This is a genomic window from Streptococcus sp. SP1 (genome assembly GCF_030440005.1).
GTDB classification, from domain to species: Bacteria; Bacillota; Bacilli; order Lactobacillales; family Streptococcaceae; genus Streptococcus; species Streptococcus parasanguinis.
The window spans coordinates 57,672-115,342 of the sequence record NZ_JAQFJJ010000003.1; the positions used below are offsets into that span (position 1 = coordinate 57,672).

General features: G+C 44.2%; 50 protein-coding genes and 1 pseudogene (1 of these 51 only partly in view). 8 read left to right on the top strand and 43 right to left on the bottom strand.

The window, feature by feature from the left end; all coding sequences use genetic code 11:
• Window positions 1–248 precede the first annotated feature (248 nt).
• From PCY07_RS02420 to PCY07_RS02450, 7 genes are all read right to left on the bottom strand, one after another.
• Window positions 249–2,660, bottom strand: coding sequence for a glycoside hydrolase family 3 N-terminal domain-containing protein (locus tag PCY07_RS02420; protein WP_301356003.1), 2,412 nt, complete (start codon window positions 2,658–2,660; stop codon window positions 249–251).
• A 158-nt stretch (window positions 2,661–2,818) separates the two neighbouring features.
• Window positions 2,819–5,041, bottom strand: a complete 2,223-nt coding sequence (locus PCY07_RS02425) for an alpha-galactosidase (RefSeq protein WP_301356005.1) — start codon at window positions 5,039–5,041, stop codon at window positions 2,819–2,821.
• A 225-nt stretch (window positions 5,042–5,266) separates the two neighbouring features.
• Window positions 5,267–6,709 carry a sucrose phosphorylase gene (gene gtfA, locus PCY07_RS02430; protein WP_301356007.1) on the bottom strand — a complete coding sequence of 481 codons (1,443 nt, stop codon included), beginning with the start codon at window positions 6,707–6,709 and terminating at the stop codon, window positions 5,267–5,269.
• A 255-nt stretch (window positions 6,710–6,964) separates the two neighbouring features.
• Window positions 6,965–7,798: a carbohydrate ABC transporter permease gene (locus PCY07_RS02435; RefSeq protein ID WP_195915616.1), complete on the bottom strand. Its 834-nt coding sequence runs from the start codon at window positions 7,796–7,798 to the stop codon at window positions 6,965–6,967.
• A gap of 13 nt (window positions 7,799–7,811) precedes the next feature.
• Window positions 7,812–8,678 (bottom strand): carbohydrate ABC transporter permease, encoded by an 867-nt coding sequence (locus PCY07_RS02440; RefSeq protein WP_301356009.1) that lies wholly within the window; start codon window positions 8,676–8,678, stop codon window positions 7,812–7,814.
• 13 nt (window positions 8,679–8,691) lie between these two features.
• Window positions 8,692–9,951, bottom strand: a complete 1,260-nt coding sequence (locus PCY07_RS02445; RefSeq protein WP_301356010.1) for an extracellular solute-binding protein — start codon at window positions 9,949–9,951, stop codon at window positions 8,692–8,694.
• A 14-nt stretch (window positions 9,952–9,965) separates the two neighbouring features.
• Entirely contained in the window at window positions 9,966–12,128 is a 2,163-nt protein-coding gene (locus PCY07_RS02450; RefSeq protein WP_301356012.1) for an alpha-galactosidase, read from the bottom strand.
• A 160-nt stretch (window positions 12,129–12,288) separates the two neighbouring features.
• Between PCY07_RS02450 and PCY07_RS02455 the strand changes: the two genes are divergently transcribed.
• The 4 genes from PCY07_RS02455 to PCY07_RS02470 all read left to right on the top strand — a co-directional run bounded on the left by PCY07_RS02455 (window position 12,289) and on the right by PCY07_RS02470 (window position 16,964).
• Entirely contained in the window at window positions 12,289–13,122 is an 834-nt protein-coding gene (locus tag PCY07_RS02455) for an AraC family transcriptional regulator (RefSeq protein WP_049488378.1), read from the top strand.
• A gap of 67 nt (window positions 13,123–13,189) precedes the next feature.
• On the top strand, window positions 13,190–14,197 hold the full coding sequence (locus PCY07_RS02460; protein ID WP_301356015.1) for a LacI family DNA-binding transcriptional regulator: 1,008 nt from the start codon (window positions 13,190–13,192) through the stop codon (window positions 14,195–14,197).
• A gap of 8 nt (window positions 14,198–14,205) precedes the next feature.
• On the top strand, window positions 14,206–15,141 hold the full coding sequence (birA, locus tag PCY07_RS02465) for a bifunctional biotin--[acetyl-CoA-carboxylase] ligase/biotin operon repressor BirA (RefSeq protein WP_070588883.1): 936 nt from the start codon (window positions 14,206–14,208) through the stop codon (window positions 15,139–15,141).
• A gap of 143 nt (window positions 15,142–15,284) precedes the next feature.
• Window positions 15,285–16,964 carry a glycosyltransferase family 2 protein gene (locus tag PCY07_RS02470; RefSeq protein WP_301356018.1) on the top strand — a complete coding sequence of 560 codons (1,680 nt, stop codon included), beginning with the start codon at window positions 15,285–15,287 and terminating at the stop codon, window positions 16,962–16,964.
• A gap of 230 nt (window positions 16,965–17,194) precedes the next feature.
• On the opposite strand, the gene PCY07_RS02475 is transcribed toward PCY07_RS02470, so the two are convergent.
• The 12 genes from PCY07_RS02475 to PCY07_RS02530 all read right to left on the bottom strand — a co-directional run bounded on the left by PCY07_RS02475 (window position 17,195) and on the right by PCY07_RS02530 (window position 30,850).
• The gene (locus PCY07_RS02475) at window positions 17,195–18,517 is read right to left on the bottom strand and encodes a HAMP domain-containing sensor histidine kinase (protein ID WP_301356020.1); all 1,323 of its coding nucleotides are present in this window, start codon (window positions 18,515–18,517) and stop codon (window positions 17,195–17,197) included.
• Window positions 18,514–19,167 (bottom strand): response regulator transcription factor, encoded by a 654-nt coding sequence (locus PCY07_RS02480; RefSeq protein ID WP_301356021.1) that lies wholly within the window; start codon window positions 19,165–19,167, stop codon window positions 18,514–18,516. Before PCY07_RS02480 ends, PCY07_RS02475 begins: the two co-directional genes overlap by 4 nt.
• Before the next feature lie 72 nt (window positions 19,168–19,239).
• On the bottom strand, window positions 19,240–20,616 hold the full coding sequence (locus PCY07_RS02485) for an ABC transporter permease (protein ID WP_301356022.1): 1,377 nt from the start codon (window positions 20,614–20,616) through the stop codon (window positions 19,240–19,242).
• A gap of 12 nt (window positions 20,617–20,628) precedes the next feature.
• Entirely contained in the window at window positions 20,629–21,270 is a 642-nt protein-coding gene (locus PCY07_RS02490) for an ABC transporter ATP-binding protein (RefSeq protein WP_061604887.1), read from the bottom strand.
• Window positions 21,271–21,276: 6 nt separating this feature from the next.
• Window positions 21,277–22,539 (bottom strand): ABC transporter permease, encoded by a 1,263-nt coding sequence (locus PCY07_RS02495; protein WP_301356023.1) that lies wholly within the window; start codon window positions 22,537–22,539, stop codon window positions 21,277–21,279.
• 207 nt (window positions 22,540–22,746) lie between these two features.
• Window positions 22,747–22,944, bottom strand: coding sequence for a DUF3272 family protein (locus PCY07_RS02500; protein WP_014713547.1), 198 nt, complete (start codon window positions 22,942–22,944; stop codon window positions 22,747–22,749).
• A 38-nt stretch (window positions 22,945–22,982) separates the two neighbouring features.
• Window positions 22,983–24,659, bottom strand: coding sequence for a DNA polymerase III subunit gamma/tau (gene dnaX, locus PCY07_RS02505; RefSeq protein ID WP_301356025.1), 1,677 nt, complete (start codon window positions 24,657–24,659; stop codon window positions 22,983–22,985).
• Window positions 24,659–25,156, bottom strand: coding sequence for a GAF domain-containing protein (locus PCY07_RS02510; RefSeq protein ID WP_301356027.1), 498 nt, complete (start codon window positions 25,154–25,156; stop codon window positions 24,659–24,661). The genes dnaX and PCY07_RS02510 overlap by 1 nt, the downstream gene beginning before the upstream one ends.
• A 478-nt stretch (window positions 25,157–25,634) precedes the next feature.
• A complete protein-coding gene (locus PCY07_RS02515) occupies window positions 25,635–26,324 on the bottom strand; it encodes a YoaK family protein (protein WP_041826372.1) in 690 nt (229 codons plus the stop codon).
• Between the two features lie 193 nt (window positions 26,325–26,517).
• Window positions 26,518–27,156, bottom strand: coding sequence for a uridine kinase (gene udk, locus PCY07_RS02520; protein WP_003014641.1), 639 nt, complete (start codon window positions 27,154–27,156; stop codon window positions 26,518–26,520).
• Between the two features lie 648 nt (window positions 27,157–27,804).
• Window positions 27,805–30,216, bottom strand: coding sequence for a flavocytochrome c (locus PCY07_RS02525; RefSeq protein WP_049488813.1), 2,412 nt, complete (start codon window positions 30,214–30,216; stop codon window positions 27,805–27,807).
• Between the two features lie 25 nt (window positions 30,217–30,241).
• Entirely contained in the window at window positions 30,242–30,850 is a 609-nt protein-coding gene (locus tag PCY07_RS02530; RefSeq protein ID WP_061604897.1) for an NADPH-dependent FMN reductase, read from the bottom strand.
• A gap of 231 nt (window positions 30,851–31,081) precedes the next feature.
• Between PCY07_RS02530 and PCY07_RS02535 the strand changes: the two genes are divergently transcribed.
• On the top strand, window positions 31,082–32,281 hold the full coding sequence (locus PCY07_RS02535; protein WP_049488817.1) for an OFA family MFS transporter: 1,200 nt from the start codon (window positions 31,082–31,084) through the stop codon (window positions 32,279–32,281).
• A gap of 74 nt (window positions 32,282–32,355) precedes the next feature.
• Window positions 32,356–33,234 carry an AraC family transcriptional regulator gene (locus PCY07_RS02540; protein ID WP_301356495.1) on the top strand — a complete coding sequence of 293 codons (879 nt, stop codon included), beginning with the start codon at window positions 32,356–32,358 and terminating at the stop codon, window positions 33,232–33,234.
• 267 nt (window positions 33,235–33,501) lie between these two features.
• Here the strand turns inward: PCY07_RS02540 and PCY07_RS02545 are convergent, their stop codons facing one another.
• The 9 genes from PCY07_RS02545 to yghU all read right to left on the bottom strand — a co-directional run bounded on the left by PCY07_RS02545 (window position 33,502) and on the right by yghU (window position 42,177).
• Entirely contained in the window at window positions 33,502–34,614 is a 1,113-nt protein-coding gene (locus tag PCY07_RS02545) for a hypothetical protein (RefSeq protein WP_301356496.1), read from the bottom strand.
• A 125-nt stretch (window positions 34,615–34,739) separates the two neighbouring features.
• The gene (rfbB, locus tag PCY07_RS02550; RefSeq protein WP_003002700.1) at window positions 34,740–35,786 is read right to left on the bottom strand and encodes a dTDP-glucose 4,6-dehydratase; all 1,047 of its coding nucleotides are present in this window, start codon (window positions 35,784–35,786) and stop codon (window positions 34,740–34,742) included.
• 202 nt (window positions 35,787–35,988) lie between these two features.
• Window positions 35,989–36,582: a dTDP-4-dehydrorhamnose 3,5-epimerase family protein gene (locus PCY07_RS02555; protein ID WP_013903799.1), complete on the bottom strand. Its 594-nt coding sequence runs from the start codon at window positions 36,580–36,582 to the stop codon at window positions 35,989–35,991.
• Window positions 36,582–37,451: a glucose-1-phosphate thymidylyltransferase RfbA gene (gene rfbA, locus PCY07_RS02560; RefSeq protein ID WP_003016930.1), complete on the bottom strand. Its 870-nt coding sequence runs from the start codon at window positions 37,449–37,451 to the stop codon at window positions 36,582–36,584. Before rfbA ends, PCY07_RS02555 begins: the two co-directional genes overlap by 1 nt.
• Before the next feature lie 91 nt (window positions 37,452–37,542).
• On the bottom strand, window positions 37,543–38,295 hold the full coding sequence (locus PCY07_RS02565; protein WP_301356515.1) for a ZIP family metal transporter: 753 nt from the start codon (window positions 38,293–38,295) through the stop codon (window positions 37,543–37,545).
• A gap of 18 nt (window positions 38,296–38,313) precedes the next feature.
• Window positions 38,314–39,420: an FAD-binding oxidoreductase gene (locus PCY07_RS02570; RefSeq protein ID WP_301356497.1), complete on the bottom strand. Its 1,107-nt coding sequence runs from the start codon at window positions 39,418–39,420 to the stop codon at window positions 38,314–38,316.
• A 9-nt stretch (window positions 39,421–39,429) separates the two neighbouring features.
• Complete coding sequence (locus tag PCY07_RS02575) at window positions 39,430–40,227, bottom strand: Nif3-like dinuclear metal center hexameric protein (RefSeq protein ID WP_301356498.1); 798 nt, start codon at window positions 40,225–40,227, stop codon at window positions 39,430–39,432.
• On the bottom strand, window positions 40,217–40,903 hold the full coding sequence (locus PCY07_RS02580) for a tRNA (adenine(22)-N(1))-methyltransferase TrmK (RefSeq protein WP_301356499.1): 687 nt from the start codon (window positions 40,901–40,903) through the stop codon (window positions 40,217–40,219). Before PCY07_RS02580 ends, PCY07_RS02575 begins: the two co-directional genes overlap by 11 nt.
• 485 nt (window positions 40,904–41,388) lie before the next feature.
• Window positions 41,389–42,177 (bottom strand): glutathione-dependent disulfide-bond oxidoreductase, encoded by a 789-nt coding sequence (yghU, locus tag PCY07_RS02585; protein WP_301356500.1) that lies wholly within the window; start codon window positions 42,175–42,177, stop codon window positions 41,389–41,391.
• A 136-nt stretch (window positions 42,178–42,313) separates the two neighbouring features.
• On the opposite strand from yghU, the gene add reads away from it, so the two are divergent.
• Complete coding sequence (gene add / locus PCY07_RS02590) at window positions 42,314–43,333, top strand: adenosine deaminase (protein ID WP_301356501.1); 1,020 nt, start codon at window positions 42,314–42,316, stop codon at window positions 43,331–43,333.
• Window positions 43,334–43,372: 39 nt separating this feature from the next.
• On the opposite strand, the gene PCY07_RS02595 is transcribed toward add, so the two are convergent.
• The 13 genes and pseudogenes from PCY07_RS02595 to miaA form a co-directional block, all read right to left on the bottom strand.
• Entirely contained in the window at window positions 43,373–44,560 is a 1,188-nt protein-coding gene (locus PCY07_RS02595) for a glycerophosphodiester phosphodiesterase family protein (protein WP_195227643.1), read from the bottom strand.
• 18 nt (window positions 44,561–44,578) lie between these two features.
• A complete protein-coding gene (locus tag PCY07_RS02600) occupies window positions 44,579–45,262 on the bottom strand; it encodes a DnaD domain-containing protein (protein ID WP_003002696.1) in 684 nt (227 codons plus the stop codon).
• A 9-nt stretch (window positions 45,263–45,271) separates the two neighbouring features.
• Complete coding sequence (gene metA / locus PCY07_RS02605; RefSeq protein WP_301356502.1) at window positions 45,272–46,216, bottom strand: homoserine O-succinyltransferase; 945 nt, start codon at window positions 46,214–46,216, stop codon at window positions 45,272–45,274.
• Between the two features lie 101 nt (window positions 46,217–46,317).
• Window positions 46,318–46,830: an adenine phosphoribosyltransferase gene (locus tag PCY07_RS02610; RefSeq protein ID WP_003007878.1), complete on the bottom strand. Its 513-nt coding sequence runs from the start codon at window positions 46,828–46,830 to the stop codon at window positions 46,318–46,320.
• Between the two features lie 158 nt (window positions 46,831–46,988).
• Window positions 46,989–47,584 (bottom strand): annotated as a pseudogene (locus tag PCY07_RS10435) (TipC family immunity protein).
• Window positions 47,581–49,806, bottom strand: a complete 2,226-nt coding sequence (recJ, locus tag PCY07_RS02625) for a single-stranded-DNA-specific exonuclease RecJ (protein ID WP_301356505.1) — start codon at window positions 49,804–49,806, stop codon at window positions 47,581–47,583. The pseudogene PCY07_RS10435 and the gene recJ overlap by 4 nt, the downstream one beginning before the upstream one ends.
• Before the next feature lie 349 nt (window positions 49,807–50,155).
• Complete coding sequence (locus PCY07_RS02630; protein WP_301356506.1) at window positions 50,156–50,560, bottom strand: GNAT family N-acetyltransferase; 405 nt, start codon at window positions 50,558–50,560, stop codon at window positions 50,156–50,158.
• A gap of 1 nt (window position 50,561) precedes the next feature.
• Window positions 50,562–51,272 carry a bifunctional 2-polyprenyl-6-hydroxyphenol methylase/3-demethylubiquinol 3-O-methyltransferase UbiG gene (locus PCY07_RS02635; protein ID WP_301356507.1) on the bottom strand — a complete coding sequence of 237 codons (711 nt, stop codon included), beginning with the start codon at window positions 51,270–51,272 and terminating at the stop codon, window positions 50,562–50,564.
• 10 nt (window positions 51,273–51,282) lie between these two features.
• The gene (locus tag PCY07_RS02640) at window positions 51,283–52,038 is read right to left on the bottom strand and encodes an SDR family oxidoreductase (RefSeq protein WP_301356508.1); all 756 of its coding nucleotides are present in this window, start codon (window positions 52,036–52,038) and stop codon (window positions 51,283–51,285) included.
• A gap of 1 nt (window position 52,039) precedes the next feature.
• Window positions 52,040–52,969, bottom strand: coding sequence for a ribonuclease Z (rnz, locus tag PCY07_RS02645; protein ID WP_301356509.1), 930 nt, complete (start codon window positions 52,967–52,969; stop codon window positions 52,040–52,042).
• A gap of 3 nt (window positions 52,970–52,972) precedes the next feature.
• Window positions 52,973–53,602: a cystathionine beta-lyase gene (locus PCY07_RS02650; protein WP_301356510.1), complete on the bottom strand. Its 630-nt coding sequence runs from the start codon at window positions 53,600–53,602 to the stop codon at window positions 52,973–52,975.
• Window positions 53,586–54,833: a GTPase HflX gene (hflX, locus tag PCY07_RS02655; protein WP_268683462.1), complete on the bottom strand. Its 1,248-nt coding sequence runs from the start codon at window positions 54,831–54,833 to the stop codon at window positions 53,586–53,588. Before hflX ends, PCY07_RS02650 begins: the two co-directional genes overlap by 17 nt.
• Window positions 54,826–55,713, bottom strand: a complete 888-nt coding sequence (gene miaA, locus PCY07_RS02660) for a tRNA (adenosine(37)-N6)-dimethylallyltransferase MiaA (RefSeq protein ID WP_301356511.1) — start codon at window positions 55,711–55,713, stop codon at window positions 54,826–54,828. Before miaA ends, hflX begins: the two co-directional genes overlap by 8 nt.
• Before the next feature lie 83 nt (window positions 55,714–55,796).
• On the opposite strand from miaA, the gene PCY07_RS02665 reads away from it, so the two are divergent.
• Window positions 55,797–55,967, top strand: a complete 171-nt coding sequence (locus PCY07_RS02665; RefSeq protein WP_003014881.1) for a DUF3042 family protein — start codon at window positions 55,797–55,799, stop codon at window positions 55,965–55,967.
• A 357-nt stretch (window positions 55,968–56,324) separates the two neighbouring features.
• Here PCY07_RS02665 and PCY07_RS02670 read toward each other — a convergent pair whose 3' ends face one another.
• Together PCY07_RS02670 and addA are read right to left on the bottom strand one after the other, a co-directional pair.
• Window positions 56,325–56,642 (bottom strand): DUF4298 domain-containing protein, encoded by a 318-nt coding sequence (locus PCY07_RS02670; RefSeq protein WP_301356512.1) that lies wholly within the window; start codon window positions 56,640–56,642, stop codon window positions 56,325–56,327.
• Window positions 56,643–56,645: 3 nt separating this feature from the next.
• Window positions 56,646–57,671: the 3' end of a helicase-exonuclease AddAB subunit AddA gene (addA, locus tag PCY07_RS02675; RefSeq protein WP_301356516.1), read on the bottom strand. It continues 2,640 nt past the right edge of the window; the window shows 1,026 of its 3,666 coding nt (coding positions 2,641–3,666); its start codon lies beyond the right edge, outside the window; the stop codon is at window positions 56,646–56,648.

Sequence of the window (57,671 nt, forward strand, 5' to 3'; positions counted from 1 at the left end):
TGTCGTCATGAGAAACTCCTTTAGTTTTGTAAACGTTTTTATACTTGTATTATATCTGATAAGAAGTAAAATTTCAAGTATTTTTAGTAAAATTTTATTTATTTTTTATTTTATGTTCGAAAAGGCTATAACAAAGGTTTTTCGTCCGATCATAACTTCTATTTCTTTCTTGCTTTTTTGAGCTAATTTTAGTAAACTTTTACCAAAAAATCTCAATTGGGAGAGACCCAATTGAGATTCTTCATTCATTAGTGTTTCTTTCTTGGATAGACAAAAGATCCAAGGAAGGTTAAGAGGCTGACACCCATAAGGGATAGGAGGTTCCCTGTTTGACCAGTCTTTGGCAATACCGATGAGGCAGGACTAGCAGATACACTTGCAGGAGCCTGAGCAGTGTCATGTGATACAGAAATCGGAGTGACTTGTGGACCATCAAGAGGGCTCACCTTTTCTTGCTTGCTAACAAGAACCTGTGTTCCAGTGTGACCAACCTCTACTGGTTGTGTCTGATGGGTTGGATCTTGAACTGGTGAAGTTGGAACTTGGGTTTCTGGTGTTGGCAATGGAGCAGGTGCTGGATAGAAGAGACCATGGCCAATGCGGTAGGCGTACTCTGTTTCCGACATTTTTCCATCCACAATTTTTGGAATATCCACCGGTAAGGTACCTAGATGTTCCTTGCCATTGAAGATGACTTCCACTCCTGCAGGAATATTAGGACCAAATGCATTGTCTGGTTTGAGGGATTCCGTTGGATCCATTCCCTTATTTCCATAGACTGCCAAAATGGCTTTGGCTGCTGGATAGTTGGCTACATCATAAGGTTTAGAGATAGAAAGGACAGCTGCCTTCTTATGATTGGTATTGGCATAATTGACGATCTCTGTTGGGATCTTGGTCCGCCAGAAATCTTTATCCAGTTGCCCTTCATATCCAATCTCTGAAATGACTACGATGTGAGTTGCTTTCTCTAGGTCTTCTTTTAGACTATCAAGGGTGGATTCCTTAGTGAAGTTCTTGGCCACAAAGGAGGTATCTTTTGGAAGCACTCCGTCAGCAATTAAGCGACGCATGCCTAAATCGAGTCCAGGGACTTCATTTTCAAAAGCTCCTAAGAGTAAGACATGGTCCCCTGTTTGTACCTTAAATGGCAAGGTATTGTCTTCATTTTTTACAACCGTCACCGCTGCCGCTGCAATCTTGCGTTCCAAGTCACGATTGAGGCTAGATCCGACTGCTTCCTCTGCTTTTTCAGCTGTCCGAGCACTTGGATCAAAATTCAGGACCCCACGTTTTTCTTTGAGGGTAAGGATCCGGCGAACCGACTCATTTAAGCGTTCTTCTGAGATGTCACCGGTTTGGACCGCATCTACCACTGCATTGACAATGGTATCAATCTTGGTCAAATCGGCTTTGCTGCGAAGGGTCGTTGGCATCAAGACCAGGTCAACTCCTGCTTTGATGGCCATCTTCACAGCTTCCACCTCACCGAAGTTCTTAGCGATAGCATCCATTCCCATGGCATCGGAGACAATCACGCCCTTATAGCCGTATTTCTTCCGTACCAAGCCCGTTAAAATATCATCAGAGAGAGTCGCTGGAACATAGATTTTCTCACCTGTTTCTTTTGACACGACCTGATCTTTTTCAATCTGCGGGTACTGGATATGAGCTGTCATCAAGAGGTCGACCCCTTCATCCATAGCTTTTTTGAATGGAAGGAGTTCCAATTTTTCAAGTTCGGCAAGAGATTTATCCACCAATGGGAGACCCGTATGCGAATCGACCGCTGTATCTCCATGACCTGGGAAATGCTTGGCTGCCACAGCCACATTGTAGTCTTGAATTCCTTTCATCATCGGAATACCCAAGTAGGCAACCCGATTCGGGTCAGATGAGAAGGAACGAAGACCAATCACAGGGTTTTGAGGATTGTTATTGGTATCTAGAACCGGAGCGAAATCCACATTCAAGCCTAGTGCAGAAAGCTCCCGACCGATGATTTGACCGGCTTCTTTCGCTAGTTTGGGATCATTGGTAGCCCCTATAGCCATACTACCAGGAAGGGCTGTACCCGTACCCAAGCGGTAGACGATCCCTCCTTCTTGGTCGATGGCTAACAAGAGCGGAATCTTCCCGTTATTGGCTTTGTTTTCAATCGCTGCCTTTTGCATATCTTGCGTCAGAGCCAGAGTTTGCTTGGTCTCTTTGACGTTTTCAGCAAAAAGAATGACGCCTCCAAAATCATATTTATCAATTGCATCTGCTACTTCAGCATTGACCTTGGTGAGATCCTGTGGCGATTCCTGATTAGCCTCCTGCCACTTACGGAAGTCCGGCATGATCATTTGAGTCACTTTTTGTTTGAGTGGCATGTTTTCAATCAGTTTTTCCACTTCAGGAGATGCCGTCTCTGTCGATGTTACCGTTGGGGAGGTAGCAGGGACAGCTGCACGGTCTGTTGAAGTCGGCGTTTCGGTCACTTCTCCCTGATTTTCTGTGGTGGTTTCTGGACTTGGAGAAGCCACCACCTCTTCTACTGTTGCTGCCGGTTCATTGGCTTGATCCGACGCTTGAGCTGTGTCTGCTTTTGCTGTTTGAACGGATAATAGAGCAAAAGCCGTTAATAGGGCCGCAGATGGATAAATGATTTTTTTCATAAAGCGACCTCCTTTCTTTCAATAGATATTGTACCATTGTTTTATAGTTTTGTAAACGGTTTCAGTTATTCGTCATAAAAAGACCTCTTAAGTAGATTTTGGTCATTTACCCTGTCTACTTAAGAGGCATCCTATCAATAGATACTCGCTTTTTCTGATTATTTTACTTCTTCAAAAACCCAAATGTGAGAGTCAAAATCACAACTCAGTTTCTCTTGATCTAAAGGCTGGCCACAGGAAGCGTCTGAAAGGCTAAAGCCTGCTAACATCAGTTCCGCACCACTATACTGTTTCCCATCCACTTCATAGAGGGCGTCTGCATTCAGTCCTTGAAGATACACACGATCATAGGCACGGTTCACTTCGTTTAATAGCTTATACTGAGCCAGAATCACTCGGGAACGATTTTGACTGACAACCGACCATACGACTTGATTTGAGTCAAAAGGAGAGCGCAAACGGTAGAAATTTCCTTGATGAATCAGGGATCGCTCTTTTTTGTAAAAGTCAATTTGTTCTTTTACGATTTCCTTCTCAGCCTGCGTCAGCTCAGCTAGATCCAACTCATAACCAAAGACCCCAAAATAAGCGACATTTCCCCTTGTCGTAAGCGGTGTGATCCGATTGGTTTGGTGATTAGGGACAATGGACACATGTGCTCCCATCGTCGAGAGTGGATAAACTAGACTGGTTCCGTATTGGATCTTAAGCCGTTCAACGGCATCTGTATCGTCACTGGTCCACGTTTGGGGTGCATAATAAAGCAAACCTGGATCAAATCTACCGCCTCCTGAAGCGCAAGATTCAAAGAGAATAGAAGGGAATGCTGTCGTTAAACGATCATATAAGTGGTATAATCCAAGAACATAACGATGAAACACTTCTCCTTGCTGGTCTGGAGCCAAGGATTTAGAAAAGACATCTGTGAGCGGACGGTTCATATCCCACTTAATATAGTCTAATTTTGTCTCTTCAATCACCCGTGCCATTTGCTCATAAATGGCATCTACTACTTCTTCACGGCTAAAATCTAAGACAAATTGATTTCGTCCATGACGTGGTGAATGACCTGCTACTTCTAGGATCCAGTCCGGATGTGTACGATAAAGATCGCTATCTTTGTTGACCATTTCCGGTTCAAACCAAAGGCCGAATTTCAAGCCCATATCATGAATTTTCTCTGATAAAGTCCCGATGGTATCTGGAAATCGTTCGCGATTGGCAACCCAATCTCCAAGACCCGTTCGATCATTGGTTCGTTTTCCAAACCAGCCGTCATCCAACACAAATAGTTCGACGCCAACTTCTTTGGCATTTTGCGCAATCCTGAGCAGTTTTTCCTGATCAAAATCAAAGTAAGTTGCTTCCCAATTATTGAGTAGAATCGGCCGCTCCTTATCTCGCCATTCTCCCCTAGCTAGACGGGTACGATAAAGACGATGGAAAGTTTGACTCATATCGTTTAAACCATTTCTACTATATACTAGAACTGCTTCTGGACTTGTAAAGCTAACACCAGGGTCTAATTTCCAACAAAATTGGAAGGGATTGATTCCCACTTGAAGTCGGGTGACATCGAAAGTATCCACTTCTGCTTGAAGAAGGAAATTTCCTGAGTAAATCAGGCTGAGTCCAATAACCTCCCCCTGATTCTCGGTGGTTTCAGGCCGTTTCAGAGCAATGAAAGGATTGTGCAGATGACTAGAGATTCCACGGGTTGATTCAATCGATTGGATTCCTTGACGTAACAAGGTGGAATGAATGTGCCTTTCACGAGCCCATGCTCCAGAAAGCTGTATCATTTCATAGTTTCGATCAGGTAGGTCTAACGAAAGACTGGTGACTCCTTCAATGGAAAGGGGCCTTGAGCCTTGATTGTTAATCAGGTGACTTCTCGTTATCACAGGGAAGTCTCGGAAAATACTATACTGAATAGTCACTTCCACACCCGACACCGAATCGATCAGATTCACTTGCAAGGTCTGGCATTCATCCTCGTTTTCAACATAAGTTGCTGGTAAACCTTCTAATCTTGGTTTTCCCTTTAAAATCACATGATCTTTATAGATAAAATCTGTCAGCCGAGAACCATTTTCAAAAGACAGTTCTAAGGCAGGATGGCGAAAATCTGTCGCCCCATACTCTGGAAATTCTTGCTGCAAGTGTTCGAGTGAATACAGAAGATCCCCTTCTTGCCGGTAAGTGGTCATCGGACGGTGCTTCATTTCCACCAAATGACGATAATCCCCTTCTGGCAAGGTCGGACCATAATAAAGATGGAGCAACTTCCCATCATGGGAAATCATAAAGATATAAGAAATAAAATCATTTCGCAGATGAAACTGCTTGTATGTTTCCTGGTAGAGAATGAGGTCCCTCATATTTATCCTTTCTTGTATCAGAGTTCCTAGTATTATACGAGGCTATTAAGACAGATAGAGACAAAATTTGCGAAGGTCAAAGTAGATCTTGAATGATTAGACCCTGACAAGGTCAAAGTTGCAAAAGAACTACTTGCCGGGTAGATAGGCTACTAGAAAGGTCTGCCAAATCCTTTGTTTTAAAAATATTGGAGAAAAACTGTCTCGCCCTGACTTCAATCGTTTTTAAAACACCATTTCTTGACCGTTTTCTGTCACTTGGTAAGTGCCCTCAGCAAGATCGATTCGGGCTACTGCTGTGACAGTTTGGTCTTTATTTTGGCGCGTGATGACAATGGTATGATCATCTGGTGTTACCACCTCAATGCTTCCTTCTAAATCAAAAGCTTGCGAGTTGTTCCGGAAACTAAAGAGCTTGAGAAGGGATTGCACGACTGGCCGCTCCACTTCTTGAGCAATTTCTTCATTGCTGTAGTAATGACGGTTGATATTGCGGCCTTCTTTGGTGTTTTCTAAGAGTTCCAAATCATTCTTCCCGGCTAGGAATCCAACATAATAAACTTGTGGAATACCTGGTGCAAAAGCTTGAATTAAACGAGCTAGGAAGTACTTACGATCGTCATCTCCAAGCGCTGAATAGTAGGTCGAATTGATTTGGTAGATGTCCAAGTTGTTGTATTCTGCTGTTGAATATTTGCGTTTAACATTTGCCCCAACCTTATAGAGCTCATTTGAAGCATAGTCAATCTCTTCATCTGTCAAGATATCCTTGACATCGACCACTCCAATTCCATCATGGGTATCCAGCGTCGTGAACTGCTTCATGGGACTCATCTTCAGCCACTTGGAAAGGCGATCCACTTTTGAACTATAGAGGCTATAGAGGGTCACCATTGGAAGCGCGAAGTCATAGACATAATAATCGTGGTCAGCAATCTTAAACTGGATGGAATAGTGCTCATGAATCTCTGGAAGAAGCTCAGCACCGTAGCCTGCTGCCATATCGCGCACCTTATCCAACAAATCCCAAATGTCTGGCTCCACGAAGAAATCATTGGTGTCCAATTTCTTCACCGCATAGGCAAAGGCGTCCAAACGAATGAGGTCGCAGCCATTGCTTGCCAGGTGTTCGATGGTCTTACGAATAAAGTCCATGGTCACGTCCTTGGTCACGTCTAGATCAATCTGCTCTTCCCCAAAGGTATTCCAAAGATGCTCGATCGTCCCATCCGCAAAAGTGATAGCTTGTTTTGGAGCTCGGTCTTTGCGCTTATAAATCAAGTCCACATCTGCTTGAGTTGGGCGATTCTCCGGCCAGAACTTGTCCCAGTTGAGAAAGAGGTCCTTGTAGGCACTTTGGTCGTGCTTTTCTTGGTAGTCCTTGTAGTATTTAGATTGACGAGAAATGTGATTGATCATAAAGTCAAACATAAGATAGTACTTGTCGCCCAAGCGTTTGACATCTTCCCAATCTCCAAAGGCTGGATCCACTTGGTCATAGTCTACAGGCGCAAAGCCACGGTCACCAGTTGAAGGGAAAAATGGCAAGAGGTGAACCCCACCTACTGCATCCCCAAAATGTTTCTCTAGATTTTCATAGAGATCCTTCAGGTTATTTCCTAAGCTATCTGAGTAAGTAATTAACATAGTTTTGTTTTGAATTGGCATACTGTTTTCCTTTTCTTTTTTGAAAGCCAAGTCTTAAGAGACCTGGCTTTCTTGAGTTTATATTTTTAAATAATTGCTTCCTAGGATACGATTTAAATCAGCAAGCTGAATCGTTACTTTGTATCTGGAATTGAACACGGGACTAATTTCTTAGGAAAAAAGATAAATCTCCTTGTGTGCAAGCACACTACGTCGATTTCCTATTTTTCTACAGAAATTTTCAGCAAGCTGAATCGTCCCTTTGTATCTTATTTCTTATTTCACTGCGCCGTTGCTCATTCCTGCGATGATATGGCGTTGGAAGAAGAGATAGACAATGGTGATACTGATAATACCGACCACGTAAGAGGCAAAGCTTGGTCCGTAGTCGTTGAAATATTGGCCTGCGTAGTTGTATTGGAACAAAGGCAAGGTCCACATTTTGGAATCTCGGTTCAAGACAAGGAGTGGCAACATGAAGTCATTCCAGAACCAAAGGGCATTGATAATCATGGTTGTCGCATGCATCGGTTTCATCATTGGGAAGATGATGCGGAAATAGGTTGTAAATTTACCAGCACCATCGATTTCTGCTGCTTCATCCAAACTTTCTGGAATAGAGATTTTGATATACCCTACATAGAGAAAGAGGGTCTGTGGAATCGCATAGGTCAAGTAGAGCAAGATCAAACCAAAGGTGTTAGCCAAACCGAGTTTACTCATCATAACCGTAATCGGAATCATGATGACTTGGAAAGGTACGAAAATCCCAAGGATCAAGAGGGTGTACATGATGGTAAAGGCTTTTCTTTTACTCATATTGCGGGCGATTGAGTAGGCCGCCATAGGAATAAAGATCATCACAGCAAGTAAAGACAAGACAGTGATGACAACAGAGTTCCAATAATAGCCTCCAATGCCATCAGCTAAGAGACGGCTAAAGTTGTCCCATGTGAAATTCGTCGGGAATCCAAAGAAATTGTCTACGATATCCTTGGTGGGTTTGAAGGAACTAAAGAGGGTGGCAAGGAGTGGCACTAAAATCAGAACCGATCCTAGAATCAATAGAATGTATTTGCCAATCAAGGCTTTTCTTTCATCTTGTTTCATCGTGCTTCTCCTCTTAAATTCCAAATTTCTTAGATACTCTCAATTGGATGATCGAAATCACTACAATCAAGAAGAACAGGATTACGGCAATGGCATTGGCATAACCGAATTGGTTGTTTTTAAAGGCGTAGTTATAAACCAAGAGTCCAAGTGAGGTTGTGGCATTGTTTGGACCCCCACCAGTCATGGCAAAGACTTGGTCAAAGGCGGTAAGCCCACCTTTTAGGGCTAGGATAAAGACCATAGAGACACTTGGCAACAAGTAAGGCAATTCAATATTCCAGAAGACTTGCTTGCTCGTCGCACCATCGATTCTGGCTGCTTCTGTAATCTCAGTTGGAATAGATTGTAGACCAGCTAGGAAGATAATGATAGGCATGGCCACCCCTTGCCAAAGAAGGACAAAGACAGCCGCAAAGATCGCTCCCCACTTAGTCCCTAAAAGACTGGTTTGAAGAAACTCAATATGAAGGGCATTCCCAATCGCTGGTAGACCGTAGTTGAAGACTTGTTTGAAGATCAACGCCACTGTCAAACCAGACAAAACAGCTGGGAAGAAGAACCAAGCACGGAAGAAGGTTTGGCCTTTGATTTTAGAGTTCAAAACACGCGCAATGAAGATCCCAAGGGCAATCTCACCAACTACCATAGCAATCGTGATGATCGCAGTAAAGCCAATAGCATTCATGAATTTTGGATCCATAAAGAGGAGCTTAAAGTTGTTCAAGCCAACAAATTTGTAGTTATAGGTCAAACCTGTCCAGTTGGTAAAACTGTAAAAGGCTCCTTGAAACATTGGCACATAGAAGAAAATTGCTTGTAATAAGAGGGGAATGACCACAAAAGCCCATGCCCAATATTTTTGTAATACTTTTTTCATCGTCTCTCTACTCCTAATCCACATCCGCTTTCATCGGGTTAAAGAAGGCATTCAAATCATTGACCATTCCTTGTTTATCACCTGTCAAGACATAGTTCATCGTCAAGGTATGGAAGTCTGCTTCACTGGTCCAGTATTGTTGCAACCACACCAAGTGACGATCCGTAAAGGCATATTTGGTCATCCCAGCAAGCGGTGAATCCTCTCCTGCTTGTTTGACCCCTTCGATCGCTGTTGGAGATCCGTCCACATCATAGTATTTTTGCATGACTTCTGGACGGGTCATGTATTCCACAAAGGCATTGGCTTCTTTTGGATGTTTGGTAGTAGCTGAGATAGACCATGCTAAGTCTCCCGCACCAACGGTTAAGCTTTGTCCTTTTTCTTTCCCTGGAATCATGAAGGTCCCAATCTTAAATTTCGGTTTTTGTTCATTGATCGCTGTAATGGCCCAAGATCCATTAGGTGTCATGAGGACATCCCCACGCGCGAAGGCTCCGATAACGTCTGTATAACCTGCACCTTCCCAGTTCTTTTGCTTAGAACCTTTAATGCGAAGGATATCCATGACCTTGATGTCATCCTTCATAATCGGATCAGACAATTTAATGGCATTTGGTTGAGAATAACGAAGATATTGGTTGGCTTCTTTTCCTCCACCGGCTGCTGTCGCAATGGCTAATTGATTATACCCATTGAGCGTCCAAGCATCTGCACCTGCAATTCCAAATGGTGTTTGTCCTTTGGCAACGATGTCTTTGACTAACTGTTCAAATTCGTCCCAGGTTTCAGGAACCTTCAAGCCCAATTCTTCGAATTTATCTTTGTTGTAGTAAATTCCATAAGCGTTGGCTGTAAAGGGAACGTTGTAGACTTTTCCATTTACAGCATATTTTTCAGCGTAGCCATTTTTCACACGTTTGAGATAGTCTTTATTGGACAAATCTTCGAAGACTCCTGCTTTTGCCCATTCTTGTAGTTCGATGGACTGTGGGTAAATATTGACCACATCTGGCACATCTCCTGCGAGGACACGTGTTTTCAATACTTCACCAGCGTTCGGTACATTGACGACTTTGACCTTGACCTTTGGATTTTCCTTTTCAAAATCACGCGCGATTTCTTCCAAGGTTTTGGTCATTTCTTTTTTCTGGTTGAAATACTCGATGGTCACTGTGCCATCCGCAGATTTTCCATCGTTGGAGCAAGCACCAAGCCCAAACAAGGCTAGGCCTGTAGTCGCAAGAAGTCCGATTTTTTTATACCATTTCATTTGGCTGTCTCCTTTTATTTTTTGACAAAAACATATTGTTTGCTGAGGAAATCTCCCTGAGGAAGAACGACGGTTAAGCCAGCATACATGAGCTCAGCTCCTGAATAGACTTGATCCGTCCCTTCTAAGCGATAGAGCGCATCTTCTTCCAATCCTTTGAGTTTCAGGGTCGGCTCGATCTCCTCAACCGTTGATAAGACCCGTACATAAGTTACAACCGTGCGATCTTGATAAGTGAACTGGACGGCTGCTTGATTGCTACCTTGGCTTGGATTGATCAAGCGGTAGTGTTTTCCGAATTGAACAAGTGGTCGAATCGTTTTGTAATGAGCGACTTGTGCTGCGATCCGATCCAACTCTTCTTGCGGAAGACTGGTTAAATCCAATTCATAGCCCAGATTTCCCATCATGGCCACATGACCACGCGTTTCAAGCGGTGTCATCCTTCCCATCTGGTGATTTGGAACCGCTGATACGTGAGCCCCCATAGAAATGGTAGGATAGAGGTAGCTAGAACCATACTGGATCGGAAGTCTGGCAATGGCATCCGTATTGTCACTTGCCCAGACCTGAGGGAAGTACCGCATCATACCAAGGTCGTTGCGGCCACCACCTCCAGAGCAGGACTCAAAGAGGATGTTCTCGTACTTCTCTGTTAAGTAAGAAACTACTTCATAGAGACCTAAGATATAAGCATGGGATTGCATCTTGGTTTCAAGGTAGGTTTTCCCATTTCCAAGTTTGGTGATATTACGGTTCATGTCCCATTTGATATAGTCGATCTCATGATTTCCAAGTAAGTCATCCAAGACCTGCTTGATATAAGCCACTACTTCTTTATTTGCGAAATCAAGCACTAGTTGATTCCGTGAATAGGTGTGTTCATAGCCTGGGACTTGAATAGCCCAGTCCGGATGAGCCCGATAGAGGTCGCTATCAACAGAAATCATTTCTGGCTCCACCCAAAGGCCAAATTGAAGTCCCTTGTCGTGGATGCCTTGGATCAATTCTGCTAGACTTCCTCCTAATTTCTCTTCATTGACAGTCCAATCACCGAGAGCCCGATTGTCATCATAGCGATTGCCGAACCAGCCATCATCCAGAACAAAGAGTTCGATCCCTACTTTTTGAGCCTCATCTGCTAACTCCAATAATTTGTCTTTCTTAAAGTCAAAGTAGGTCGCTTCCCAGTTGTTGATAAGAATTGGACGTTCTTTATGGGCAAACTGTGTTGGAATGATATGGTTTTGGACAAATGCTTGACTCTCTTGACTGAGACCAGTCAATCCCTCATGTGAGTAGCTGATCATGGCTACCGGCGTATCAAAACTCTGATTTGGCGCTAACTCCCAGGAGAAGTTTTCTGGATTGATTCCCAATCCAACCCGCACTTCATTGAGTTGATTCTTTTGAACCAATCCTTCAAAATTCCCACTGTAGAGCAGTTGGAAAGCAAGGGCTGAACCCGCATCTTCTGTCACTTCATGCTCAGCAAGGATGAGGGCTGGGGTCTGGGCGTGTCCAGAAGCACCACGGTTGGAGATGATGGAGAAGATTCCTTGTTCCACTTGCTGACGGCGAACTGTTTTTTCTCTCGCATAGGCCCCTTGAAGGGTGATGACATCATAGTCACCTGCTGGGACATCTGCCAACACACTGAGCGCCTTGTGGATCACGACGCTTTCATCACTGCAGTTTTCAATCTTTGAAAAACTAGTGATGGTTGCCCGGTCCTCGTAGGCTGTGTAGTAGATGGTCAACCGGAGGGCTGCTTGATCATCTTCAAAGACCAGGGCTAAGGTTTCAGCCTGATCTACCGAGTGAGGATTCGGAAGACCAGTTGCCTCGACACTGCCAGAGTAGATATTGGCTCCGACATAGAGGAAATCCGTCACCTCTGTGGCGCCGTGCTGGATTTGAATAGACGGCTTTCGGAAATCTCCAAGCCCGTGCTGTCCTAAGATCTGACGCTGGGTATCCAAGCTGAAGGTTCGATTGTCAGGTGTTGGATTCCCAGAGAAGGCATGATCTTTTTCATGCACAGTATTGGAAAAATGATAAGACGGGATCGGACGTCCCAGATGCTTGAGCATCAGGTAGCCATCCCGATTTTCAAGGATGAGGCTCAGTTCCTTACTTTCTACATAGAACAAATTCTGTTCAATACGAATTGCCATATCTTCCTCCATTGGACCCCAAAAATATCACTATGTATTTTTAAATTCAGTTCCAATAACTTTCTTTTTTAACATGTCTTTATCTTACATTATGTAAACGTTTACTAAAATAGAATTTTGTTGGACATATATGGTAAAATGTTAGGTAGGAGGTTTACCTATGTTAGTCTTTTCTGAATACCAAACTGATACCATTGACCTAGCCCTTGATTTTTATGGCTACGAAGATTGTCCTAAAAACTATGAATTTGGCCCCAGCGTTCGGGACAATTTTGTTCTGCATTTTATTACCAAGGGAAAGGGAGTCTTCCACTTCAATAAAAAAGAAATCCACCTAGAGGCCGGGGATCTCTTCCTTCTCCCCAAAAATAAGGTGACCTACTACAAGGCAGATGAAGAAGAACCTTGGTCCTACTACTGGATTGGCATCAGTGGCACCAAGGTGAGTGATTTCATGCGTTTTTCAACCTTGCATGAAAAAGGCTTTTTAAAGAAAACAGAGGTGGAAACAGAAAAGATCGGCCAGTTTATGGAGCAGCTCGTCCACAAGGCAGAGGCTTCGAAAATGACTTCTCATTACCAACTCCACCTTCTCTCGCAGATCTATGAACTGCTTTATCTCATTGGGGAAATAGCTCCCAACATACAAAAGAGCTATCTCTCTCCAACCTATCAACTCTACCTGACCTGTAAGCATGTGATTGAGACGCATTACGGTAAAGAACACTTGAGTATTCAAGAGATCGCCGATGACCTCAATGTCCATCGCTCCTATCTGACAACTGTCTTTAAGGAGTTTCACCAGATCTCTCCCAAGGAATTCTTGCACTCGGTCCGCATGCAGCGTGCCCAGCAGTTACTGACCAATACGGACGAAAGCATTAAGATTGTAGCCTACTCGGTGGGCTTTTCAGATCCCCTCTATTTTTCAAAGGCATTTAAGGCCTATAGCCTACTGACTCCTAGCCAATATCGCAGCAAACATAAAATTTAGTAAAATTTTATTTCTTTTTACTAGTTTTTAGAGTATACTGGAAGTAGAAATCAATAAAGGATGAACTATGGCAACGATTAAAGACATTGCGGAAAAAGCAGGCGTTTCTCAGGCAACGGTCTCTCGCGTCCTCAACCAGGATGCAACCTTATCGGTCGGTGAAGACACGCGCAGTCGGATTCTTCGCATCGCTGAGGACCTGCATTACCAAAAGAAGAGCCGCAAAACAGCGCCTCAACCAGTTGAGGATTTTCATAAAATCGTCATCTTTGAATGGTACACACGCGAAGAAGAATTAGATGACCTCTACTACTATGCTATTCGGATGGGGTTAGAAAAACAAGCCCAGGAATTAGGATATGAGATCTTTCGTATCTTCAATAATGACGATTGGTCCTTGATTCAAGAAGCAGACGGCATTATCGCTCTTGGGAAATTCAGCCCCAAGACCATCCAAGATCTGGAAAGCTACGGCAAACCCCTGATCTTTGTCGATAGCAATACCCTCTATTTAGGGCATTCCTGTGTGACGACCGATCTAGAAGATTCTGTCATCACGGCTCTCGAGTATTTCCTTGATCATGGCCACAAGGAGATCGGGCTCTTGGTTGGTCAGGAAGAGACAGCAGATGCGACACCGCTTCAAATGGATCCCCGTCAACGGACCTTTCAACAGTTTCTCACGGAAAAAGGACTTTATGAGGAGCGATTTGTCTCAGTTGGGCAATTCTCGACCGAGTCGGGTTATCAGATGATGGAGCAGCTGATTCAAGACTTGGGCGACGACTTGCCAACTGCCTTTTTCATGGCCAGTGATGCCTTGGCTGTCGGAGCCCTTCGCTCTTTTCAGGAGCACCAAATCGCAATTCCTGATCGTGTCAGTATCATTTCCTTCAATGATACATCGATTGCTAAGTATGTCTTTCCTGCCCTCTCTACAGTAACCGTCTATACAGAAGAAATGGGTAAGCAAGCCATTCAAATGCTCCGGCAAGCCTTTCAAGGGAATCAACCAAGTGTTCCCTATATGGTCAAATTAGCCACTAAACTGACGATTCGTGACAGCAGTCGCTAGGAGGTCTTATGAAAACACACGAAATCCTCTTTCAAACCCTTTCTCAGGCAGATGATTATGTCAACGGGGAGCAACTGGCGAAAGAACTAGGTGTTTCCCGCACCTCTATCTGGAAGGCCATCCAACGTCTAGAAAAAGATGGGGTCGTCATCGAATCCCTAAAAAAGAAGGGCTACAAATTGGTCTCAGGAGATATTCTGCTTCCTGAAGTGATCGCAAAAAATACCCAGTTGACCGTGTCCTTAAACGAACAATGTAGCTCCACCCAATTGGATGCTAAATTAGGCATAGAAGCCCATCAAGAAGGCAAGGCGCTCTACCTAGCCAATTCGCAATCCGCTGGAAAGGGCCGCTTTGGTCGTGACTACTATTGCCCCGATCAAGGGGGCATCTACATGTCCCTTCATCTCAAGCCTCAATTACCACCTGCAGAGCTCCCTCCTTATACCCTCATGGTCGCTGGAGCCATCTACAAGGCTATTAAAAACCTGACCCTGATCGATATCGATATCAAGTGGGTCAATGATATTTACTACCGCCATAAAAAAATTGGGGGAATCCTTACCGAAGCTATCACGTCGATCGAGACTGGTCTTGTCACAGATGTCATTATCGGAGTCGGTCTCAATTTAGCCATCCCTACTTTCCCAGAAGAGCTACAAAGCAAGGCTGGTTCCTTATTTGAAGGGCCTTGTCCCATCACCCGCAATGACCTCATCAGCGAAATCTGGAAGGAATTCTTCCAAACGGATATCGATGAACTGGTCTACCTGTATAAAGAGCGCTCTCTGGTCCTAGGACGAACTGTCACTTTCGAGCAAAATCAGCAAACCTATCAAGGCATCGCCAAAGATATCTCTGATACCGGCCAACTCTTGGTCCAATTGGACAATCAGGAAGAAATCTGGCTCAATAGCGGAGAAATCTCTTTGACGGAATGGTGAGGGAAGTAATAAATAGATTAAATGCGATGAAGCCCCCCCTATTCTGTTTGAAGGGTTGATCTGCAAGGTTTCAAGGTCTGTAAGTAAGAAACGACAAAAAGTATCTCCACAGAAGGATGAGTGGAGAAAGAAGAGAGAAATGAATGGAAAAACTAGTTAGTATTATCGTACCGATTTATAACGTGGAAAAATACTTAAGACAATGTTTGGATAGTATTTTAAGACAGACTTTTCGTCCGTTAGAGATTATTCTTGTGAATGATGGTTCGACGGATGGTTCAGATACCATTTGCCAAGAATATGCAAAAATTGATGAGCGAATTGTTTATCTAAAAAAAGAAAACGGCGGTGTTTCAGATGCGCGTAATGTCGGATTAGATGCTGTCACTTCTGATTATGTTCTCTTTATAGACTCTGATGATTGGATTGAACCGACTTATGTTGAAGTCTTATATGAAAAAATTGAAGAATATCAAGCAGACATTGTTTTTCAAAATTATACCAGTTTCAACGATGAAGATTCCAATTTTTACTTCCATATGTCAAATGACTATTATGAAGAAATTTTTGACAATTATTCCGTGATGAACTTATTAAACGATTCTAGTGAGTCAAAAAATTCTGCTTTAATTGTTCCTTGGGCAAAAATTTATCGAAAAGAAATTCTTAATAATCTTCACTTCCCATTGGGACGGATGGGGGAAGATACCGTATTTAATTTGAAAGTTTTCCTAAAAGCAGAAAAAATAGTCTACATCCACAAAGGATCTTATATTTATCGACATCGGGGAGAAAGTTTATCACGAAATTGGACGCTTGACTGGTTTAATGAGAGTCTTTTAATTCAAGAGGAACGATTATCAATGTTGGCGACTCTAGGATATCCACTAAGAGCCTATAAAAAAGGATATCGGGATTCCTTAAATTTCTTTATTTCAGAAATTGAAAATCGAGGATTACCAAAATCTCCTATTTTTTATCAAATGAAGGAAAAAAGAGAGTTACTAAACAATTTTTCCCACATTCATCAAGAAGAGAAAAAAGCAATCATTTTAGCCTGTAGCTTTGATGATGTGAACAACATTCATACGGTCATAAAATCGATTTGTTTTCATAACCGCTCCATTCGTTTTTATCTTATTCATCATGATTTCCCGTATGAATGGTTTCAACAAATGAAAAGACGATTAGAGGAGTTTGATTCAGATATTATCGATTGTCGTCTATCTGAAAATACCCCTTTAACATTTGATGATTTTGATCGTTTTCATTCTTTAATCGTTGATTTTGTGGAGGAAGAGAAAGCCCTGTACCTCGACCAAAATATCCTTATTACAAAAAATTTGGAGGACTTATTTAGCATCGATTTAAAAGGCTATCCAATCGCCACCGTAAAAATTCCTTATGCTTCACGGAAACATGAAACCGTTACTCCGCAGGTTTTCTTCATAAATGTTCCTGCTTGTCAGAAGGAAAATACCTCTCAGACGATGATGGAGAGACTAGGTGACAGGTCATTGAAATTGGAAGGGGATGGTCAAAACGATTTCAATTGTCTATCTAAATCGAATTGGTTGGAGCTAGATGTTGACTACAACGACCTTGATCATCCTACATGCAAGGCAGATCATCCCTTACCTACAGGCCAAGATTTTCCAGGAATGATTTCCTATTTACCTCATGAAGAACCATGGAGAGTTCAAAATGATCAAGAATATCGCAAGGTTTGGTGGTTTTATCATAACCTTGAATGGACGGAATTAGGTGGAAATTACCACTTACATGCTTTGCAAAAGTATCTTTTAGATTCTTTCCGATGGTAAGTGAAAAATTTGATAGACCGAGTTTCTTTCTTCATTTTATAAGTAAGATGATACTTACCGAATCTTTCACCAATAAAGATGGGAGACGATTGAAAAGCTTTGTGAACTTATTCAAAAATAAAGGAGCGAAATAGTCCGAATTTTGTATGAAATTCGGACTATTTCGCTCCTTTTTTTATACGCTTGTATATTTCTTTTCTGTTAGGAAAAGGCTTGGTTTCACTTTTGGGTTATTCTTGAGGCTCTTTGGGCAGTTCCATACGGAAGCGTAAGCCCATAGCTGTTTTATCAAATTGGTAGGCCAGTTCTTCATGGTCTAGCAAGTGTTGGACCACGAAGAGCCCCAGACCGCCTTCCTTCTTCTGACGGCTAGCGGTCATTGGCATCTCAGCGGTCTCTACCATTTCCTGGCTGGTGTTTTCAATAGCCAAGTGCGTCCCTTCTTCGAGACGGAGCTGGATCTCTCCACCGGCATCCGAATGCTTAACGGCATTACTGATGACATTTGAGAGAACCAATTTCAGAATCGCTGGATCCATATAGACCGCTTTGTCAGGGATTTGATTGTCAATCGTGAGCGAGCGAGATTGAGCCAAGACCTTGTACTGGTCGAGGATCTGCTCTAAGGCTTGGTCCAGCTGGATCCACTCCTTGTCTCCGGCCAATTCTTGGACAGAGGACAGGGACAGGATTTCTAGGACGATCTGGTTCATCTCATCGACGATATCGAGGGAGACCGACAGGTAGCGGTCCCGATCCTTGTAGCGGCCGATCTTATCCCGCATATTTTCAAGGATAATCTTCAAGCTAGCTAGAGGCGTCTTGAGCTCATGCGAGGCTCCCCGTAGGAATTCCACCTTCATCTGCTCCAACTTCAGATTTTCCTGTTTCTGCTGCTCCAGATTGTCGATTACTTCTAGGAGATGGTGATAAAGGTCGTTGATCTGTTGCTTGAGAACACCGATCTCATCCTGCGAGTGAATAGGAAGACTGGCTGTCCGATCCAAGCGCTTCATCCGCTTGGTCATCTGCTTGATCTCCAGGATCGGAGCAGAAATCAGGCGGGCATAGAGATAGGAGGCAAGCAGTGACAGGACAAAGGAAGCCAGAAGACTATAGGGAAGAAAGCCCAAACTGATTTCCCGCGCTTCCTTTTGGGAATCGACGGTCGCTAAGAATTGCAAGGTCAAGTCCTTCCCCTCTTTGGTCTCAATCTTTCGCTCTTCAATAACCAGGGAATTGTTCTGGCTGTCCGGGTTCAGGAGCAGGTCATCCTTGACCTCTAGGGCATTTTGTTTTTCCTTTCCTTTGATAGACACCTTGATATCATTGGTCTTGGAATAAAGGTCGATGACGGACTCAATGGTTCCTTCTTCCTGGCCTTGGAAACTCTTGGCCAGGGCCTGGGATTTCTTCAAAATCGTCTGGCGCTGAGACTCGATATAGGTCGACGGGAAAATTAAGTAAACCGAAGCGTGTAGAAGGATGACTAAGCTACTGAAAAGGGCAAAGGTGATCAGAAAGATCTTTGCAAAGATACTCCGTTTGGTCATGGTCTCTCCAATTTATAGCCGACATTGCGCACCGTGACGATACAGTCCAGCTCTAGTTTTTTTCGTAGTTCCTTGATATAGACATCAATCACCCGGTCAAAAGGAATCTCCTCTGTCTCCTTCCAGACGGCATCGAGGATCTGAGAGCGGGTCCGGGCCTTGCCCTCATGCTGGAGCAGATATTCCAAGATTTCCAACTCCTTGGCATTCATGGAGATAGCTTGACCAGCTAGGCTGGCTGTGTAGCTCTCAAAATCCACCCGTGCCTCTCCATAGGTGAAGACCCGGGAAGGCTGGAGCTTTTTAAAAATAGCTTCGATACGGACCTTCAAGAGAGACAAGGAGAAGGGTTTTTCCAGGTAGCCATCCGCCAACTCTCCAAAGGCCGTCAACTTATAGTCCTCGTCATGGAAGGCCGTCAGCATGAGAACAGGAACCGAGCTGGTCTTCCGGATTGTCTTGAGCACTTCCAAGCCATTGAGGATAGGAAGCTGGATATCCAGCAAGACCAGATCTGGCGCCTCTCTGTTGAAGAGGTCCAGGGCCTCCTGCCCATCACCTGCTTCAAAGATCTCATAGCCACATTCCATGAGATAGTCGCTCATCCCTTCGCGAATCAGGACTTCATCTTCTACGATTAGTATCTTCATACACTTTCCTTTTATCTAAGAAACTTCTTCTACCTCCTATTATACCCTATTTCTATTTTAGGAAACAATCTCTTATTCGACATCCACCAAGAGATCTTTTGGTTTCTTATGCAAGAGCCATTGAGAAGAAAGGATGGATACGAGAATCAAGAGGAGGCCGCCAACCAAAACAATCACCAACAATTGGCTCGGTTGGATGTCCATATGGAGTTCCGTCAGAGTCTTACTGAAGCTTTCTGCCTCAGCTCCCCCACCAAGGTTGTCTGCAGAGGATTCTTGAGCCATTTGTTTGGCAATGCCACTGGTGACGTTCTTGAGCACCGTATCTCCGACTGCTTTGGATAGAAGACCTGCGACTCCATAGGAGAGGAGGAAGGCTGGGATGGAAATCATGACCAATTCTGCCACGAATTGCCCCGCAATCTGTACCTTGGAGATCCCTAGAGCCAGCAAGATCCCAACTTCTCTGCGACGGGCATTGAGCCACAAGACGAGGAGAAGGGTGAGAAGCAAGCTAGCAAAGATGAGGCTACCGATAAACAAGTAGTCCGCCACTTGGAACATGCTGCTGATGGATTTTTGTAAGGCTGGGTAGTTGGAAGAGCTCTTAACCAAGTCAAAGTAATTCCATGGGATATCCAAGGCTTTGATTTTTTCGATCAATTGATCCAGGTCCTGATCCCCCTTGGCAAAGAAGGTCGCATCCTCATAGGTAGCTGTTTGGACGGTATTACCATAGAGCTTGGCAGCTGTATCTAGGTCAGAGATGAGCGTATCTTCATACAACTCTTGGGCGTAAGTTAGAGGAGCTTGGTTCTTCCCTGAGAACAAGCCCTTGATGGTCACTTCGACAGTTTCATTGGCCCCTTTTTCATTGTCAGCATCGTAGAGATTGGACTTGAGGCGAACCTTATCGCCTACCTTGAGGCCATTCTTTTTCGCCAAATCTTCGTGCATGAGGATTTGGTTTTTGTCCTTATCCGTCAGATGCTTCCCTTGGACCAGTTTGTAGGCTCCAGAGACAAATTTATCTTCTTTTGAAGAGTCATTGACCCCTGTCACCATCAAGGTATTCTTAAAGTGCTTGGCCCGCTCTGGAGATTGATTTTGCAGGGTTTCTTCGGTCTCAATGATCTCGTGGTCTAGGATATCTGCGATGGCATTGATCCGCCTGATGGAGGAGGTGATCCCCTCTACCTGGCTGATTTTTTCGATATCTTCTCCTCTGAGATTCCCCGCTCCCCGAGGGGTTCCTGGATTGGTCCGGCGGTTGATCTGCATGGAGAAGCTATTGGTGATGGATCCCAAGCTTTCCGATGAAGCTTTTTGGGTTGCACCCTTCATGGAGAGTCCGATCAAGCTCAAGGTCCCCATGAGGAGAATGATGGCAAAGAGCAAGAGAGACTTGGGCCATTTACGTGTGATATAAGCAAAAGCATTGCGCAACATAGCATTCCCTCCTTACTTGCTCTTCTCAACAAGGCTACGGCGACTCAATTCCAAGACCACATCGGAGGCCTCTGCCACTTCCTTACTGTGGGTGACGACGATGACACATTTTTGGCGTTCCTTGGCCAACTTCTTCAAAATGGCAATGATATCACCTGCTGTCTGTTCGTCAAGGTTTCCTGTCGGCTCATCCGCCAAGATGACAGGTGCTTCCGAAACGAGCGCACGCGCAATGGCCACCCGTTGTTGCTGCCCGCCGGATAGTTGAAGGACATTGCGTTTGATTTGCGTTTCGTCCAATCCCAACTCCAAGAGAATGTCTTTCCCAGCTTGTTTGTTGACCAGGCGGACATTTTCAAGTGGCGTCAAATAGTCAATCAGATTGTAATTCTGAAAGACCAGAGAAACATGGTGCTTGCGGTGGTAGCTAGACCCTTTGGTCTGGATGTCCTCCCCATCAAAGAAAACCTGCCCCTTCTTGGGATTGTCCAGACCAGCCAAGAGAGAGAGGAGGGTCGATTTCCCTGCCCCAGACTGACCGATAATGCTGTAAAATGTCCCATTTTTGAACTGATAGTTCACGTCTGAGAAGATCTCTTCTTGGTAGCTTTGGTAACTGTAGGATACATGTTTGAGTTCTAACATATGTGTCATTTCTCCTTAACTCATTTTTGTTAATATTTCTTTTGGGGTCTTGCGCCAGATCATGCTGGTCGTTACACCGAGCGACAGAAGGATCAAGCACAAGAGGCTAGCATAGGCGATTCCTAAGGAAAGGCCTTGAGGGATTTGCTTGAGCAAGTCTAGGGTCTGCTGTTGACCAGTCTGTCCGACAAACTGCTCTAAGAAACGATGGCTGACCATCCGCCCGATGAGAAAGGCTGGGAGCACCGCTAGTAAGGATACCAGCACCACTTCCAAGAGGAACTGTCCAAAGATCCGTCCCTTGCTCTTCCCAATGGATAAGAGCACCCCGATTTCGTGGATTCGCTCCCGTGTCCAGAGACTGAGTAAGAGCGAAAGCGCTCCTGCTCCTGTCACTAGGAGGACGATCATCATGATTCGTACCAGCCCTTCTAGTGTCTGAGAGGATTCCTTCATCTGATCAAAGGCCTTGCGATCTTCGACCACGCGTAGCGATTGCCAATCCAGATCCAAGCTTTTAACTTGCTTCAAGAGGGCATCGATTTTCTCAGGATCTTTGACGCCAAAGGTGACCTGGGTCACTTCTTGCTGACTGAGACCTAGGAGCTTAGTTGCATCCTCATAAGGGAGGTAGACTTGGTTTTCACTCAAATCAGAGGTCATTCCTGTGAATTTTTCCTGTTTCTTACCCGAAAAGATCCCAACGATTTTAAAGGTTTGCTCTTTGGCTGGAGTCTCTCCCATCTGAAAGCTGGATAAGGTCAAGGAATCTCCGACCTTTAGCTTGTTCTTCTTAGCCAACTCTTCGTGAATCAAGATATGGCCACGAGCCTTGTCGGATAAGTACTTGCCTTGCACCAGTTGGAAACTGCCACTTCGAAAATCCAAGTGCTGGTCTGTCTTCTGAGTGAAGACCGCGCCTAGTGCTTGCTTGGCTTCCTGCCCCAAATCGTCTCGCTCCACCGACTGCTGCCCCGTCACCGCTTCTTTTCCAAGAACGCGAACGGGACTTTCATATTGGGGAACCATGGCTCCCACCCCAGAAAGCTCTTTCACCTTTTCAGCCTCCTTCAGCGCAAAGGGAGTAGCCCCCTGCTTACTGGTCAGAGCAAAACTGGTCCCAGCCGACTGTTTGATATGTTCCTCCAGCCTTCCTCCTACTTGCATCAGTGAAAAACAGAAATACAAGCAAGAGAGGATTAAGAGCAGAATCAGAAAGAGGACCAGATTCCTCGTTCTTTTTCTAGAAATATAGGCGATTGCCTGTTGTAAGAGCATGATCTCACCCTCCATTTCAAGGTCCACGGCAATGCAATGTGGACGCTTTCATCATTTGTTATAGTTATTATAGAAAAGAAATGTGAAATGTTTATGAAATAGAAAAAGTTTCCTAGAAAAATCTAGGAAAAGTAAGCAGTTGTTCAGAGTCACTTTATCTATCGACATAGAAAAAAACCTTTGAAAAAGGATTTCTTTTCAAAGGTTTTATTTTCTTTTCTTCTTAATTTCTTTTTCAATCGCACTAGCAATCTTCTCCACCATATAGGCCATCTGGAGATTGCGCAAGATCAAGAGGGCCCAAAAACATGCAAAGAGCATTTGACCCGCCATAGTCGCTTCATTGAAAAAATAAGTCTCCATAGCAGTAAAAACTGCTATCACTGCAAATTGTTTTCTATTCATAAAATTATTTTATCATGATTCGGTAAAAAATTCATGTATTAATCGTCTTGCAGGGTGATTTTATCGGATAAAAAGTGAAATTCCTCAGGGATGACGCTTTCCTCTCCTTCTACCACTTCGGCTTTTTGCCCACGCGCCTTAGCCGAAAACTCTGCCCGGATTTGGGTCCATTCTTCCATCGAAACCGCTAAAATTTCTGGCGAGAAGCCCGCAGCATTGCTGAGGATATTTCCAAACATGGTATTGAGGTTGTCCCGCTTCATGGTCTGTTCAGCATTAAAGGCAGACTCAAAGGCTAAAATAGCGTGATTTTCATTGGCAGCTACTGGCTGGGATCCGATTAAGAGAGCCTTATCCGCACCTGCCAAGCTCTCGATGATTTCCCCCCAAGCATTCTGAAGACGGATCAAGTTGGTCCGTGCCAACTCTGGGTTTTCGACCGCCTCTTGCAAAATCGCGTTGACCTTGTTTCGATCCGCCCGGTAGCCCTTGCTCGACTTGGTTGGACGAGCTACTGCTGGTTTTGAGACAGGAAGACTGCTACCTGCTTGCGCTAACTGTTGCTTGAGCTGCGCGACTTCCTTCTTCAAATCTTCCAGCTGAGCTAGCACATTGGAAGGAACCTCCACAGCAGCTGAGTTAGAAACTTGGCCTGTGCTTTCAGCCAATTTAATGGTCATCATTTCAGTATAGATACGCGGTTGCAGACTATTTTTGATATCCGCTAGACTGGTCGTCGCCTGGTCAATCAGGGCAAAAAGACGGGCTTGATCAGCTTCAAGATTGGCCGCAAACAAGTCACTAGCGTGAGTATTTTCTCCGCCTGTCTGAACAATCAAGAGATCTCTCAGGTATTGAAGTAAGTCCGTGACGAAACGGGCCATATTCTTCCCGTTATCAAAGATAATCGCCAGCTGATCCAGCGCAGCTGTCGCATCATGAGCCAGGATGGCAGCCACGTACTGATCGAGCGCAGCTAGACTGATGGACCCAGTAATCTCTTCAGCGATCGCTGTCGTCAACTCACTACCCGCAGTCAGACTCAGGGCTTGGTCCAAAATGGACAAGGCATCCCGCATCCCACCTTCAGCGCGTCGAGCGATGATCTGCACAGCATCTGCTTCATAGGCAATGCCTTCAGTAGCTAAGATGCTTTCCAAATGGTGAACGATATCCGGTAGTTTGATGGATTTGAATTCAAAGCGTTGCACCCGTGACAGAATGGTCGCAGGAATCTTGTGTAACTCCGTTGTTGCGAGGATAAAGACCACGTTTTCCGTTGGCTCTTCCAGCGTCTTCAACAAGGCATTAAAGGCCCCTGTTGAGAGCATATGGACCTCATCAATAATGTAGACCTTGTGCTTGGCTAGACTCGGAGCATAGGTAGACTTGTCGCGAATATCCCGAATTTCATCGACCCCATTGTTAGACGCCGCGTCGATCTCGATAACATCTTCTAGGCTCCCATTGGTAATGGATTCACAGATATAGCAGTCATTACAAGGCTCCCCATTGACTTGATTAGGACAGTTCATAGCCTTAGCAAAGATCTTGGCCACACTGGTTTTCCCAGTACCACGAGGACCCGAAAAGAGATAGGCATGGCTGATCTTCTCCTGCTCCACTGCCTGTCTCAATGTCCGTGCCACCACTTGCTGGCCGACCAATTGGCCAAAGGTCTGGCTACGGTATTTCCGATATAAAGCTTGATACATTAGTTCTTAACTCCAAACATCTTAAAGTCCCAGTTTGTCTTATCGATCAAAAGAGCGACAAACTTTTCCAAATACTCCTGATCCAGCTGATCATAGTCAGAGACACACTCTGAATCTAGATCTAAAACCCCAAGGAGCTGACCGTCCTTGACCATAGGCACCACAATCTCACTCATAGCCCGGCTATCACAGGAAATATAATTAGCATGTTGGCGCACATCATCGACAATCATGGTTTCCCGCTTTTGAGCTGCTTCTCCACAGACACCCTTTCCAAGAGCGATATGGACACAAGAAACACCTCCCTGAAAAGGTCCCAAGATCAATTCCGTTTGATCATACAAATAAAAACCCGCAAAGACCGAACGAGGCAGGGCTTGATTTAAGAGAGCACTGGCATTGGAAAGATTAGCCAAGGCATTGGTTTCTCCCATTAAGAGAGCATCTAATTGAGCCAGCAAGAGCTGGTATTGTGATTCTTTTTCCGAATGTTTCATACCTTTCATTATACCAAATCTTTGCTCAAAAATTAAGCTTCAAACAACGAAAGAAAAGAGAGTGGGACAGAAATCGGTAATTCGTTAGAATTCGATTTCGTCGTCCCACCTCCGCACAGTTGAGTAGGGCTGTAAAAGCTGATGAAATCAGCGTAGTAGAGCCCACTCAACCACTGCGTCTTGCTCGACAATCCAAAAATAATTGAGAGGCTAGGATTTTTGTCCCAGCCTCTGGAATATAGATAAAGTTATCTTAAAAACTTTCCTTAGGTGAGAACGGACGTCAGCGAACTTCAAAGAAGTTCCATGACTAATTATTGAGCCTAAGGTCTCAATAATTCCGAGTGCTAGAAACAATCGTGTTTCTAGCACTTTTCTCACGGCGGAAAGTTTCAATATATTCTTGATTCATTTTAAAAATGAAATCTCAGTTTTATTTCTTTGCAGAATCATTTAACTCATTCTTCTAAAAATGATTTTATCTATTCATGTCGCCTCGCCGATTGAAGTGAAAGACCTCAAAATACTGAATGGCACGATAGATTAAAAAGATAGTCAAGATGATGGACACAAGCCAGATGGTCTCTAATCCATAAAACTGGATCAAATAGGTCGAAAAAATGGCCCCAAAGACGAAACTCCCGATCAAGCAGGTCATAAAAATGGCTTCCCAGAGGAATTTCTTCTCCTTTTCTCTGACAAAATTCCCATAAGCCACCATGGTTTTCTTGAGATTTCCCGTCATGAAGGAATGATTATAGGCGTAGCCATCCACTTCTCCAAAAGAGGTCGCTACGATTCCCAAACTCAAGCCAAAAAAAGGCACGATGAAGACATTTTTTACCGATGCTGGCAAAAATCCCGTCACCAAGGTCGTGAGGATAAATGGCACCAAGGTACTGAGGCGCCAGACTGAATTGTCAATCAAGCGACGCAAAACCGTCATCAAAAAGATTCCCAGCATAAAGGCCAACATGGTCGCTAACTTTACTTCTACATCTGAGATCTGTTGCCCAATCAAGCCGACCGATAAAAAGACCACATTTCCCGTCTGGCCTGCCGCCAAGGTTCCACCCCGACAGATAAAGGTATAAGCATCTGAAAAACCAGCACACATGGTCAATAAACAAGCGAACGCCTTGGTCCGCGAATGAAACTCCCTTTTCATTTCCATTCTCCCTAGGAAAAAGAGGGAGTGGTACAGAATGTTAAAAACCATTTCTCGTACCACCCCCGCAACATTGATTGAGAACTCTTTCGAGCTTTTAGGCGAATGACGAGCCTCACCAACTACTGCGACATTCCGTAATTCCAACTATTGTTATTGGATTGGAGATCGATTTCCCTCTTTCTCCCTATTTTTATTTTCCTTCACGCGCTCCGTTGAGGATTTTTTCAATCTTGGTTGTGATCAAGTCAATCGCAACTGTGTTGGTCACGCCCTCAGGAATGATCACGTCCGCATAACGCTTGGTTGGCTCGATGAACTGGTGGTACATCGGTTTTACCACACCAAGGTATTGCTCAATGACACTATCAAGACTCCGGCCACGCTCCTCCATATCGCGCTTGATCCGGCGAATGATCCGCACATCATCATCTGTATCGACAAAAATCTTGATGTCCATCAAGTCCCGAAGGCGCTTGTCTTCAAGGACTAAGATCCCTTCCACGATGAAGACATCCTGTGGTTCCTGACGATAGGTCTTGCTGCTGCGCGTATGTTCCGCATAGTCATAAGTTGGGATATCCACCGGACGACCCTCCAAGAGTTCATTGATCTGCGCAATCATCAAGTCCGTATCAAAGGCAAAAGGATGGTCATAGTTGGTCTTGATCCGCTCCTCAAAGGTCAAATGACTCTGGTCCTTGTAATAAGAATCATGCTCAATCATGGCAATCTTTTCATTCGGGAAATTAGCCAAAATGGCACGAGACACACTGGTCTTTCCACCACCAGAACCACCAGTAACACCAATAATAATAGGTCTATTTTGCATTTTCTACTCCATTACCTGTAGTCGCCTGAGATATAATAGACATCTCAGACACATCTTATCCATTTTACCATATTTTTGCCTAGACATGAATAGTTTTTCAGTAAGAAGTTTGGAAACAAAAACTCTAAGCAGCCTCAGCCTGCTAACTCATGAAAGAAAAGAAAGTGTGGTTTAAAATAAAGGTGAACAATAGAATTCCGCGGTCATTAATAGGGCTTTGCCCTAGTTCATATGAAAGTGCCGGCATTAAAAAATCCTCACACCTCACACCAAGAATACGACAAAGAAAAAGTGCTAGGACTGAGGCGACAGTTCTAACACCAAAATTTTTAAAAATTTCAATTACAGTATCGTACAAAAAGAGTATTTTTTGCTCTCTTTTTGATGTTTTTTTCAAATAAAAAGTCACCGAATTTGGTGACTTCATTAGGAGATTATGATGAAAAAAGTTTTAGGATTTCATTAAATGAAGGTTACTCAATGAAAATCGAAATCAGACTAGGCAGAGCGACGCAAACATAACTAAAGTTAGGTAAGTCGAATTTAACGAAGTATGGTGAGATTTTCGAAGAGTAATAAGAGATCTTCATTTAATGATGACAAGATACATGAACAGACTTAAAGTTAGCTAAGATTTTAAATCCACTACTAACAATTTTCTTTAACAGCTGTTTGACCTGCAATCCGTCCAAAAGTAAAGATATCCGTAAGCGAATTTCCTCCTAGACGGTTACCTGCGTGAAGTCCTCCTGCAACTTCTCCGGCAGCATACAAACCAGGAATAATCTGACCTTTTTCATTCAAAACATGTGTTGAAGTATCAATCTTGAGACCACCCATTGTATGGTGAACAGCTGGTTTTCTTGGTGTTGCGTAGAACGGTGCGACCTCACACTTGAGATCAAAACTACCCTTGTTAAATTCAGGGTCAAATCCCGCATCCACATAAGAATTGTACTTTTTGATTGTATCTGCTAAAACCTGTGGATCCATGCCAATCTGAACAGCCAACTCTTCTATCGTATCTGCACGGTATAGAGTGCCTGCTTTGACTTGGGCATCGATTTTTTCTTGGCTAGTATTATAGGCTGTTGCCTTGATGCGATCATCTGCAATCAAGTAGAACAAGCCTCCATTATCAATCGCTGCTTGAGATAGCTTGTCTCGGCTACCGTACTCATCTACAAATCGCTTCCCTTCAGTATTTACCATGATGAAATTAGCTGGAGGAACTTGAAGTCCTGAGAAGAGAGCACCTGTCACTGGATCAGATACCGGCATCATTTGACTAAAGCCCATCCCCACTAGATCTGCACCTACACTTTGACCTAAGAGGATTCCATCCCCTGTTACAGCTGGTGTATTAGAGGTAGCAATATCATCCGCAATTTCGGTCCAGTAGGTATTGTATTTTTGTAGCATCTTAGTATTGGCACCAAATCCTCCAGAAGCTAAAACAACAGCATCTGCATGAACGAGGATGGTTTGACCGTTTCGGCCTTCTGCTCTAACACCCTTGACAGTCCCTTCTTCTACAAGCAATTCTTTAACTGGAGAGTCCGTCAAGATCTTGCCTCCATTTTCTAGAACATATTTTTGTAGAACCGAGATAAAGGCATAACCCATGGGTTGAACCGGCTTATGACCACGACGCCAAAGAGCTCCAACTGGCATTGTGACTTCACTACGAACAAATTCAACACCGATGTCTTCCAACCAGCGAACAGACTCAAGGGCTCGTTCGGTCAATACAGAAACTAAATCATATTGACCATGAATTTCATGTCCTTGTAAATCTTTTCGTTTTCCACCGATATAGGTTTGGATACGGTAAAGTAAGGTAGAATCAAACAAATAGCTTGGATCCTGCAAATACTGCTCAACCTCAACTTTCAAGGCTCTAAAGTCTTCTAAATATTCTGGGTCAATAGTTGATTCATCTATCGCAATCAATTCTTGAAGAGTGTTTGCCTCACCTGGATGAGCTTCGAAGGTCCCTTGCCATGCTGGATCTGGTGCATTCATTGGACCACCCGCACGAACAGTATTTCCTCCAATTGCTGGGAATTTCTCTACAACAATTGGCTTCTTACCAGCTTGTAGGACTGCAGCAGCTGCAGCTAAACCGGCTCCTCCACCTCCGACAATGACAACGTCGGCCTGATAAGTTTTATCTTCTTTATCTAGGGCAGATGGTGCTTTGGAACGTTTCCGTAAAACATCTGGATTTGCACCGGCTTGTTTGACCGCACGTGCAACTCCGTCCAAGACACCATTTGAAGTTACAGAAGCACCTGACACCGCATCAACATTTAAAGTTTGTCCCTCAATGATTTCTGCTGGAATACGAGTGAAAACAACATCTGCGATTCCTGAAGATTCTCCAGAAGAATCAATTTCAATTTTTTCAATACGGTCCTCAGAAACTGTGACGTCCATTGGCAATTTACCATTATGTCCTTCAGTTGTAACGTGATAAGTTCCTGGCTCAAATCGAATTTCTTCAGGAAGATTTAGTTGGTTTGCAACAGATACAAAGCGAAGGAAACGATAGAAACAACTATCTAAGAAATCGACGGTTCGTTCATCAACCAAATCCCCATTTGCATCAAATGCTCGATGAGCTCGGCCAAGTAAGAATTCACTTCCTGGCATAACTGTTGCATTTACACCAGGTGCATCCAAAATCTGACGAAGATGAAGTTGGGCACGTGAAGAACCTTGAACATCATAAGAAGCCCCTACAATCATGGTTGGTTTTCCATCTAGTGGATGGATGTTAAAAGACAACCACTCGATCAAGCTATTCAAGCTTGATGGAATCGTATGATTGTGTTCAGGTGTCGAAATAATCACACCGTCTGCTTCCGAAATCGCTTGGTTAAATTTTTGAATAACAGGTGTATCTGTTTGATCATCGGTTTCATTGAACATCGGTACATCGGTAATTTCTAAAATCTCAATATCCGCTTTGGTTGCAAAATGTCTTTGCATAAATTGCAACAAACTACGGTTATAAGATTGTTTGGCATTGGTACCAACAATAGCTACTAATTTCATGGATTGTACTCCTTTCTTGAGACGCTTATGCTTTTAACCATTCTTCCCAGATGAATGATTTCTTACGTTTTGTATCTTCTGGTTTGACCAATGCTTTTGTGAGTTCAACAAAATTTTGGAACTCTGAAAAATGTTCTTCCAACTCTGCAACTTTTTCAGGATTGTTCAAATGATTGTCATCATCCAATACTTGTTCAGAATGACCTAGGAGAAATTCTGTCCCTGGCATCACTCTTGCTTTCAGTTCAGGTGCATCAAGAATCTGACGCAAGTGCGCTTGGGCTCTAGATGTTCCAAGCAATCCAAGAGAAGCTCCGACAATCATCGTTGGTTTGTTAATCAAAGCGCGACTAGTGTAGGCAATCCATTCCAAGGCTGAAGACAGGGGTGCCGGTATGGTGTGGTCATACTCAGGTGTTGAGATAATCACACCATCTGCAGCAAGGATTTTTTCTGAAAAAGCTTGAACTTCGGCAGGTGCTAGCTTGTCCTCAGGTTCGTTAAATGCTGGCAATTGTTTGATTTCCAATACCTCAATGTCAGCTTTATCTGAAAAATGTTTTTGCATAAATTTTAAGAGTTTCCGATTGGTTGAGCGGTCAGAATTTGTTCCAACGATAGCAACTAGTTTCATCTTGCTACCCCCTTTATTTGTTTGATTTCATATCTTTAATATCATTATACAACTTTGACCTATCTTGTAAATCAACAGCCCTAAAAGATTGTGTTATTCTATCAGTTTATCTTAGTTTAGTATAGATTAGTGAAAAAATTAACAATATTTTTTGAGAAAGTATTGACCCTCATTTTTAACTATGTTATAGTCTTTGTGAAAATATGTATTAAGTTAATGGAGGTTTTTCTTATGAAAGAGACATTCAAACGTTGGCAAGTTTTAGCTGCATCAACTGCTATTCTCCTCTGTACAGGAGCTGTCTATTCTTTTTCCGTTTTCGCTGGGCCTCTAAGTTCTTCAACAGGTTGGTCAATGTCCGAAATCATGCTCGCATTTGCAATTAACTCAGCAATCGGACCGATCCCCATGATTCTCGGAGGTTATTTGGTAGACAAGGGATATGTAAAATGGACAATCGCCCTTGGGGCCCTTCTCTTTGCTAGCGGCTTTTATCTAACTGGTTATGCTAGTTCACCAGCCATGCTCTATCTGACCTATGGTTTGATGGCAGGTCTCGGTCAAGGATTTGCCTATTCAGGAGCCCTCTCAAATTCTCTTCGCCTCTTCCCGGATAAACGAGGCTTAGCTTCTGGGATTCTAACAGGAGGTATGGGGTTTGCTGCAGTTATCGCATCACCAGTTGCAAGTAGTCTCATTCAAAAACAAGATGCCTTCTTTGCTTTTCGAACAATCGGACTAGTCTATATTGTTGTTATTATCTGTGCAATTTTCTTCATCAAAGCAGCCCCAAGTGGTTACCAACCTGCAGGTTGGAAAGCTCCAGTACAAACTAAACAAGGACCTGCTAATAAAAACTGGAAAGAAATGCTACAAAGTCCGCTATTTTACATTATTATCAGCATGTTCTTTGTCGGTGCTTTCTCTGGTTTAATGATTGCCTCTCAGGCATCCCCAATTGGTCAATCAATGTTTGGCCTTTCAGCTGGAACAGCAGCTCTCTATGTTTCTCTTTATTCAATCGCGAACTCTAGTGGTCGCTTTATCTGGGGATCACTCTCTGATAAAATTGGTCGTTCTCAGACTTTATTGATTATCTATTCAGTCATCGTATTGGCACTCTTCTCTTTAACAATTATCCCTGGACAACTTGGTTTCACTCTAGGAATCCTCGGACTTGGTATCTGCTTCGGTGGTGTTATGGGAGTCTTCCCTTCCATTGTCATGGAGAACTACGGACCTACAAATCAGGGGGTCAACTACGGCATCGTCTTTACAGGATACTCTTTAGCTGCATTTTTTGCACCTAAAGTTGCGGTTCAAATGGCAGCAGCCAACAATGGAAATTACAGTGCTGCATTCTACGTCGCTATCGCTTTAGCAGTTGTTGGGCTCCTTCTCAACCTTCTATATATGAAGAAGAAAGGCTAAAAAAGAGAACTTCCTATATAAGGAAGTTTTTTTGATATAATAAAATTAGAAATAGTTTATCGGGAGGATTTATCATGGCTCAATATTCACGACTTTTACGAGATAACCCATCTGATTTCCCCTACGATTTTGAAAAACAAATCTTATCTAAGCAATCAGCTGATACCATTTATCATTGGCATCCTGAACTTGAGATAATCTATGTCAAAAAAGGAACTGCTACCTTGTATATCAATTCTGAGCGCTTTGAAAGTCATGAAGGCGATATTTTTCTGATTCAGCCAACATCTCCTCATGCTATCTACGCTATTGAAAATCAAGAACAAATTTCTACAGTTTTTCGCATCCATCTAGATTTCCTAGGTAGGAATCAAATAGACAGTTTTAGCCAACGCTATATTCAACCAATATACTCTGGACATTTTTATCTCACTCCTCGGATTTCGCCAGACGATCATGCTTATGAACCAATTCGCGATTGTCTTTTTTCTCTCTTTTCTATCCTTGAAGAACAGAGTATTTACTACGACCTCCTATTAAAGTCTAAACTCTATGAATTTTTCTATCTTCTCTTTAAGTACAGGTATGTCAATCGACACTATACAGATGATACGTATCAAAAATATCAGAAATTAAAAGAAATGATTGGTTATCTTGAGCAACACTATGCAGAGCCCATTCAAATTGATCATCTTGCTACAACATTTGGATATAGCAAAAATCATTTTATGAATATATTCAAACAACACACTGGGACAAGCTGTATGGATTATCTCATAAGAATGCGGTTAGAGAAAGCTTGTGAAAAACTCGTTCAAACTAATCAAAGTGTTCAAGAAATAGCAAGCCAGGTCGGCTTTACTAACCTCTCAAACTTCAATCGACAATTCAAACAGCATTTTCACTTGACTCCTAGACAATATCGAAACCAACAACTCAAAAAAGAATCCTAACCATATCTCTCCTTAGAATCTTACTTGGGAAACTTTTCTTTCTCAAATAAAAAGGACCTTGCAGTCCTTTCAGACTGAAGAAAAAGTCCATTTTGGACAATTTTCTTCAGTCTTTTTTAAAAATAGAGAAAGTAAAAACTCTTAAGAATAGCGCGATATCAGCATTCCTAAGAGTTTTCACTATATGGTACCCAACCTACAAAATGGCAATGTTTCTATTGCTGGTAGGGTTTGTCTACGTTCTAAAAGGACCTTACGGTTCTTTCATTATTTCACTTTTTCTAATTTTGCGGCAAATTCATTACCACCACGTAAGACGAGTATATTTTTTCCACCGTTGACAGGTACGAAACAATAATTTGAATTAGCTTGTATATAGACTTCCTTAGCGCTCTTCACTTGATAGCCTTCTGATTTCACCGCTTCTTGAATGACTTCAAATGTGTGTTCGATCTCTTCTTTAGAAGTCGTGTCTCCATCATACTTTTCTGAATCAGCTAGAGAATAGAATGCGTAAGCCTTGCTATCGTAATACTTATCACTAATAATTCCGTGATCTGAAATCTGAACAGTTGTATTATCTCCTTCTGTCACATTCTTCCATTTTCCAACCATGGCCTTTGGTGTTTCAACCTTGTGATAGACCAAATTTTCTTCAAAGTTTCCTTCGTATGATTTATAAGTTTTCAAGTCGAATAAATCATTTCTTAAAATAATATTGCTTCCGTCTTTTTGGAGCAAGTTATAGCGTGTGTTTCCACCAGACTTAATAACAACTATTTCTGTCGTCTTCAGGTTAAATTTCTTATCGACATCCGCAAGTGAATGCAAGTCCGTTGCATTTAACAAAGAAAGTGCTGTATTAAATTCTTTTTTCGCTTCATTGCCCTTGAGAACCTTTTTGATGGTCTCGCCACCATTGACTTTTTGTTTCTTTCCACTTAGTTCATAAGTGACCGGACTTGAATCCGTATTTCTCAACCAAACACCATCTAGACTTGGTCCACCTGAAAAGAAGAAGAACCAAGCAAAGGAAATCACTGCGACAAGTCCCGCAACTGCGGCCCCAATTTGGGGTTGTTTATTGAAAGAAAATGTCAATTTTTTCGGTCTTGGCACAGGTTGCAAGGTTTTCACCGATGGCTGCGGTTGGACAACAGCTGTCTGCTCTTGTGAAAGAGGTGCGCTAGGTGCAACAGGTGCTTCCTGAGCAGGAGCCTGCGCTTCAGCTGCTGGAGCTGGTGCCTCAGTTGTTGGAGTCGGCGCTTCTTTTCGCTCTACGACAAACTCCCCTTTTTCACGCGCTTCTTGAAATTCTTGCATACTTGGCTTGCGACCATTGATCGCTTCAAAGTATTCAACCCAATCGTTTTGATTCATCATATCCCCCTTATTGATTCATCATAAAAACTAAGCATATTATACCACAAATCCATGGTTAATTTCGTCATTTTCAGAAAAATATCTGAAAAAGTCCAAGCGATTTTCCACTTGGACCTTCTTCATTATTTCAAAACTTTTTGTGTTTTCGCGTAGTTGGCTTCTACAGCTTCTTTTTCAGCTTTCCACCAGTCTTGGTGGTCTGTGTACCACTTGATGGTATCTTCCAAACCTGCTTCGAAGTTTGTGAATTGTGGTTCCCAACCCAATTCTTCACGCAATTTTGTTGAATCGATGGCGTAGCGCAAATCATGACCAGCACGGTCTGTTACACGGTCGTAGGCGTCTTTTGGTTGACCCATTTTTTCAAGGATCAATTCAAGCACTTCCTTGTTGTTCTTTTCACCGTCAGCACCGATCAAGTAAGTTTCACCGATACGGCCTTTAGTGAGGATAGCCCAAACACCAGTTGAGTGGTCGTTGGTGTGGATCCAGTCACGGACGTTCTTCCCTTCACCATAAAGTTTTGGCTTGATGCCAGACAAGATATTGGTGATTTGACGTGGGATGAATTTTTCGATGTGTTGGTATGGCCCGTAGTTGTTTGAACAGTTTGAAATCGTTGCTTTGACACCAAAGGAACGTACCCAAGCTTTCACAATCAAGTCTGAAGCAGCCTTGGTTGATGAATAAGGTGATGATGGGTTGTATTTGGTTTCAGCAGTGAATTTTTCACCAGGACCTTCCCCATGTCCAGGAAGATCTTCGCGCAATGGAAGGTCTCCATACACTTCGTCTGTTGACACGTGGTGGAAACGAATGTCGTATTTACGAGCCGCTTCCAATAGTGTATAAGTTCCAACAAAGTTTGTGTAGATAAATGGAGATGGGTCTTTGAGGGAATTGTCATTGTGGCTTTCAGCCGCATAGTGAACAATAGCATCAGCCTTGGCAGCCAATTTGTCAACTAATTCAGCATCAGCGATGTCTCCCACCACCAACTCAACACGATCTCCAAGGATTTCTTCGATATTGGCACGGTTTCCAGCATAAGTAAGTTTATCAAGGACAGTCACATGCACGTCTGGATGGTTGTTGTAGACATAGTGTACGAAGTTTGAACCGATGAAACCAGCTCCACCGGTTACGATGATATGTTTATATTCTGACATTTTTTCTCCAAATAGTTTTTAGTTTTGATTGTTTCTTTAGCTAGTGAGGGACGCCAGCAACCCTTCGGTTTCATGGCTAAATTCGGAGCCGTAGTCTCCGAATTTCCCTACAAGATTCCCTACGGCAAACTTGTTTCCACTAGGGCAGGAACAATCTTATAACGCTCCTTGCAGTCGCGATACTGCTATGCAAGGTTCATTTTTACAAATCTTCTGCTCTTAGTGGTTTAACGTCTTTGAGCAGTGGGTGATTCTTGTCTGCTTCTGAGACTTCTGCTTCTTCCAAGTTTTCCCATTGGATATCTAGGCTTGGATCTGCATAGTTGACAAAAGCATATTTTGGTTTGAGTTCCAGTGCCCAGTAGTCATTGACTAAGTATGTATAAGCAACTTTGTCTGTCAAAACTTGGAACCCATTGGCAACACCACGAGGGACGAAGATGCCTTTTGAAGCATCGATCACGGTTTGGTAGGTATTCCCAAAGCTATCGCCTTCACGAAGGTCTACCCAAGTTCCAAGAACCTTGCCTTCATCTGCTACAGAGATGTACTTGTCCCAAGGCTCTGCATGCAAGCCACGCAAAACATTCTTACGAGAGAATGAAATATTGTTTTGCAACTTACCTTCTGCAAAAAAGCTTTCAGGGAAGCCAAGAGGAAGCATTTTCTCTTTTTGGAAGTTTTCTTTAAACCAACCACGGTTATCCCCGCGCACTGGAATATCAAACTCCATCAAGCCTGGGATAGCTTCAATTTTGCGGGCTGCTAATTCTTTTTCGAAAAATTGTTCTGTCATTAAGCTTCTCCAATCAAACGGAGCAAATATTGTCCGTATTCGTTTTTCTTCAGTGATTGCGCTAATTCATGGACTTGTTCTTTGTTGATATAACCCATGCGATAGGCAATTTCCTCAAGGTTAGCCACTTGGACATTTTGCAAGCGTTGAACAGTTTCGATATATTGAGATGCTTGCAAGAGGCTTTCGTGAGTTCCTGTATCCAACCAGGCAAAACCACGGCCCATGAGCTCAACAGAGAGATCTCCACGCTCCAAATAAGCCTTATTAACATCAGTGATTTCAAGCTCTCCACGAGGGCTTGGTTTGATGTTTTTGGCAATTTCTACCACATCATTGTCATAGAAGTAAAGTCCTGTCACTGCAAAGTTGGATTTTGGATGTTCTGGCTTTTCTTCGATAGAGATAGCGTTCATATCCGCGTCAAACTCTACCACACCAAAGCGTTCTGGATCTTTAACTTGGTAACCAAAGACAGTCGCTCCTTTTTCTTTCGCTTCTGCCCGTTGCAACATCTTGGTTAAACCATTTCCGTGGAAGATATTGTCCCCAAGGATGAGGGCAACATGATCGTCACCGATAAAGTCTTCTCCAATGATGAAGGCTTGCGCCAAACCATCTGGACTTGGTTGCTCTGCATAAGAGAGAGAAATTCCTAGCTCAGAGCCATCTCCAAGAAGCTCTTCAAAACGAGGAAGGTCTTGAGGAGTCGAGATGATCAGGATTTCTTTGATCCCTGCCAACATAAGGGTTGACAGCGGATAGTAGATCATTGGTTTGTCATAAATGGGCATCAACTGTTTGGAAGCGGCACGTGTCAATGGATACAAGCGAGTTCCTGAGCCCCCTGCTAAAATAATACCTTTCATAATGTTAGGCCTTTCTACGTAGTCATTACTCTTATTTTATCATGTTTATATAAAAAAGTCACCTTGCATCTATGATACAAGGTGATGTTCCTTATCCCAAAGCGACGTCTAGGATCATCATAATGACAAAGCCAACCATGAGGCCCAGGGTCGCTACGTCTGTATTGCCATTGGTCTGCGAATCTGGAATCAACTCTTCAACCACCACAAAGATCATCGCACCTGCCGCAAAGGAGAGGGCGTAAGGCAAGATGGCTGTCATAGATAGGACCGCTACTGCTCCTAGAAGGGCTCCGATGGGCTCGACGATAGCGGACATGGAGCCCCAATAAAAGGCGTTGAGACGGGATTTCCCATCTGTCCGGATTGGAATGGAAAGAGCTGCCCCTTCTGGGATATTTTGCAAACCAATCCCGATGGCTAAGCCAACCGCACCGATAAAGGCTTCTGGACTTGGATTGCTAGCCAGAGCTCCAAAGGCCACTCCGACTGCCAAGCCTTCTGGGAAATTGTGAATGGTAATGGCGAGAAAGAGGAGGGTTGTTTTAGACAACTTCTTCTCCCGCGGCGTATGGATACTCTCAGCTTCTTCAATCTCCTTCGTCATATGAAGGTGAGGGACGATGGCGTCGATTAAGCGGAGAAAAAAACCTCCAGCTAGAAAACCAATCGCCGCCGGCAACCAAGCCAGGCTCCCATAGGAGTTTTCCGCATACTCAATCGAGGGTTGTAAGAGCGACCAAAAAGAAGCCGCGATCATAACCCCTGCCGCAAATCCCATCATGATGTCCAGTAACTTGCGACTAATATGCTTGAAGAAAAAGACGATGGCTGACCCGACAATCCAAAGAAAATTGAGAGGCTAGGACTTTTGTCCCACTCTCTTCGTCACATATTGTTCAACTGGATAATCCGCTGGATCTAAGCGCAGGTTTCCTCCTACCACTAGTTGGGCTAGGTGCCAACCAATGAGTGGACCTGTTGTGAGGCCAGACGAACCAAGTCCACTAGCGACATAGAGGCCTGCTCGATCAGGAACAGCTCCCCAAAATGGTGAAAAATCACTGGTGTAGGCACGAGTTCCAACGCGCTCCCCGATAACTTCCGCTTGAGCTAGTTCTGGATAGTAAGACAGAGCTTCTGTTTCCATCTGATTCAGCAGAGCCTGATCCACTGTCAGGTCAAAGCCCATCTCATTTTCATGGGTGGCTCCCATACTGATTTTGCCATTTTGGAAGGGAATGATATCCAGCTCTCCTTCAGGCATGACCACCGGATAATCAGCAGTATCTAGGTCTAGCTGATAATCCCGCAGTTGCCCCTTTTGCGGACGGACATCAACTTGGTAGCCAAGCGACTCGAGCATCTGACCCAACCAGGCTCCTGTTGCTAGGATGACTTGGTCATAGCATTCTCCTGCAATCTGATAACCATCACTTGAGACTGAGAGAGCAACCTCTTCCTTGATGACTCTTGCGCCACTTGCCTGAAGAAGGGTTTCCGTGAGAAGGGCTCCCTCCACATGAGCTCCACCTGATGCATAGAGAAGCTTCTCAAAGCCTTGCAGACCTGGGAATTGCTGGGTTACTTCTTCTTTGTTCAAGATCGCCAAGTCTCCAATCAAGGGAGATTCCTCCCGACGGCTCAGCGCCAACTGATATAGTTCGTCTAATTTTTCCTCATTTTTCTTGAGGAGATAGACGCCGGTCTGCTGGTAAAAATCTGTTTTAATTCCGTCCTTAGCCAGGTCTTCTACCAATTCTTGGTAGAAATCAGCTCCCAGACGAGCCAGGCGATACCAGGCCTTATTCCGCCGTTTAGAAAACCAAGGGCTAATAATGCCTGCCGCTGCCTTAGTTGCTTGGCCGACTCCATGGTCATAGACGGTCACATCCACTTGTGCTTCTTTGGATAAATAATAGGCTGCAGTAGATCCCACGATCCCTGCTCCAATAATGGCAACTTTCATCATGACCCCTTAGATATGGTAAAAAGGATTGGTGCTGGCTTGACTGCCAATCACTTCAATCTCCCAGGCTTCCTCAGCCTTCCACTGATTGAGCTTTTCTACTAATTTTGACACAAAAAGAACTTCGATATGGTGTCCTGGATCCAAGGCCAAGAGCCCATCGCTCAGCATGTCCTGAGCCGTGTGGTAGTAAATATCTCCTGTGATATAGACCTCTGCTCCCTTGGCGAGAGCATCCTTGTAAAAGGACTGGCCACTTCCTCCACAAATGGCGACGCGCTCAATGACCCGTTCCAAATCAGCCTGGTCATAACTGACCAAGCGCAAAGCATCTAAGCCGAAGGTTTCTTTGACCTTGTGAGCCAACTGGCCAAAGGTTTGAGCGGGTACCCGACCGATGCGACCGATTCCGAGCCCTTCCCCTGTTATACTGAGGGGCTCTGTATTTTCAATGTCCAATAGCTGGCAGAACCAATCGTTGAGGCCATCTGGGACAATGTCAATATTGGTATGGCTGACATAGACTGCGATATCATGCTTGATCAAATCGATATAGATTTGATTTTGGGCGCGATCGGCAACCAAATCCTTAATAGGACGGAAAATCGGCGCGTGCTTGACGATAATCAAGTCCACTCCATGAGCGATGGCTTCAGCCACCGTCTGCTCGCGGATATCTAAGGCAACCATGACCTTCTTGATGTCTTTTTGCAGGGTACCGACCTGTAGGCCACGGACATCTCCCTCCATGGAAAGCTCCTGAGGACAGTAGGCTTCATAGCGTTTGATGACTTCACTAGCTAACATGTAGAACCTCCTTGATGTGAGCGATGCGTTCTTCTAACGATGCTCTGGCAGATTGATTCTCAACTGGGACCTGCTCCAAGGCAAAGGCTAATTTATCCACTTCCTTGGACCACTTTTGGACAAAGGCTGGGGCTTGTTCCCGCATCAAATGGGGACCAAAGCGTAGTTCTTTGGCTGTCAACTCTTGAGAACCGTGTTCCACTACGAGAATTTCATAGAACTTCTCATTTTCTTCCAAGATAGCTTCATCGACAATGCGGAAATCATGGTCGACTAACCAAGCCCGCAGTTCATCCTCTCGATTATTGGGTTGCAGGACCAAGCGAGAGACACCAGCTAATTTCTCAAGACCTGCCGCTAGAATATCTGCAATCAAGCGTCCTCCCATGCCGGCAATAGTGATACAGGAAATGCAATCTGTTGGTTCAAAGGCAGCCAAACCATTGGCCAAGCGGACCTCAATCTTGTCTTCTAAGCCATTATCCGCAACATTTTGAAGGGCAGACTGATAGGGCCCTTCTACCACTTCCCCTGCAATGGCAGCCTCAATCTTGCCTTCCTGTAAAAGGGCGATTGGGAGATAGGCATGGTCACTCCCCACGTCCAACAGACGCGCTCCAGCTGGGACGAAGCTAGCCACCAAGTCCAAGCGATTTGATAATTTTGTAAATTCCATGTGCTACTTTCTAAACTTTTATTCCACCCTTTAGTATACCATGTTTGCACCATTAAAAAAAGGCGCGACGGCGCCTTATCAAATTGTTGCTAAATTGTTCTAGCTAGCTATATAAGTCGAGAAATCTCTTATTTTTGGAGCCCAAAAATACGTATTGAGTTTTCTGCAGTGAGAAAAGTGCATGAAACTTTTTGTTTCATGCACTCGGGAGTTTTGAAAGTAAAACAGTTCGGGGAACTGTTTTAGCCTGAGCCTAAAAATTGAAAAGCGAAGGGGTTCAAAACGAATTGAACACGGGCTGCGGCTCGTGTCAAAAAGATAAGTTTTCCTAGAATCCAGAAATTCTTCGTCAAAATTCCTATTTTGACTTTATCCGCAGACTCCCTTTGTATCTTGATTTAGTCATGGAACTTCTACGAAGTTCGCTGACGTCCGAACTCACCTAAAGAAAATCTCAATACAATTGAATTATCTATGCTTAGACTTTAGTCAATTTCCTTATAGTCTACTTCCAAGCCACGTTTCACTGCTGGGCGATTGGCAATTTTCTCAGTCCAAGCCTGCAAATGCTTGTATTCCTTCACATTTAGGAAAATCCCTGCACAGTCCCAGATCTTGTCTTGGGCTAGACGGCCATACCAAGACCAGATGGCAATATCTGCAATGGTGTAGTCATCCCCTGCGATATAAGGTTTAGTGGCAAGCTCCTTGTCCAGTAAGTCCAATTGACGTTTGGCTTCCATGGCAAAACGGTTGATGGCATACTCGATTTTCTCAGGTGCATAGTGGAAGAAATGACCAAAGCCTCCTCCTAGGAAAGGTGCTGCACCCGTCTGCCAGAAAAGCCAGTTGAGCACTTCTGTCCGTTTAGCTGGATCAGTCGGGATTAATTTGCCAAATTTCTCCGCTAGATACAGGAGGATATTCGCCGATTCAAAGACACGAATGGCTTGATCGCCTGATTGATCCAACATGGCTGGAATTTTCGAGTTTGGATTGATGGCTACAAAGTCACTACCAAACTGATCTCCCTCACCAATCTTGATACGATAAGCGTCATAGCCTGCATCCACTCCCAGCTCTTTGAGTTCTTCAAGCATAATGGTAGCCTTGATCCCATTGGGTGTTGGAAGGGTATAGAGTTGGAAAGGTTGTTCCCCTTTTGGAAGAGTTTGTTCAAAGCGGGCACCTGCTGTTGGTTGGTTCAAGCCACCCCAGGCTCCTCCCATTTGGCTCGGTGCTTCCCATACTTCTGGTAATTGATAGTCTGACATCTTTCTTCTCCTTTATTTCGCTACTCCTAGCATATCAAATATCGGCCTCCCTTTCAAAGATCTGCTACGCGAAGGCTACTTGACTTTTTTTGTCAAAATGATAGTATAGAAAAAATACAATTTTAAGGAGAAAACCATGTCCACGATCGATTTTCATAGTTTGGCAAAGACAGAACTTCACTGTCACTTAGACGGTTCCTTGTCGCTTCCAATCATTCGCCAGCTGGCAGCCATGGCCAATATTGACCTACCTACTAGTGATGAGGAGCTCAAGCACCATGTCACTGCGCCTGCCCACTGTGAGAATCTTTTGGACTATTTGGAAGCCTTTGACTACATTCGACCCCTTCTTCAAACCAAGGAAGCCTTGACGCTTGCTGCTTACGATGTGGCCAAGCAAGCTGCTCTCGAAAACGTCGTCTACATTGAGGTTCGTTTTGCCCCAGAATTGTCCATGGATCAAGGGCTTACCGTCCCAGAAACCATCGATGCTGTCTGTCATGGTTTACGCCAAGCCCAGGAGGAATTTGGCATTGTTGCAAAAGCCTTGGTCTGTGGCATGCGCCAGTCAGATCAAGAAGTCACATCTCGCATTCTTGCAGAAGCCACCCAAGTTAGTGATCAGGATTTTGTTGGTTTTGACTTTGCCGGTGATGAGCACAACTACTCTCCAGAAGATATTCGACCTTTAATCGAGCAAGTCAAGAGTTACCATCGGCCCATGACGCTTCACGCAGGTGAGTGTCATTGCCCACACTTTGTTGCCCAATCGATTGCATTTGGCATCAAACGCAATGGCCACGTGACAGCTCTATCTCATGAACCAGCCTTACTCCAATCCTTTATTGAAAATGGGGTCACTGGTGAACTCTGCTTGACCAGCAACCTACAGACAAAAGCAGCGCCGACTATAGAAGATTTCCCTTATTTGAAGATGAAGGCAGCCGGTGCTCGGATCAGTATCAATACCGATAACCGGACTGTATCTGATACCGACCTCACCAAGGAATATGCCCTCTACCATCAGCATTTCCAAACCAAGGAAACTGACTTTTACCAGCACAATGTCGATGCCATCCAGGCTTCCTTTGCCAGTGACGAGGAAAAACAAGAACTCCTTAGAAGACTAAAAAAAGCCTACGCAGACTATCTATAAATGCAAAAACTAGCACTTTTATAAAGTGCTAGTCTTTTTCTATTTTGAAACGGATTCATACACGGCCATATCCTGTGGAGTCAATAAACCAGTGTAAAAGCCATCAACATTGATCGCAGCATACTTAGTTAGGCTCTCATAGGTTTGAATGGTATGAACATAGACCCGTTTTCCAAGTTTATGTACCTGTTTGATAAACTTAGGAGTTAAGCGAGAATCGTCGATAGGGACGGTCACCGCCTCGATTTCCTTGTGCTTGGCGATAAAATCCAGCACTTCTTCTCCACTATCTGGTGAGGCGTAGAGGGTATAGATCACGTGCTTGAAAGGATAAATAGATTCGATTTCTCCGAACATATCCTGATAATAAATTTGTGGAATCACACGATCCAATAGTTCTTTGTCTCGCTTATTTGCTTCTGAAACAAGTTCTTTAAATTGTGTAATCCTATCTTCCTTAGGGATTTCCATCGATTTGATATCTGTCACCAACACCATATCTCGATTAATTATCATTTGATCAAACACATCCCCTATTAACATGGTCGTAAAGCGACTTGGTGTTTCTGGGGAACCATAACCCTGAAATTTCTTCCATTCCTTAGAAGAAGGTGCGACATCATCTTTGTTTCCAAAATGGTGCCAATCATGAACTGCAGCTAATTTCTTGTCACTAGTCAAATTAAAATCCATTTCAAACAAGCGATGGCCGAGATTGTAATTTTGCCGTAAAGCCTCTAAGGAATTGGTATACTTCGTATTGTACTCCTTCTCCCGGACCGTCCCTCCAGCGTGGGCTATTAGTCTTGGAGACACCCTTAGCCAATCTTTCTTATTAACCTTGGTGTACTGCACGAAACCATATTGGTTAGACAGCTGGCCATTGGTCAAACGTTCAAGTGTTTCCTTATCCACATAGGTTTTCTTCCAGAAAGTTGTCTCTTGATGGGCTTTAAAGCGATAATGATTTTTATCAAATACCTTTGTTTTTGCGTTCCACTGGATGTCAATGATTACATTGGCATCTTTTTTACGAAATCCTGTCTTCGTTTTGGTATAGCCAGCCTCTAGTAGAGTCTCTTCTACTGGGTACAGGCCCGATGTTAATAGGTTGGTCCGTACGTAGTAAAAGCTGATCATGCCAAACAATAAAAACAATCCGACCACTAACATAGTCGGATAGAGCCATCTAAATCGTCTGCGTCTGTTTTTATCTCCCCATTTCAATTGATCAATCGTCTCCTCTTAATCCTTCCACAAATCCATGGCCTTCAAGAAATCATCTGAAACTGTCACATTGCGTGGATTAGCCTGTTCACGCTCTTGCAGTTTCGCCTCTACTTGGGCCAGGCTGTTGATGCCTTCACTGCGCCAGTTTCGCAAAATGGCTTGGATATATTTCCAGTGAGGCTTGCCGTTAAAGACAGCTTCTCGTAGGGCTGCCTTGATCACATCTGGATCTGTCTGATCTTCGCGCACGGTCTTGGTCAGGTCTTCAATCTCAAAAGGTGTCAAGAGTCGTCCCAGTTCTTGTTGGAAGGTTTCCACCAAGTCCTTGATGACATTTCCCTTCGCAGGCGCGCTTTGTGCCTTCCCTTGTGTCTGGGCTTCTAAAATCTCATCCAAGCGCTCCAGGGCAATGGTCGCATCAAAGATGGCTTCAATCTCACCATTGAGCTCAATAGTCCGGTATTGAAGGAGTCCCTTGGTGGTCAAATTGGACATAATCCGATTGACCTCTGTCACTGTTTTTCCTAGATGACTAGCAATCTGATTAGGTGTCAAAGCCTCTTGACCAGTCGTATTTTGAAGGAAGAAAAACTGCCAAACCAAGTAGTCATCTGCTTGGTCAAACAATTCATGATAATGAAAAAGCAAGGCACTTGGAAGAACCAAGTTGCCATACTTAAATGCTTGTGAATATGTCATAATTCCCCTTTATAGGTAACCATAAAATGAAATATCTTTTTCCAATTCTTCCAAGCGGTAAGGTGTTTCTTGATAAACCGCATAGTTGATCCAATTACTAAAGAAGGTCGTCGCAGCTAGATTCCAACGAATGCGAGGCTCTGTATTAGTGTCATCGCAATCAAAGTAATTCTTGGGAACGTCCGGATCCAAACCCGCCTTGACATCTCGGTGGTATTCTTTTGCCAGCGTATCGCGATCATACTCCAGATGGCCAAAGCTATAGACCTCACGCATGTCTGGACTGGCAATGATGGAAAGCCCAACTTCATTCCCTTGAGCGATCACTTGAAGGTTGCTCTTTTCAAGGACTTCCTTCAAAGGAATATCTGTATAGCGGGAATGAGGGGCAAGGAAGCGATCGTCAAATCCTCTCATGAGCAGACTTTCGGGACGCACCACTGCTTGGTCATAGATACCAGATAGCTTGTCACAGAGCTCTACTTTTTGAATCCCGTAACGGTGGTACAGTCCAGCCTGGGCTCCCCAACAAAGGTGCAAGGTCGAAAAGACATGACGCTTAGACCATTCAAAGACCTGGGTCAATTCTTCCCAGTAGTCTACTTCCTCAAAGTCCATCTTTTCGACAGGCGCCCCTGTCACAATCAAGCCATCATAGTAATTATCCTTAATATCCTCAAAAGTCTTATAGAAGCTCTCCAAATGCTCTGCCGCTGTATTCTTGGATTCATGGCTCGCCATATAGAGGAAATCTACATTGATCTGCAAGGGCGTGTTGGCAAGGAGCCGTAAGAGCTGGGTTTCTGTCGCAACCTTGGTCGGCATCAGATTAAGAATGAGAACATTCATCGGCCGAATATCCTGGTGAGTCGCCCGAACATCATCCATGACAAAAATATTTTCTGAACGAAGGATATCGACTGCTGGTAATTTTTTATCTAGAGTAATTGGCATAAAAAGCTCCCATCTTACAAGTTCTTAACTAACATTATATGATAGGAGCTTATAGTTTTCAATTATGGTTTTTCTGTAGCCAGTTATAGTATTAGACTATATTAGTAATGCATCAAGACTTTGTAGTCGTAATCGCCGATCGCTTCGCGACCTTTCAATTCATCCAACTCAATCAAGAAGGCACAACCTGCAACGACCCCACCGAGTTTTTCGATCATTTCGATGGTTGCTTTCACCGTACCACCAGTCGCTAAGAGGTCATCAACGATGAGGACACGTTGACCTGGTTTGATGGCATCTGCGTGCATGCAGAGGGTATCCACACCGTATTCTTTTTCGTAGTCAGCAGAAATAACTTCACGTGGCAATTTACCAGGCTTACGAACAGGCGCAAATCCAATTCCCAACTCAAAAGCGACCGGACATCCAACGATGAACCCACGCGCTTCAGGACCAACGATCATGTCGATTTTCTTATCTGTCGCGTATTGAACGATTTCACGAATCGCATAACTATAAGCATTGCCATCTGCCATCAAAGGGCTGATATCACGGAAGGTAATTCCTTCTTGTGGATAGTTTTCAATGCTTGCAATGTAATCTTTTAAATTCATGGTTAACTTTCTTTCATAAAAAATTTTTTACATTCCATTATATCATGAATTCCACTAACTTGCATCATTTTTTGCCAAATCATTTTCCCAAGCTCCCGCGTCAAAAGCAAAAATCCCACATTCAAAAAAGATGTGGGATTGGGTTCGAAAAAAATCTCTTACTTCTCTTCTAACAATTCATTGTACTGGATTTTCGTATTGCCCAAGTTTTTCATGGAATAACGTGAACTTCCATTCTTAAACCAGGTGTCAAGAATGTATTGCTCAGCGACCTTCTTACTTTTCTTTTTCAACCAAGCACGGTCTTTGTCGTAGGCAGAAAGTTTCTGTAGAAAATCACTACCCTCTACTTCTTGATCATCTGCATAAAGATAGACATCCCTTTGGAGGAACACCTTATTTGCAGAATCGTATTTGAAAGACATACGAACGTATGCATTTTCGTTTAGATGGTATTCATACCAGTAAACCCATTCAGAACTGTCTCGAAACATCATGACAGATAGGTCTTCCTGACCACTAACGATTTTATCTGAATAGGGTAGATTTGAAATCCCTCATCTTCTTTCCAGATACCATCATTTCCTATCGTTTCTGTAAAGGGCTTAAACATTACATAGCGTATCCATCCACCATTTTCAGAGTAAACAATCTCCTCCATGGGATTTTTTAGGCTCAGGTAGATTCCCAAACAATAAAGGCAAAAAAGTAGGATAGGAGTGAGCCATAGAAAATATTTTAGTTGTCTTTTCATGAGGCCTGACCTGTCAGGTAGTCGTAGATTTCACGAACCGTTCCAAGGGCCATCAACTCCTGTTCTTTAACGGTTTGTTTGAGGTTTTGGTAGATGCTGCTCTCTGCGATTTCTCGTTTTTCTGCTTCTTTATTGACCTTCATGATGCCATTTTCAATGGTCACAAAGCCCAGCTCTTGGAAGATCTGAATCATTTTGACCAAGAGGATCTGCTGGATCTTGAGATAGGCCGCTAGGTCTTTGAGTTTGTAGCGGACATCGAACTCTGGGTACTGGTAGATGGTTTTATAGAGTTTGGCATACTGGTCCCTGCTACCGTATCCTGTCAGATAGTAGGCTTTGGCGATCTCATTTTTGAAATAAACGGCCTGGAAATCATGCTCTTGGAAGATTTTCCGTAAGGACTCTAAATCCTCAGGAATATTTCCAACTACAACAGCGGATGCCCCTGTCAAATCTGGCAGTTCTTTAGTAAAATCAAGAACGGGAACACCTGCGGGGAGGCTGGCATTTTTGGAGCGGATATTAAAGAGCTGCACGCCGTCCACACGCGCATCAACCAGCATGAGCTGGAGAGTCGTTTGACCATTCCATTGGTTGACCGACAACTGCACAGCTAGCTCTAGGTCTTGCGCTTGTGCGAACTCTGCCTCTAAGCTTCCCAAGCCAAAGGCAACCACCTCAAAGGTCGCATCTTCTTGAGAAATTTTGAGTTTCAAATGGGTATTGCCGGCTCCCATCGAGCGCGCCCCTTCTACCTTGAAGTTACGGACCAGAAAGACCGGCTTTTTATTGTCCATGCCAAAGGGACTCAAGCGATCAAAGCTTTTCAAGGTCTCAAGCGTTAGTTCTGTTAGATGCAGTTCCTCGTCGATGTCTAAGCTAGACTTGCTGCTGAGATCAATTTCTTGTTCTGCAATGAAATCCGTAAGGGCCTGAGACAAGGCAGGGAGTTGGTCCACCTCTAGCGTCATTCCTGCTGCACCGGCATGTCCTCCAAAGGCGATAAAGAGAGACCGGTAGGGATCAAGGGCTTCAAAGATATTGACCGACTCAGGACTCCGAGCGCTTCCTTTAGCCCGTCCATCTTCAATGCTTAAAACAACAACTGGCTGATGAAACTCTTCTAATAGACGGCCGGCTACAATACCAAGGACCCCTGGATTCCAGCCTTCTTTGACCAAGACCTGGGCGGATAAGCTCGGATCGACCATGGTTTTAGCTTCGTCATAGATGGCTTGGACAATCTCTTTTCGTTCTTCATTCTTCTGATGAATCATAATGGCAATCTCGTGCGCCTCTTCATCGTCAAATCCTGTTAGGAGTTCAATAGCCGGATTGGGATCATCGAGGCGGCCAAGGGCATTGAGACGAGGGGCAATCTGAAAACCAACTGTTTCTTCATTGACATCCTCCGGACGAATCCCTGCGATCTCCAAGAGCTCCTGCAAGCCCATGCGCTGGGTATGTTGGAGAACACCCAGACCGTATTTGACCAGGATCCGATTCTCATCCGTCAGACTGACCATGTCAGCAATGGTCCCAATTGCTACCAGGTCTAAGAGATCAACCGGCACTTCCTCTAAGAGGGCGCAGGCCAACTTAAAGGCCACACCACATCCTGCTAGATAATGGAAGGGATAATCCGCATCTGGATGCTCGGGATGAATGATCGCATAAGCATCCGGTAAAACCTCTGGCATAGAGTGGTGGTCGGTCACGATGACATCGACTCCCATTGCTTGGGCCATGGCAATGGCTTGATTGCCCGCCACACCATTGTCTACCGTAACAATCAGGGAAATGCCTTGCTGCTCGATAAAGTATTTATAGACACTCTCATTGGGACCATAGCCGTCTGTAAAGCGGTTGGGTAGGTAGACTTGCACCTCTGCCCCCATCTGCTCCAAGGTTTCCTTCATAATGGAGGCCGAGGTCATCCCGTCCGCATCATAGTCTCCGTAGATGAGGATCTGCTCATAATCTTCGATGGCCCGTCGGATGCGCTCCACTGCCTTGTCCATATCATGGAGCAAATAAGGGTCGTGTAGCTTCTCCAGCTTGGGTTCTAAAAAGTCTTCTAAATCCTCTTTGGTCTGAATGCCACGCTCATACAGCAAGGTTGCTACGGACGCTTCCAGGCCTGCTTTTTTGGCAAGGGCTAAAAAGGCCTCATCTGCACTTGGCGAAGCTAACTGCCAATCGTATTTTGAAGTGATCATCTAGCTTTTGGTCTCCTCTTTTTCTTATCTGATTATTATATCATGAAAGCCGAAAATGGCGGGAAATAAAAGGTCAGGTAATAGTTGGAATATTTGAAAATACAAAATATTAAAAATAGTTGCTATCGTATTACTTAGCTCTATCCCTATTCCCCCTTTTGTCAGTCAAATAGATAAGGCTGGGACAAAAGTCCTAGCCTCTCAATTGTTTTTGGATTGTCGAGCAAGACGCAGTGGTTGAGTGGGCTCTACTACGCTGATTTCATCAGCTTTTACAGCCCTACTCAACTGTGCGGAGGTGGGACGACGAAATCGAATTCTAACGAATTACCGATTTCTGTCCCACTCTTTATTTCATATAAATCATCCCTGTACAGGCTTGCTCAGAAAGTTCGATAAAGCCGAGGGACTGGTAAAAGGCTAGATTTTTCTCGCTACATTCAGTGGCAAGAAGCCGTTGGTAGACATTTGGAAAGGTCGCTAAAGCCTCTGTTAAGAGTTTCTTTCCAATGCCTTGGCGCTGGTGATCTGGCCGTACCAAAAGGTCCTGCACAAAAATAACAGAGTGGCCATCTCCTACCAAGCGAATGTAGGCGACGAGCTCTTTCTCATCATAGACTGCCAACTGCCAGAGACTGGCTTTGACAGCTTCTTCTAGCATGGTTGGGTTGTTGGTATAATTAGTCCAGCCGACTGAGCTGTACAATGCGAGTAAGTCTGCCATCGCTGGATTCTCTTGTTTGTAATGGAACATCTTAACTCCTTTTTAAGGTATAGTGTTGGAAGAAGGCGATATCCCTGTAAGGGGACTCTTGACAGACCGCCAACTCCATCTTGAGCATAGACTCTCGCCAGCCTTCTTGGCCCTTGAAGCGATTGTCCTGTAAGGCATAAAAGACTCGAATTCCTTGGTAGTCCTGAACTTCGAGGGCTAGATCTTCAACAGCTAGATAGAGATCATAGGCCTGAGCCAAGCCCATGGAGTGGGTTTCCAGATCTTGACCTGCTAAGAGATCAAGCGCCTTCTGAGTATCATTTTCAAAGACCACCGTCTGCAGAACGCGGCCAACCTCATTGTGCTTGACGATAGAGAACAGGCCTCCTGGTTTCAAGAGACGGGTGAATGCCTTGAGAACCACCTTGCGATCCTCTACATACTCCAAGACATTGTGACAGAGGATGACATCAAAACTAGCATCTTCAAAGCTCTCTATCTGGTCCAGACTTCCGACGAGTTGCTGGTAAGGATGATCCTGGACCCGCAAGGCTACCATTTCCTCATTAGGCTCCACAGCTAGGACCTCATTGTCTTGTGCCAGGTGGTTGGCTACAAGGCCAAAACCACTGCCGAAATCAAGCACCCGCTTCCCCTTGATGTCCTGTAATTGTTCAAAAAGGATATCATAATAGATCTGTCCCCAGGGTTGCCGGAGGTTCTCTAAATAAGCTTGAATATTTGCGGCCATCGATCTCCTCCTATTTGAAATTGAACATCTTGCTGGCTAGCTTGTCCGAGATACGAGGGAAAAGGGTATAGAGCTTGTGGGTCAAGTTCAAAAGCCAAGGAAGATTGAGCTCACGTTTTGGTTTTCCAAAGTTTTTGACAATTTTCTTGGCTACAAAGTCAGGCTCCAAAATATAGCGATCCACTGCTTTGACATAGCTTCCGTCTGGGTCTGCCTGATCAAAGAAAGTGGTCCGAATGGGGCCTGGATTGACCGTCGTCACATGGACTCCAAAGGGCATCAGTTCTAACCGTAGGGCATTGGAGAAGCCAATGGCCGCAAACTTAGTCGCCGAATAAAGGCTGGATTTGGCAGTTGCGACGAGACCCGCCATGCTGACGATATTGACGATGTGCCCCTTGCCTGCTTCCTTCATGTGCGCACCCATCAAGCGTGAAAGCTGCATGAGGGCAAAGGTATTGACCTCAAACATCTCCCGCACCTGCTGGTCAGAAATACGATCAAAAGCCTCAAAGATCCCATAGCCTGCGTTGTTGACCAAGATATCGATCTGCCCGTAGCGCTGATAGAGCTCTTCTACCAAATCTTGGACGGCTGAGGAATCAGTGATATCGATCCCGATGCATTCAGCTTGAGGATGACTGGCATAGAGTTGTTCCAGTTTTTCTTGATTTCTACCTAGGAGAATCAGCCGATCTTCAGGGAGGAGCTTGACCATTTCTTGGGCCAAGCCTCCACTTGCTCCTGTTATGAGAATGGTTCGCATCTTAGATCTCCACTTCTTCCAAATCTTTGACGACATAGACATTTTCAAAAATGCTGGATGCATCCTTGCGCAATTGACTGATGTCTTTTGATAAGAAGCGAGCACTGATGTGGTTGAGAAGAAGGCGCTTGGCTCCAGCTTCACGCGCTACTTCTGCCGCCTGCATATTGGTCGAGTGGCCGTGTTTACGAGCAATCTTCTCATCACCCTTGCCATAGGTGGACTCATGGACCAAGACATCCGCATTGACCCCGAGGCGGACGCTGGCATCAGACTTTCTGGTATCTCCTAGGATCGTGATAATCTTACCAGGTCGAGGGGCTGAAATATAATCCGCAGCAATGATCTTAGTGCCATCTTCCAGGGTGACATCTTGTCCATTTTTGATCTGACCAAAGAGCGGTCCAAAGGGAACACCCGCTGCCTTGAGCTTGTCCGCATCGAGTGTTCCTTCAAGGTCCTTCTGCATGATCCGGTAACCCACACAGAAAATGGTGTGGTCCAAAGCTTCCGCATAAACCGTGAATTTATCAGTTTCTAAAATCTTACCCAGAGAATGTTCATCGAATTCATGAAAATGGATGCGGTAAGGTAGGCGAGAGCCTGATACGCGAAGACTAGTCATCACAAAGGATTTGATTCCTACTGGTCCATAGATATCTAGATCCGTCTGCTCTTCATTGGCCTGAAAGGCCCGACTAGAGAGGAAACCTGGCAAACCAAAAATATGGTCTCCGTGTAAGTGAGTGATAAAGATCTTGCTAACCTTTCGCGGACGAATGGTCGTTTCTAAAATTTGATTCTGTGTCGCTTCGCCACAATCAAAGAGCCAGACTTCATTGATCTCATCTAGCAATTTGAGCGCCAAGCTCGATACATTACGGGCTTTTGAGGGTTGCCCAGCTCCCGTTCCTAAAAATTGAATCTCCATTGTCTACTTTCTATCTATATAAATCATGGCCGTCCTGTTCTCTGAACGGAAAGAAAGGTCGCCTGGGTAGGCTTGCGCTAGCTCGAGGAGTTCCTCTTGGTTATATCCTGACAGTTTCAAGCGTCCATCTTCCAAGGTCATCAAGTCAGTTAGGGCTGAGAGGGCTTCTGTTTTAGTGACCCCTTCTGGGCTAGCATCTTGCAAGCAGATCTTGCCATCTTTTTCAAAGACCAAACAATGTGGAAAGATCTCTGCGACTTCAAATAAAATGGCAGGAGTGATATCCTCTGCTGGATGTTCAGCAAAGATACAGGCTAGCTCTTCATTTACGTAAGCCAAGCCATAAGACTTCCCAGATAAGTTGAGGCGGATAAAGGGCTTTCGTTCATCAAAGGTTTGCTGAACTGTGAATAAGTCAAATACCCGACTCAGGTCCAAGAAATAATCCATGGCCTCCTTGGGACTCTTCTTTTGGTAGAGCTCTGCGAAATAGGCGTTGATCACACTTGGCGGAGGTGTAATCACACGGAGACGCAATTCCTCAGGGATCGTGCTTAAAAGATTGGTCAGATAGACCCGATCGAGGCTGGTATAACCTCCATATTTTATTGCTAAATCAACGTAATCCGTCATAAAATTCTTCCAACTTCCACTTATTTTTCTCTGCGATATAACCTTGAATAACCTCGACATCCTCTTCAAATTCGCGCTGGTCAATGATCGCAACTGTTTCTAGATCATGTGTTCGATAAGATTTTGAAAAGGGAACTCGAATGGTAAAGGGAACAAAGAGTTCTCTCAGTTTTTCTAGAAGCAAAGCCTGGAGATCTTCACGAGCTGTCTCAGAGCGCGCTGAAATCAAGCTAAAAGGTGTCTGGGTTGGTGTAAAGTCTGCTACTTTATCTGCTTTGTTGTAAAGAGTCAAGCGAGGGATCTCCAGCATATCCAGGTCCTTCATGATCGAAAGCACGGTCTTTTCATGCTCTTCATGATTGGGATCAGACGCATCGATGACATGGACCAGAAGGTCTACATTCTTACTTTCTTCCAAGGTCGACTTAAAGCTCGATACCAACTCTGTTGGTAGATCTTGGATAAAACCAACCGTATCGGTCAGCGTCACTTGCAGATTGCCTGTTAGATGGATGCTCTTAGTTGTTGCGTCCAAGGTCGCAAAGAGTTCATCGGCTTCATACTGGCTCTTACTGGTCAGCTGATTCATAATGGTCGACTTTCCTGCATTGGTATAGCCGATCAAACCAATCTTAAAGACAGGTGATTCCAAGCGTTTTTCACGAAGGGTTTCCCGGTTCTTTTCAACTACCTTGAGCTGGCGCTCGATATCGGTGATTTGATTGCGAACGCTCCGGCGGTTCAATTCCAACTGACTTTCCCCTGGTCCACGAGAACCAATTCCCCCAGCCTGACGGCTGAGCATGATCCCTTGACCAACAAGGCGTGGCAAGAGGTATTTGAGCTGGGCCAAGTGCACCTGCAACTTACCTTCATGACTCCTAGCCCGCATGGCAAAGATATCTAAAATCAACTGCATCCGGTCAATGACCTTAACCCCTAGGATTTCTTCTAAGTTGACATTTTGACGGGGGGTCAGTCGGTTATTGACCACTACCGTTGTAATCTCATCTGCTTCGACCATTTGTGCAATTTCTTCTAGTTTTCCTGAGCCGACAAAGGTCTTGGTGTCGTATTTCTCCCGTTTTTGTGTATAGGAGCCCCGGACATCTCCACCGGCTGTTTTAGCCAGGCTTGCCAACTCCTCCATTGACATATCAAAATTGTCCATGCCTTGAAGTTCCACACCGACCAGAAGGATGCGTTCTTGTTTTTTTTCTGTTTCAATCATGCTGTAAAAACTCCTTTACATCTGCAAGAACCTGCTCCTTGAAATGGGGGGCAGAAATGGCGTAAAAGGTCACTTCCATTCGATTTCGAAACCAGGTCAGCTGCCGTTTGGCAAAACGACGCGTATTGCGCTTGAGGATCTCACTGGCTTCCGTAAGGCTCTGTTCTCCCTTAAAGTAAGGAAAAAGTTCCTTGTAGCCAATGCCTTTAGCTGCCTGAACTTCCGGATGGTCATCATAGAGCCACCGAGCTTCATCCAGCAAGCCCTCCTCTAGCATGCGATCTACTCGGCGATTGATGCGATCATAGATCAAGGACCGTTCATCATCTAGACAGATGAGATAGGGTTCATAATCGGTCTCTTCGTTTGCGAGGTCCTGCCCAAAATGCGCAATTTCAAGAGCCCGCATGGCCCGACGGCGATTGAGCTGAGGAATCACAAGTTCTTGCTCCGCTACCCTTTGGTACAAGTCTTCATCCGACAATAAGTCCAATTGAGCGCGATAGGCAAGAATCTCTTCATGAGGAACTTCACCACCTAGATGATAACCTTCGAGCAAACTTTGGATATAAAGACCCGTCCCACCTGCAATGATAGGAAGCTTGCCTCGAGCTGTGATATCCTCAATCGCAGTCTTAGCTTCTCTTACAAAATCAAAAGCCGAGTAAGACTCGGTCACCTCCCGCACATCGATCAAATGATGGGGAGCTGCGGCTTGCTCTTCTAGTGTCGCCTTGGCTGTTCCAATATCCAGCTTGCGATAGACTTGCTGACTATCGCCACTGATAATCTCACCATTGAGAGCTTGTGCTAAATCGATCGCAAGAGCTGTCTTTCCAACAGCAGTCGGTCCCACAATCACAATTATCTTGGTTTTCATCGTTTTTCCTTGCAAAATTCACGTTTTTTCGTTACCATATATTATAACATAAATATTTAAAGTTCAGAAAAGGAGAAATTCACATGGCTAAAGGATTTGGTAAAGGTTTTGTTACTGGTGTTGCCGGTACAGTTGCTGCTGTCGCAGGTGCAGTTTATACATTCAAGAAAAAAGTAATCGAGCCAGAAGAAAAGAAAGCAGCTTTCATTGAAGAAAACCGCAAAAAAGCAGCACGTCGCCGTGTCTCACACTAATCATTCAAAAAGCCCCGGGAAACCGGAGCTTTTTTTGCTGAAGAAAAAGTCCATTTTGGAAAATTTTCTTTTACTGGCAGGGTTTGTCACGATATGCTAACACAAGTAATGCTAAAAGAATTAGAATGATATATATTATGTTTATTCAAACATATACTGAAACTTTCCGCCGTGAGAAAAGTGCTAGAAACACTTTTGTTTCTAGCACTCGGGAGTTTTGAAACTTTAGGTTCAAAACTAAGTCATGGAACTTCGTAGAAGTTCACTGACGTCCGTACTCACCTAAGGAAAGTTTCTATGATGACGTTAGTCTTCAATCTAAAAACTCCGGTTTCCCGGAGCTTTTAGATTGAAATTTCACCGTTCTTTGATCATTTTCGTTGCGATCTCCAAGAGTTCCACTCCCATCTGAAAATGCTCGTCTAACAAATCATAGACAGCATCTTCGGACAAGACACCACAAGGTAGATCCTCTGGAAAGTCAGCCTGATTGGACAAGTCCAAGTCATCAAAATAAACCTGACTACTATAATAATCGCGCAGTTGGATATAGCTCTCTTGATGCTCTTTTAGCTGATCCACTGCTTTTTTGGTATCTTCCAAAGTCTTAGCATAGTCATTCAAATAGCCTTCCATTCTTTGGATCCGTTCGATGTTTTCCTGTGCAATTGCCATGATTTACTCCACTTTCACCACTTCTAGATGGGGACCACCTAGAAGCACGAGGTATTTTTCTACTTGCTCTTTGCCATAAGAACGACGAAGAGCTTCTGCATAGAGATCGAGCTGATCCCGGTAGCGTTCAACCAACTGGCTAGGAACCTTGTAGTGATCCGTCTTATAATCAAAGAGCAGGATCCGGTCTTCTAGCACCAAGTAACCATCCAAGATCCCCCGCACGACAAAGTCCTCACCACTGGCTGGATCTTTCTTCAGCATGGCAAAGGGTGCTTCGCGCCGGACTTGAGAGGCTTCTTTTTGAAGCAAGGTCCCCAAAGGCATCTCATAGAAAGCGAGGATGGCCTCTAGCTTGATGCGGGCTTTGACCGCTGGCTCTGCTTGGACTTGCTCCAAGGCTTGATGCAGCGTATCCAGCGTGATTTCTTCTCCAAGAGGCACGCGCTGCATGAGTTCATGGACAGCACTACCGACCTGGGCTCCCGTCACGGCTTTTTCTTGACCAAAAGTTGGAAGCTCAAAGTCAGGCGCAACTAGCTTTGCATCCATGATCTGGACGCCATTGGCATCCATGACCGGCTCGTAGAATTTCTTGATCTGACTTGGAGTACGGACACTTGGTAAATGAATGGCCGGAGCATAGAGCTGATTGAGCCGATCAACATTTTCCAAGATATCCAAGGCCCGACGAATATCCTCTGACTGGCGGACATCCTTGAGCTGATCAAGCCGAGAATCCTTCTCCTTCTCTAGTGGCTCCAGCTGGTCTGGTGTCAGGTCTTCATCTGTCACAAAACGCGTGTCATAGGCCAGGGTATTCTTGGTAAACACATCTTGAATGGCAAAGAGCCAGTCCTGATAAGAGGTCCATTCTTTTCGCTTCTCTGGATCTAGCTTGCCATTGCGACTGGTCCCCCAATCGGTATCACGCAGTTTGTCCTCCCGGCCTTTTCCGACCAGATAGAGCTTGAGCTCGGCCCGTGTCATAGCGACATAAAGAAGACGCATCTGCTCAGAAATTGTGGC

Excerpts from the sequence above, each read along its gene's own strand:
- PCY07_RS02665 (WP_003014881.1), top strand. The coding sequence starts at position 55,797 with ATGGCTAAAGGATTTGGTAAAGGTTTTGTTACTGGTGTTGCCGGTACA.
- gtfA (WP_301356007.1), bottom strand. The coding sequence starts at position 6,709 with ATGCCAATTCAAAACAAAACTATGTTAATTACTTACTCAGATAGCTTA.
- PCY07_RS02435 (WP_195915616.1), bottom strand. The coding sequence starts at position 7,798 with ATGAAACAAGATGAAAGAAAAGCCTTGATTGGCAAATACATTCTATTG.
- rfbA (WP_003016930.1), bottom strand. The coding sequence starts at position 37,451 with ATGAAAGGTATTATTTTAGCAGGGGGCTCAGGAACTCGCTTGTATCCA.
- PCY07_RS02420 (WP_301356003.1), bottom strand. The coding sequence starts at position 2,660 with ATGAAAAAAATCATTTATCCATCTGCGGCCCTATTAACGGCTTTTGCT.
- PCY07_RS02460 (WP_301356015.1), top strand. The coding sequence starts at position 13,190 with ATGGCAACGATTAAAGACATTGCGGAAAAAGCAGGCGTTTCTCAGGCA.
- PCY07_RS02555 (WP_013903799.1), bottom strand. The coding sequence starts at position 36,582 with ATGACAGAACAATTTTTCGAAAAAGAATTAGCAGCCCGCAAAATTGAA.
- PCY07_RS02445 (WP_301356010.1), bottom strand. The coding sequence starts at position 9,951 with ATGAAATGGTATAAAAAAATCGGACTTCTTGCGACTACAGGCCTAGCC.
- PCY07_RS02485 (WP_301356022.1), bottom strand. The coding sequence starts at position 20,616 with ATGTTGCGCAATGCTTTTGCTTATATCACACGTAAATGGCCCAAGTCT.
- PCY07_RS02545 (WP_301356496.1), bottom strand. The coding sequence starts at position 34,614 with ATGAATCAAAACGATTGGGTTGAATACTTTGAAGCGATCAATGGTCGC.
- PCY07_RS02500 (WP_014713547.1), bottom strand. The coding sequence starts at position 22,944 with ATGAATAGAAAACAATTTGCAGTGATAGCAGTTTTTACTGCTATGGAG.
- PCY07_RS02425 (WP_301356005.1), bottom strand. The coding sequence starts at position 5,041 with ATGAGGGACCTCATTCTCTACCAGGAAACATACAAGCAGTTTCATCTG.
- PCY07_RS02540 (WP_301356495.1), top strand. The coding sequence starts at position 32,356 with ATGGCTCAATATTCACGACTTTTACGAGATAACCCATCTGATTTCCCC.
- birA (WP_070588883.1), top strand. The coding sequence starts at position 14,206 with ATGAAAACACACGAAATCCTCTTTCAAACCCTTTCTCAGGCAGATGAT.
- yghU (WP_301356500.1), bottom strand. The coding sequence starts at position 42,177 with ATGTCAGACTATCAATTACCAGAAGTATGGGAAGCACCGAGCCAAATG.
- PCY07_RS02515 (WP_041826372.1), bottom strand. The coding sequence starts at position 26,324 with ATGAAAAGGGAGTTTCATTCGCGGACCAAGGCGTTCGCTTGTTTATTG.
- PCY07_RS02580 (WP_301356499.1), bottom strand. The coding sequence starts at position 40,903 with ATGGAATTTACAAAATTATCAAATCGCTTGGACTTGGTGGCTAGCTTC.
- PCY07_RS02440 (WP_301356009.1), bottom strand. The coding sequence starts at position 8,678 with ATGAAAAAAGTATTACAAAAATATTGGGCATGGGCTTTTGTGGTCATT.
- PCY07_RS02495 (WP_301356023.1), bottom strand. The coding sequence starts at position 22,539 with ATGCTCTTACAACAGGCAATCGCCTATATTTCTAGAAAAAGAACGAGG.
- PCY07_RS02475 (WP_301356020.1), bottom strand. The coding sequence starts at position 18,517 with ATGACCAAACGGAGTATCTTTGCAAAGATCTTTCTGATCACCTTTGCC.
- PCY07_RS02610 (WP_003007878.1), bottom strand. The coding sequence starts at position 46,830 with ATGAATTTAAAAGATTACATTGCAAGCATTGAAAACTATCCACAAGAA.
- PCY07_RS02455 (WP_049488378.1), top strand. The coding sequence starts at position 12,289 with ATGTTAGTCTTTTCTGAATACCAAACTGATACCATTGACCTAGCCCTT.
- PCY07_RS02570 (WP_301356497.1), bottom strand. The coding sequence starts at position 39,420 with ATGAAAGTTGCCATTATTGGAGCAGGGATCGTGGGATCTACTGCAGCC.
- miaA (WP_301356511.1), bottom strand. The coding sequence starts at position 55,713 with ATGAAAACCAAGATAATTGTGATTGTGGGACCGACTGCTGTTGGAAAG.
- dnaX (WP_301356025.1), bottom strand. The coding sequence starts at position 24,659 with ATGTATCAAGCTTTATATCGGAAATACCGTAGCCAGACCTTTGGCCAA.
- metA (WP_301356502.1), bottom strand. The coding sequence starts at position 46,216 with ATGCCAATTACTCTAGATAAAAAATTACCAGCAGTCGATATCCTTCGT.
- hflX (WP_268683462.1), bottom strand. The coding sequence starts at position 54,833 with ATGATTGAAACAGAAAAAAAACAAGAACGCATCCTTCTGGTCGGTGTG.
- rnz (WP_301356509.1), bottom strand. The coding sequence starts at position 52,969 with ATGGAGATTCAATTTTTAGGAACGGGAGCTGGGCAACCCTCAAAAGCC.
- udk (WP_003014641.1), bottom strand. The coding sequence starts at position 27,156 with ATGCAAAATAGACCTATTATTATTGGTGTTACTGGTGGTTCTGGTGGT.
- PCY07_RS02470 (WP_301356018.1), top strand. The coding sequence starts at position 15,285 with ATGGAAAAACTAGTTAGTATTATCGTACCGATTTATAACGTGGAAAAA.
- PCY07_RS02510 (WP_301356027.1), bottom strand. The coding sequence starts at position 25,156 with ATGAAACATTCGGAAAAAGAATCACAATACCAGCTCTTGCTGGCTCAA.
- PCY07_RS02630 (WP_301356506.1), bottom strand. The coding sequence starts at position 50,560 with ATGTTCCATTACAAACAAGAGAATCCAGCGATGGCAGACTTACTCGCA.
- PCY07_RS02575 (WP_301356498.1), bottom strand. The coding sequence starts at position 40,227 with ATGTTAGCTAGTGAAGTCATCAAACGCTATGAAGCCTACTGTCCTCAG.
- recJ (WP_301356505.1), bottom strand. The coding sequence starts at position 49,806 with ATGATCACTTCAAAATACGATTGGCAGTTAGCTTCGCCAAGTGCAGAT.
- PCY07_RS02530 (WP_061604897.1), bottom strand. The coding sequence starts at position 30,850 with ATGAAACTAGTTGCTATCGTTGGAACAAATTCTGACCGCTCAACCAAT.
- PCY07_RS02480 (WP_301356021.1), bottom strand. The coding sequence starts at position 19,167 with ATGAAGATACTAATCGTAGAAGATGAAGTCCTGATTCGCGAAGGGATG.
- PCY07_RS02635 (WP_301356507.1), bottom strand. The coding sequence starts at position 51,272 with ATGGCCGCAAATATTCAAGCTTATTTAGAGAACCTCCGGCAACCCTGG.
- PCY07_RS02535 (WP_049488817.1), top strand. The coding sequence starts at position 31,082 with ATGAAAGAGACATTCAAACGTTGGCAAGTTTTAGCTGCATCAACTGCT.
- PCY07_RS02600 (WP_003002696.1), bottom strand. The coding sequence starts at position 45,262 with ATGACATATTCACAAGCATTTAAGTATGGCAACTTGGTTCTTCCAAGT.
- PCY07_RS02525 (WP_049488813.1), bottom strand. The coding sequence starts at position 30,216 with ATGAAATTAGTAGCTATTGTTGGTACCAATGCCAAACAATCTTATAAC.
- PCY07_RS02650 (WP_301356510.1), bottom strand. The coding sequence starts at position 53,602 with ATGACGGATTACGTTGATTTAGCAATAAAATATGGAGGTTATACCAGC.
- add (WP_301356501.1), top strand. The coding sequence starts at position 42,314 with ATGTCCACGATCGATTTTCATAGTTTGGCAAAGACAGAACTTCACTGT.
- PCY07_RS02640 (WP_301356508.1), bottom strand. The coding sequence starts at position 52,038 with ATGCGAACCATTCTCATAACAGGAGCAAGTGGAGGCTTGGCCCAAGAA.
- PCY07_RS02490 (WP_061604887.1), bottom strand. The coding sequence starts at position 21,270 with ATGACACATATGTTAGAACTCAAACATGTATCCTACAGTTACCAAAGC.
- rfbB (WP_003002700.1), bottom strand. The coding sequence starts at position 35,786 with ATGTCAGAATATAAACATATCATCGTAACCGGTGGAGCTGGTTTCATC.
- PCY07_RS02670 (WP_301356512.1), bottom strand. The coding sequence starts at position 56,642 with ATGGCAATTGCACAGGAAAACATCGAACGGATCCAAAGAATGGAAGGC.
- PCY07_RS02450 (WP_301356012.1), bottom strand. The coding sequence starts at position 12,128 with ATGGCAATTCGTATTGAACAGAATTTGTTCTATGTAGAAAGTAAGGAA.